Genomic DNA, 54,390 nt, shown 5'->3' with positions numbered 1-54,390 from the left:
TGGCCAGACGGAAGTGACCCGCGACCTGATGGAACGTCGCGAGGCAAGCGGAGCCCGGACGATCTACGAAGCCGCCAATGTCATGCCCCATGATTTTGACACCGGCTCCCCCTTCGTCACCTACGAAATGGACGGCAGCACCCATCGCATCGACTGCGATTTCATAGCCGGTTGCGACGGTTTTCACGGCCCGAGCCGCAACGCCGTGCCGAAAAGCGCAATCCGTGTTTTCGAAAAGATCTACCCGTTCGGCTGGCTCGGTATTCTGGCGGAGGTCGCCCCCGTCAATCATGAGCTGATCTATGCAAACCATCCTCGGGGTTTCGCGCTTTGTTCGATGCGATCGGCGACCCGCAGCCGCTACTATATCCAATGCGCCCTCGACGAGAAGATCGAGGACTGGAGCGACGACCGGTTCTGGGACGAACTCCGCCGCCGCCTGCCTGCGCATCATGCGGAAGCGCTGATCACCGCGCCGTCCTTCGAGAAGTCGATCGCACCGTTGCGCTCGTTCGTTGCCGAGCCGATGCGGTTCGGCAGCATGTTCCTCGTCGGCGATGCAGCTCATATCGTGCCGCCGACGGGAGCCAAGGGGTTGAACCTGGCTGCAAGCGACGTGCATTACCTCTTCACGGGGCTGCGGGAGCACTATCGGGACGGTTCCGACGCCGGTATCGACGCCTATTCCGAGAGGGCGCTTGCGCGCGTATGGAAAGCGGTGCGCTTCTCCTGGTGGATGACGACGATGATGCATCGTTTTCCCGACACGGGCGAATTCGACCAGAGGATCCAGGAAGCCGAGCTGGACTATCTGACCCATTCGCGGGCGGCGTCGACAGCGCTTGCGGAAAACTATGTGGGCCTGCCCCTCTGACGCTGCATCGATCGGCCACGGATCGGCAATGCTAGAAACGTGGCTGCCCGAAATTAAGAGCTGTCAGCCGATCTCTGCTTTCTGCTGATAACCCCGCTTCACCTTGCTGCGGACAAGTGCCAAACACCGGCGCTCCGCTTCCTGCCGCGAGCCGAACAGATCGATGCGGAAACGCCCCTTGGTACCGATGCGACCCCAGTTGCGGGTGAGCGCCGCGCCATCGAAAAGATCGGGCTCGACGGTGAGCACATAGAAGCGAGCCATGTTGCGGGCGGGGTCGCGGCGGGTGAGGAGAAGCGGTTCGTTGGTCATGCCCGCAGAATCGCAAGTCCGGATTCTGCCGTCCAACGACATGATTGAATCGATCCGGCCTCATCGATTCATGGCGCTGATGGGTTCAGCGCAGCAGGGATTTCAGGAGCCTTGCGATGCCCTTCAGCGGTTCCAGATAACGCTCGGCCATTTCAACCGCAGGGACGCTTGCCGCCGGTGCGCCGATATTGATCGCGGCGACCACTCGGCCGCGATCGTTTTCCAGCGGCACGGCGATCGAACAAAGGCCGAGTTCGAGTTCCTGATCGATGACCGCGAAACCCTGTTCGCGAACGCGGGCGAGCTCCTCCATCAGGCGGATGGGGTCGGTCAGCGTGCGGGGCGTGAAGGGCTTCAGGTTGCTCTGTTTCAGGAGCGCCAGGCTTTCGCTATCGGGCATGGCCGCCAGCAGGACGCGACCCATCGAGGCGCAATAGGCGGGCAGGCGGCTGCCGGGCATCAGGTTGATCGACATCACCCGCTTTTGCGAAGCGCGGGCGATATAAACGACCTCGGTGCCATCGAGCACGCTTGCGGATGCGCTCTGGTGAACCTCCTCGGCGAGCTTGTCGAGAAAAGGCTGGACGATGTGGGGCAGGGGGGTGGCGGAGAGATAGGCATGGCCAAGCCGCAGAATCTTCGGCGTCAGCACGAAGAATTTTCCGTCATAATCGGCGTAGCCGAGTTCGGCCAAGGTCAGCAGGCAGCGGCGGGCCGTCGCCCGGTCAAGCCCGGTCGCCTTTGCCACGTCCGCGATCGCCAGCCGCGGCGTCGTTTCACCAAACGCCTCGATCACCTTTAGGCCTCGTGCGAAGCCGCTGACGAAATCCGTTTCCTGCATGGTTTTCCCTGCGCCCGCCCTTTGTCGATGCAATGTGAAGCCGCGAGATGTGCATGCTCCGCATCGCCAGTTTGCACAATATGTGCGATATATGAACAAAGGTCAATTATCGCACATATTTCTTGCTGTCCCTGCCGTGCTGATCTATCTGTTTTCCCGGAGGCGCGGCGGGCACGTTCGCCGGGTATAGCGAAGGAGATATCCCGTATGGACAAGACAATCGGGAGCACGGCGGAAGCCGTCTCCGAGATCGGTGATGGCGCGACCATCATGATCGGCGGTTTTGGCGGATCGGGCGCGCCGATCGAGCTGATCCATGCCCTGATCGACAATGGTATCAAGGACTTAACCGTCATCAACAACAATGCCGGCAACGGCCGCATCGGCATTGCGGCGATGATCGACGCGGGCATGGTCAGGAAGATGATCTGCTCGTTTCCGAAGTCGTCGGATCCGCGCGCCTTTACCGACCGCTATCTGGCAGGCCAGATCGAGCTCGAACTTGTGCCGCAGGGCACGCTTGCCGAGCGCATCCGCGCCGGGGGAGCCGGCATCCCGGCCTTCTACACGCCGACGGCCTACGGTACCGAGCTTGCCAACGGCAAGGTGATCGCCGAGTTCGATGGCCGCCATTATGTCCAGGAACGCTGGCTGAAGGCGGATTTCGCCATCGTCAAGGCGCAGCTCGGCGATCCATTGGGCAATCTCACCTACAACAAGGCCGGTCGCAACTTCAACCCGCTGATGTGCATGGCCGCCGCCAAGACGATCGTGCAGGTGTCGAAGATCGTGCCGCCTGGCGGCATCGATCCCGAGCATGTCGTGACGCCCGGCATCTTCATCGACCGCGTCGTCGAGGTCGCCAACCCGCAGCAGGAAGAAGAGCTCATCCGAGCCGGAGTGGCCTACGTCCCAGGAGCCCAGGCATGACCCTCAACACCCGAGAAGACATCAAGCTTTCCAACGCCCAGATCGCCTGGCGGGCCGCCCAGGACATAAAGGACGGCGCCTATGTGAACCTCGGCATCGGTTTTCCGGAAATGGTCGCCCGTTACCAGCCGCCCGGCCGCGAGGCGATCTTCCACACCGAAAACGGCATCCTCAACTTCGGCGAAGCACCGGCCGAAGGCGAGGAGGACTGGGACCTCATCAACGCCGGCAAGAAGGCCGTGACGCTGAAACCGGGCGCTGCCTTCTTCCACCATGCCGACAGCTTTGCCATGGTGCGCGGCGGCCATCTCGACGTTGCCATATTGGGCGCGCTGCAGGTGGCGCAGAACGGCGACCTCGCCAACTGGCGTGTCGGCTCCAAGGGCGTGCCTGCCGTCGGTGGCGCCATGGACCTCGTGCATGGCGCGAAGCAGGTCTGTGTCATCACCGAACACGTCACCAAAAACGGCGACCCGAAATTAGTTGAAGCTTGTACCTTTCCGCTGACCGGTGTTGCCTGTATCACTCGGGTCTATACGAGCCATGCCGTCATCGACATCGTCGAGAAGCATTTCGTCCTGCGCGAAAAGCTGGCCGGTATGACAGTCGAGGAACTGCAGGCCATGACCGGCGCCCGCCTCCATATCGATGGACCGGTCGCCGATCTCGCCGTGCCGAAACTGTGAGAGAGAAGATCATGACCGAAGCCTATATCTGCGATTATATCCGCACTCCTATCGGCCGTTTCGGCGGTTCGCTCTCCGCCGTCCGTGCCGACGATCTTGGCGCCATTCCCTTGAAAGCGTTGATGGAACGGAATGCGTCCGTCGATTGGGAAGCGGTTGCCGATGTCATCTACGGCTGCGCCAACCAGGCCGGCGAAGACAACCGCAACGTCGCCCGCATGTCGGCTCTGCTTGCCGGCCTGCCGGTCAGTGTCGGTGGCACCACCATGAACCGCCTCTGCGGTTCGGGCATGGATGCGGTCATCACCGCCGCCCGGGCCATCAAGGCCGGCGAAGCCGAACTGATGATCGCCGGCGGCGTCGAAAGCATGTCCAGAGCGCCGTTCGTGATGCCGAAGGCCGACACCGCGTTCTCGCGCAATGCCGAGATCTACGACACCACGATCGGCTGGCGTTTCGTCAACCCGCTGATGAAAAAGCAATATGGCGTCGATTCCATGCCGGAAACCGGCGATAACGTGGCGATCGACTACAAGGTTTCCCGTGAGGACCAGGACGCGTTTGCGGTCCGCAGCCAGGCAAAGGCCTCGGCAGCTCAGGAGAACGGCCGTCTTGCCAAGGAAATCACTTCGGTGACCATCCCGCAGCGGAAGGGCGATCCGGTGGTCGTTTCGACGGACGAACATCCGCGCGCGACCAACATGGAAGCGCTCGCCAAGCTCAGGGTATTGAACAAGATCGAGGGCGCGACGGTGACCGCCGGCAACGCCTCCGGCGTCAACGACGGCGCTGCGGCCCTGATCATCGCGTCGGAGGCGGCGGCGAAGAAATACGGCTTGACCCCGATCGCCCGTATCATGGGCGGCGCTACCGCCGGCGTTCCGCCGCGCATCATGGGTATCGGCCCGGCGCCTGCCACCCAGAAGCTTTGCGCCCGGCTCGGCATCTCGCCGAAGGATTTCGACGTGATCGAGCTCAACGAAGCCTTTGCAAGCCAGGGCATCGCCGTCCTGCGCGAACTCGGCCTCCAGGAAGACGCCGAACATATCAACCCGAATGGCGGCGCGATCGCGCTTGGCCACCCGCTCGGCATGTCCGGCGCCCGCATTTCCGGCACGGCAGCGCTGGAGCTGTCGCTCCGCAAGGGCAGATATGCACTCGCCACGATGTGCATCGGTGTCGGGCAGGGAATTGCGGTGGCGTTGGAGCGCGTTTAGCACCCGTTTCTCACCCTCTGTCATGAATCGAGGCCGGCATTGATGCCGGCCTCTTTATTTTGGTACTATATAGTGGTACCAAATAGCATGAAGAAACGCCATCGCGCCACGCTTGAGCTGATCTATGCAAGGCCCGTGAGCGGTTCGATCCGTTGGGTGGATATCGAGGCCCTGTTCGAAGCGCTTGGAGCGGACGTGACCGAGCGGGAGGGATCCCGGGTCGGTGTCGTGCTGTTCGGCGAGGTCAGGGTGTTCCATCGCCCACATCCATCCCCCGATACGGACAAGGGCGCGGTCGCCAGCATTCGAAAATGGCTTGAAAGCCATGGAGTGAAACCATGAGAAATGTCATCGAAATCGAAGGTCACAAAGCGGTTGTCTCACTTGATCCGGAGATCGGCATGTTTCGCGGGGAGTTCCTCGGCCTGAATGGCGGCGCCGACTTCTATTCTGATAGTCTCGATGGCCTGATGGCGGAGGGTCAAAAGTCGCTCCAGACCTTCCTCGAAATCTGCAAGGAAAAGAGGATTGAGCCTTTTCGCTCGTTTTCGGGGCGATTCAACGTCCGGCTCGATCCGCGCACCCATGAAGCGGCCGTCATCGCCGCTGCCGCCAACGATCAAAGCCTCAACGAATGGCTTGCCGAGACAATCGCGACCGCAGCACGGTCGTAGTGGCACCGCTCGCGCAAATTCGACATTGCCACCCATCTTCGCCTGACACATCGTCGCAACCGGGCATCAGGCCTTGGGTCCCGCATCCGCTGAGCCTATATAAAGCGGGCCGCAAATGCGGCGGAACCCAAGGTTTTGAGATGAGCGACGAATTGCAGGGACGCGCGGCACATATCGCGGCGATCCGGGAACGCGCGGAAGCGGAAATGAAGGCGATCGGCATCGACGACGCCTTCATCGGCACGCTGGTCGATACGTTTTACGGCCGCATACTGGAGCATCCGGAACTGGGGCCTGTGTTCGACGCACGGCTTTCCGGACGCTGGCCGGAGCATATGGCGAAAATGAAAAGCTTCTGGTCCTCCGTCGCCTTCCGCAACGGTGCCTATGGCGGAAAGCCGGTCCAGGCGCATGCAGGCATCGCCAATATGAGCCCTGAGCTTTTCCCGAAATGGCTGGAGCTGTTTGCCGCGACGCTGGACGACATTGCTCCGAGCCCGGAGGCGAAAGCCTGGTTCATGACAACGGCTGAGCGCATCGCAAAAAGCCTGACGCTATCGCTCTTCTACAATCCGGCGCTCGACAACCCGGCGCTCAAGCAGGCCTGACGGCTGGCGGCGACCTGATGTCTAGAGGTCGCGGCCCGCATCCAGCGCTTCTTCGGCCTCATCGATCGACATCTCGAAGATCCTCTTGCCGATATCGAAGCTGAAACCTGCCCTGGCGAAGGCGGAAAACTCCTTAGCCGTGCGTTTTTCGTCGAGCTCGCTCTTGCGGAACGGCCCGAAGGCGCGTTTGCGGGCCAGGATGAGGGCCGCGTGAAAATCATCCGCCTCGGCAATGGCGGCCGCGACGGTGCTGCTCGCCACGCCCTTCTGCGACAGTTTCTGGGCAATGGCCCGTCTGGACCTGCCGCCGCGCATGCCCGAGCGAGTGCTCATTTCGGCAAAGGCGACATCATCCAGCGCCTTGTTGTCATAGGCGAATTTCACGGCGAATTCGGCAAGCGCCCTGACCTGGGTCTCACCGATATCCTCGAATTTCTCACGTGCCTTGCGCGCTATGGCATCGAAGAGCTGCTTTTCCGTGTGCATGCGCCGGTTTATGCGATAGATCGTTGAATTGCGCGCCCAGGAGAGCATGCGCGGCGTCGGCGCATCGGATTGCTGCGTCTCGTCGTCCAGATCCAGTTTAAGCCTCCGACCGCTTTTACCGCCGCTTCCTGCGATGCGGCGCCGGACTTCTTACATCATGCCGCCGCGGCGAAACAACATCATCGCGGCAGCCGCGTCAGACGGCAGGAGCGGCATTCAGCACATCCTGATGCACGACGATACGGGCGTGGTAGGGGACGCGCGCATAGAGATCCATGACGTCCTGGTTGACCAAGCGCACGCAGCCCGACGACGTCGCCTTGCCGATCGAGGCCCATTCCGGCGAGCCATGCAGGCGGTAGAGCGTATCCTGGCCATTCTGGAAGATGTAGAGGGCGCGCGCGCCAAGCGGGTTCTTGACGCCCGGATCCATGCCGCCGTTCTCGATCGAAAACTTCTTGAGGCTCGGCTGGCGCGCGACCATCTCGTTCGGCGGTTTCCAGCGCGGCCAGGGCTGGCGCCAGTGGATGACGCCTTCGCCCTGCCAGGCAAAACCGTCCTTGCCGATGCCGACGCCGTAACGCATCGCCGTGCCGCCGGGTTCGACCACGTAGAGGAAACGGCCGGGCGTATCGACGACCACCGTGCCCGGCAGTTCGCCGGTCGGATCGACCACGCGCTGGCGATAATATTTCGGGTCGATCTGCTTGTAGGGGATTGCCGGCAACAAGTGGCCGCTGTCCTCGACGGCGGCGTATCGCGCCTGCAGCTCCGCTTCGCTCGGGGGCTCGATCGGACGGCGGGCCATTTCCGGAACCGGAGCCCGTTCAGCGGTGGTGGCGCAGCCGGCAAGCGTCGCGGTCATCGAGACGGAGCCTATCACGAAGGCGCGCCGCGACATCTGGTATTCGCTGGTCATGGACCGAAAGATCTTTCTGAAAATCAACGTATGTGAGCTAGTAGCGGTTTCCAGCACACACCAGCAAGGCGCGTCGCATCACATCACGGTGACCTTTCCGTCATCGAGCGGGGGCAAATTCAATCCGTCGCCCTGGCCTCGTAAAACGCCCTGACGTCACCGGCAAAACTCCTGCGCGAATCCGGCTTGGTGTAGAACATGTGCCCGCCGCGATAGACCTTGAGGTCGGCGCGGCCGGCAGCGAGTTCGGGCGGCAGGTGGTCGATGACGTAGCGGCTGGCGCCGTAAGGCGTCAGCGCGTCGCTGTAGCCATGGGCGATCATCAGCTTGAAGGACGGGATGACCGAAAGCAGGTCGCGGATGTCGGTGCTGGCGCTGGCGAGCGAGCGCGAATCTGCGCCATGGCTGCCGTTCCATTCCCAGCGGCGGTTCACCTCCTCGTTTAGCAGCGAATAGGTCATTTCGGTCGCAAAGCCGAGTTCGTTGCGGGCATAGGCGGCAAAGGTGGCGCCATAGGCGCGCGTGTAACCTTCGAGGATCGGGTCGTCGTTGCGGGTCGAGGATTCTTCCGGATAGGCATCCGGCACCCCATAGGAGGCGTCGTAGGGGCTGACGATCTTTCCCGGTCCTCCCATCTGCTTGGTATAGACATTACCGACGAAACCGCGGGTTCGGGTGACGACCTCCCTTGGAATACCGGTGAGTTCGGACACCCGACCGTAGAACGCTTCGGCTGCCTGGCCGGTGGGGGAGGGGCCGGCTAGCCCGACGAGATAGTCACCGCTCGCGAAACGCTCGGCATCGGCAAGCTTTTCCGGCGTGAACTGGTTGCGGCGCTCCAACTCGGCTGCGGCGAGCGAGGGAAGCTGCAGTGCCGCACTCAGGGGATCGTCGGAATTGGCAAGGAACCGGCCTTCGACCAGCGGCGACAGCATGATGATGCCCGAGGCCAGCATCCCCTGACTGTTCTTCAGAGACACGGCGACCTTGGCAGCTCGAAAACCGCCATAGCTCTCGCCGAGCAGGTATTTCGGCGCATCGAGCCGGTTGTTCTTCTGGACGTAGAGCGCGATCGCCTTGGACAGGCTGTCGGCATCCTGTCGCACGCCGTAATAACCGCCGGCCGCATCATTGCTGGCGGCGCGGCTCCAGCCGGTACCGATCGGATCGATCAGCACCAGATCGGTAAATGCGAGCCAGCTTTCGGGATTGTCCTTCAGCCGGGGCGTCGTGCCGTTGTCGCCGGTCGTGCCGAATTCCAGGATTTTTGGACCGACCAGGCCGAGATGCAGGTAGGCGGAGGCGGCGCCCGGGCCGCCGTTGAAGGCGAAGGTGAGCGGCCGGCCGGGTTCGCGGTTTTTGGCGATATAGGCGGTGTAGAAAATCTTCGCCGAGCGGTTGCCGTCCTGACCGAACAGATCGAGCGTGCCGGCCGTCGCGGTATAGGGGAGATCGCCGGAAGGCGCCTTGAAGACATGTTCGGTGGTGGAATCGGCCGGAATCAGGCTGAATATGCCGCCACCGGCACCTTGTTCCGCCTGGCGGCCGCGCTCGCGGTTCTCGTCACCGCCGCGCGGCTGCTGCGCCAGAACTGGCGCTGAGAGGGCCAGGACTATGGCAAGAGATGCAATTATCCGATGAACCGTCAAACTGAAATCCTCCTTGGCCAGCCGCACCCTATGTAGGGCGGCGCGCCGATCCGCAAAACTCAACTCCTATTGATCGACGGGGCAGGGGCCCTCGGCTCGCCAATTTTCAATTTTTCTTAGCGGCGCCCTGCAGATAACGGTGCAAATCCGCGGCCGGCGGTGCGGATTTCCACGCGAACGGTGGTCACAAGCGCACATAAAATTTACGCTCGCGCCCATGATTCCCAAGGCCGTATCACCGAAGACGTCGTTTCAGACCATGCCGGCAGCTCGCTGGGCAAGTCCCCAGACCTTTGCCGCAGACACCGCGGATGCGGCATTCATGGCGGGTGGCGCGCTTTATCCGCTCGACCAGATCGTCCGGGCCGAACCTGACTGGGCCGGCGCCTGGCGGCAGCGGCTGGCGCTGAAATGCGCGGCGGCGGCGGTTCGGCTTGCCGGGCGCTCGGAAGACGAGGCGGGGCTGCGGGATGCCTGGCTGTTGCGCAAGCCGGGAGATGATCCCGGTCCCGCCGGACAGATCCTTTCGGCCTGGAAGCGGCTTGGCTCGCGTTCGGCCGTGCTCGATGCGGAGGTGGTGCAGGCGATAGCCGGCATGCTCGGCATCAAATGGGACGAGCCGCTGGCAACGCTCGCGCAGACGTTTGACGACCTCGGCCTCGCCGGATCAGCTGCGCCGTTCGCGGCTGCGGCGATCATCCGCGAGACGCACGCCATCCGTCCCGACGCCGAAGCGCTCGGCTGGTGGCTGGCCGATCTCCTTCTGGCGCAGAAGCTGCGCTGGCCCGTGCCCGTGCCGCTGTTGATGAGCCAGCGCTTTTCTTCGGTGTTCCGCGCCGAGGGCGGGCGCGGCCGCATCCGGCCCGGCGAAGAAGGGTTCGACCGGGCGATCTGCCTGGCCCTGGTGCATGCCGCGACCGAAGCCGGCCGGCTGGCGGTGGAGATTGCCCGGCGCGCCGAGCGGCTTGCCCTCGTCACGCCAAAGCTGCGTGCAAAAGGGGCGGAGGACGGGCTGCGCCTGCTGCTCTGCGATGACGCCGTTTCCGGCTCCCTGCAGACACCGAACCTTTCCCGTTTCGCGTCGCGCCGGCTGTTCGAGCGGCTGCAGCAGCTGGAAGCGGTGCGCGAGCTTTCCGGTCGCCCCACCTTCCGCATCTACGGGCTTTGAGCATGGCGAAGCGGGCGCGGCAAATCGTCATCGACAAGGAGCTTCTCCACCTGACGCAGGAGGAGCGGCATCGCCAATGGGCGGCGCGGGTGGAGGCGGTGATCTTTGCCTCTTCCGAGCCCGTCACACGGAAAGCGCTGGAGCGCGTCGTCGGCGAGGAATGCGATATCGAAGCGATCATCGAGGAGATCCGCGAGTCACTCAGCGGCCGGCCTTATGAACTCGTCGCGGTCGCCGGCGGCTGGCAGCATCGCACCCGGCCGGAATTTGCCGATGTCATCCACGCCTCCGGCGCCGCCAATGCCCCTCCGGCAGATCTGACCGATCATCAGGCCTTGGTGCTGATGACGGTCGGTTATTTCCAACCGGTGACGCGCGCCGAAATCTCGAAGATTTTCGGGCGCGAGGTAAGCCGCGATACGATCGCAACGCTCCGGCAGCTCGGCTTCCTCGCCTCCGGCCCGCGCAGTCCGACGCCCGGTGCGCCCTATACCTATATCACCACGCCGGCCTTCCTCACCGCCTTCGGTTTCGACACGCTGCGCGACCTGCCGGATACGGAAATGCTGGAGGACGCCGGGCTGCTGAGCCGCACGCTGCCGGTCGACGATTTCGTCGAGCCGGAACTGGAAGACGACGACGACTAGCAGCAGTGCTTGAAATGTGCGGAAATTGAGCTCATATTGAGCAGCAGATGATCAAAACAGGATCAGGACTTTCTCATGGCTCATGCTTTTGAAATCGGCGCCGCCGCTTTCCGTGAACCCCAGTCCGCGCTTCTGTCGGCGCGGCGGGTGTCCGACCTTCTCGGCCTGACGCATGCGGAATTGGCGAAACTGATCGGCGTCGCTCGCAACACGCTGACGGCCAAAAGCGGCGCCCGCAAGGTCGATATGGCGCTCTCCCCGGTCGTGCGGATTCTGGCGATGGCGAGCGAGATGGCCGGCGACGAAAACCGCGCGGCGATCTGGTTCAAGCACCAGCCGATCCCCGGTTGGGCCGGCAAGACGGCTTACGATCTCGTCGGCGAGGGCAAGGCCGACAAGGTGCTCGCCTATCTGGAGGCGGTGCGCTCCGGCGTTTATGCCTGAACCGATCATCCTCTGGCGTGCCTATGTGCCGCGCTGGGCGCATGCGCCGCTGTCCGGCGACGGCGCTGCCCGTTTCGGCGGGCGCTGGAACCCGGTCGGCGCGGCGACCATCTATGCCGCGCGCGAGCTTTCCACCGCCTGGGCGGAGTACAATCAGGGTTTCGTCCAGCACCCGGCCCTGATCGCCCAGCTCCGGCTTGAGAGCGCGCGGCTCGCGGATTTGACCAGCCCGGAGGTTCTGGCGGGTCTTGGTATCGACGAGGCGATCCACCGCTGCGAATGGCGCGATGATCTCGACGCCGGGCGGTTGCCGTCAACGCATCTGCTCAGAGAGAGGCTGCTGCAGGAGGGCCACGACGGCGTCGTCTATCCATCCTTCATGTCGCCGGGCGGAACCTGTGTCGCCCTCTGGCACTGGAACGGCAAGGACCAGCCGAAGCTCACGATCACGGACCCCGACGGTCGGCTGCCGAAAAGCCCGGCTTCCTGGCTATAGTTGGGAACGCGTCGTCGTTTCCCTCCACGAATGGAATCGATCCGAGGCAGCGGCGCTCAATGTCACACCCACAGCTGTATGGAAAATACTCCGTTCAACCTTGGCATTTAAAATTTAGCGGAATGTAATGTTTTGGATGCATGCTGGGGCCGAGAGAAAGCGGTGCACATGCAGCAGAACATTCGTATCACATCGCACGTCACGATCGTGCTGACATTGCTGACAGCCCTGACAGCGCTGCTTCTCGCCGGCTTCATGTGGCTTGCCTCAGCGAAGGTGGATGATCTCGCCTTGATCCGCCAGAAGGGTTATGTCGAACAGGGCCTCGACGAGCAGGTGAAAGCCGTACAGCATGAACTGGAAAGCGTCACGGTGTGGAACGACGCGGTCCTGCTTGTCGCCAAGGACGATCACCCATGGATTGCCGAGAATATCGGCGCATGGATGCACAAATATTTCAGCCATAACCGCACCTACGTGTTCAACGCGCGGGACGAACTGGTCTTCGCCATGCGGGACGGCGAGGATATTGCGGCCCTGACCTTCCTCGACGATGAAAAGGCTGCGGCTGCCGTGCGGGAAAATGTCCGCGCGGTGCTCCGCAAACGGATCATACCGGGCGATTTCGCTCCTCCGGTGCTTGCCGAGATTTTCGCGGAGAAGATTCTCTCGATCGCTGGCCGCCCGGCCGTCGTCAGCGCGAGACCGATCGTCCCGAGCAGCGACGAGGTCTCGCTCGATGGCGGCAAGGAATTCATCGCGGTCGCCGTCAGGTTCCTGGATGCCAGCGCGGTCGAAAAAGTCGCTCGTTACGCGCGGCTCGAAACGCTGCATTTTACCACCGACGCGGCCGAAACGACTGCGGCCATCCCGGTCATGGCCACTGCCGGCCCGACGCTTGGATATATGGCATGGCAGCCCATCCGGCCGGGCCTGATGCTCATCGAGCAGATCGCTCCGGTCGGCATTGCCGGCATCGTCGTGGCGATGGGCGTGGTGATTTTCCTGGGCCTCGGCCTGCGCAAGACAACCCTCGACCTGTCCGAGAGCCGCCTGGCACTGATGCGCCACCGCGATCAGCTCGAAGAGAGCGTCAGGCTCCGGACGGCGGAGATCGAGCGCCAGCGGGAGGAACTCGACAGGCTCTTGGCGCAGGAGCGGCATGTGAACGCCCTGCAGCGTCAGTTCGTCACCATGGCGTCCCATGAGTTCCGCACACCGCTTGCGATCATCGATGCCGCGGCACAGCGCCTGTCGCGCACCAAAACCAATCAGAAGCCCGAATATGTGGAAGAAAAATCGGCCCAGATCCGCTCCGCCGTGCTGCGCATGGTGGACCTGATGGAGAGCATCCTGTCGGCGGGCCGGCTGGAGACCGGCAAGACGACACTGAAGCCGGAACGCCTCTCGCTGGCGGAGATCATCGAAGCCTGCTGTGCCCGACAGATGGATGTTCGCAAATCCCACACGATTCACCGGGACCTTTCGCATCTGCCGCAAACGATCCTTGCCGACCGCACCACGATCGAACAGGTCTTCACCAACCTGCTTTCGAATGCCGTCAAATATGCTCCCCACGCGCCGGACATCCATATCCGGACCTCGACGAAGAACGGCATGTCCTATGTGTCCATCCAGGATGCCGGCATCGGCATGGATGCCGAGGACCTGCCAAAACTTTTCCAGCCCTATTACCGGGCCCGCAGCGCGACCGGCATCGCCGGCACCGGCATCGGCCTCAACCTCGTCAAGCAGATCGTCGACCTGCATGGCGGTTCGATCTCCGTCGAAAGCGTGCTCGGCCGGGGAACAACATTCACGGTGGCGCTCCCGAACAAGGGACCGCTGGCAAATCTCATCAAACGTGCAGCTTAGGGAATAGCAGGATGATTACCGTACTATGCATCGACGACGAAGCGGATATCCGCCAGCTCATCGTCGAGGAACTGGCGGACGCCGGATTTGCAACTCTGGAGGCGGCCAACGGGCAGGAGGGTCTCGAAGCCATCCTGGCGTATTGGCCGGACATCGTCATCTGCGACATTTCGATGCCCGTCATGGACGGTCATCAGCTCCTGGCAGAAATCCAGATGAACCATGCCGAACTCTTCAACATCCCCTTCATCCTGCTGTCGGCCTTGACAGACAAGGACAATGTGTTGACGGGCCTGCGGGCAGGGGCGGCTGACTATCTGACCAAACCGATCGATTTCGATCTTCTGCTGGCAAAGCTCGCCGGCTGCATCGCCCGCCTCGAAAACGACCGGGCCGTCGGCCGGGCGCTCTGATTTCACGGCAAGGCGGCGTTGACCAGCCTGCAGCGGGCGTCGAGCCTATCGATGCACCGCTGTGGGTCTCGCCGTGTTTTGAGCTTGCGGCGATTTTCCGGACGAGGCTTCCGCCAGCGCCGAGGCTTTTGTCACTCACCCTTGGAGGGTTCGTCGCGTTCGCGAAGATTGCGGGCGACGAGGCGACAGAGGTCGCGGAGTTGCTGGTAGCTCTCTTGCGGCAGGAACGAAAACACTTCGCGCTCGACGGCGTCGGCGGCCGCATCGCAGGCCTTGATCATCCGCTTGCCTTCGGTCGTCAGGCTCATGCGCAGGATGCGGCGGTTGGCCGGATCTTCCTTGCGGGTGATGAGATTGCGGCGCTGCAGCCCGCCGATCAGCTCGTTCATCGTCTGCGGCGTCACGAAGAAACGGCGCGACAGTTCGGCCGAGGAGAGGCCTTCGCGGCTGCCGATCACGCTCAGCACCGTATACTGGATACCAGTCATCTGCAGCGCCGACAGTGCGGCCTCCAGCCGGCTGCGCACGGCATGATTTGCCTGGTTCAGGAAGTAGATTGCCCGGGGCTGCTGCATCACCCAGTCGCTGGTGCTTGCTTCTTCGGGCTTCATGTCTTCAGCCATCACGATGCGGCGACCTTCTACAAAACGGTTATATGAGCGGGGTAGCGGAGAAAATGCAGCCGCACAAGCCGGGTTGCACGAAACCCTCAACTTACTGAGGCGCCAAGTCGCATCGACAGGGATCTGGCAGCGTGCAGCGTGGCGGTCAGCGGCAGGCCCGAAGGCGTAATATCGAAGCCATCCTGGCGGCCGAGTACGGTGATGACCGCTTTCAGGTGCGCCCGGTGATCGAAGACGGGAGCGGCAACGGCTGAGAAATCCGGAACCGTGGACGGCAGCGTTGCGGCATAACCTTCGCGGCGAACATCCGAGAGTTCGGTTATGAAACGCGCGGCCGAGGCCTCCGCTTCGCCATCCTGTTGCATCATGGCGCGCAGGTGGTGTTCCCATTCGGCGTTCGGCAGGTTGGCCATGAAGACCCGCCCGGTCGCGGTCGGCCACAGCCGCACCAGTGATCCGACCTTGATCTCGTAGACGCTGTCGGAGCGGCCCTCGATCTTGTCGACCACGACAGGCGCATCGCCGTTCCAAACCGCCAGCGTCACCGTCTCGCCGAGTTCGGCGGCAAGCTGCGAGATCGTCGCGCGTGCAAGGCTGAGAAAATCGGTGCGCGAAAGCGAGGCAAGTCCGAGTTGTAGCGCCGAATCGCCGAGATCGTAAAGGCCGGACAGCCGGTCCTGAGCGGCAAAACCGGTGCGCACCAGGCTGACCAGATAACCATGCGCCATGCTGGGCGTCATCCCGGCAGCCGCTGCGATATCGTTCAGCCGCAACGCACGGCCGGCATGCTGGATCGCCGTCAGCACCTTCAGGCCCTTTTCAAGCGACTGGATGCCGGCGCCCTTGGTTTCCGGGCCCTTGCCTGCCGCTTTCTGCTTTACCGACGCGTCCATGACCTCTCCGCTTGACGTGCTCATTCATCTTTATACAATATAACTGAATGATTTCAAGAATATTGAAATCGGCGCGAAGGATAGGGAGGAGACCTTGGCGGAATATCTGGTTTGTTCGGAGGAAGAGATCGCCGATGGCGGCCGCAAGGTCGTCGCCTGCGGGGAGCGGGAAATCGGCATTTTTCGGGTAAAAGGCGCGCTGCATGCCTGGCACAACATGTGCCCGCATCGTCAGGGCCCGATCTGTCAGGGCCGCATCTATCCTCAAGTCATCGAACCCGTCGATGAAAGGCAGGAGGTGCGGACGCTTCAATACAATGAAGAGAACATGCACGTCGCCTGTCCGTGGCATGGCTGGGAATTCAACCTGGAGACAGGCCGCAATGCCGGGCCGGCCAAATACCGCCTTCACCGCGCCGAACTGGCGATCCGGGAGGGGCAGATCTATGTCGTCCTCTGAGCCCACATTACGCAACGACCCCTATGGCTGGATCGAGGACGCTACCGCCGAGATCGAGAAGGCGACGGCCGAACTGCTGGAAAACGGCGAGGCATCGCGCGTCTCGGATGAAGCAGTCGCCCGGATGATGACGGCGGCGATCCGGCTTTACGTCGCCAAGAGCGACGGCGAGGAACGCACGTTCCGACCGCTGACCGGCACCCGCGACGAAACGGTGACCGCCACCGAGGCACTCTCCGCCGTTTCGGAAATCCTACGCGCCCTGCATCTCGGGCCGATGGAACTGGCGCTCTGGTATCGGCGCCGACCGGATGAACTCTGAGGCATAAATCCACTCTTTCGCCTGAGGAGAGCGAACATGGATATTTCCAACAAGGATCGCGCCCGCGAGTTGCCGGTGCAGCAGATCGACGTCTTCACCGATACGCGCGACATCCTTGCGCATGCCAACAAGGCGGCCAGGAAGCGCGGTTTCGAGGACTGGCTGATCTGCGACGTGGACGCCCACCACACCGAGACGATTTCCTGGCACGAACTGGTGCAATATATCGAGGACCCCGTCATCCGCCATCAGGCGATGCTCTTCCACGACGAGAAGATGGGCACCGCCTCCTACGGTTTGAACGGCGACATGGGCCTGAAATACCAGGATGTCGGCGGCCGCATTCCGCACCAGGCGGGCATTCGCGAAAAGGTCGATGACGGCGTGCATCGTGACGTGACGCTGTCTCGCCGGGCGATGAGCGCACTCGGCGTCGACTATATGGTGCTGTTTCCAACGCCGATGCTGACGCTCGGGCTGCATCCGCAGCCGGAAATGGAAGTCTATCTCGGCCGCGCCTATAACCGCTGGCTGATCGACAAGGTGCTCTCCAAGGACGACCGGCTGAAGACGCTCGCCTATCTGCCGTTCAACGTACCCAAGGAAGCGGAACGCACCATCGAGGAATTTTCCGGCCAGCCGGGTGTCATCGGTTTCTGCGTGCCCTCCACCCGCCATAAGCCGGTGCACCACAACGATTACATGCGCGTCTATGCCATGCTCGAGGAGCGCAACCTGCCGATCGCGTTCCATGCCGCCTATCACTGGCAGGACCAGTCGCTGTCGACCATCAACCGCTTCCTCGGCATGCACGCGCTTGGCTTCGTCTGGTGCAATATGGTGCACATGACCAACTGGATCCTGAACGGCATTCCGGAGCGTTTTCCGAAATTGAAAAGCATCTGGGTGGAGAGCGGGCTCGCCTGGATACCCTTCCTGATGCAGCGGCTCGATGACCAGTACCTGATGCGACCTTCCGAGGCGCCGCAGCTGAAAAAGCTGCCGAGCGAATATATGCGGGAAAACTGCTGGTACACGACCCAGCCGATGGAAACGGTCAACATGAAGGCGCTGCAGCTGACGCTGGAGATGATCAACGCCGAGAGCCAGCTCCTGTTTGCATCCGACTGGCCGCATTTCGATTTCGACCTGCCGCAGGAAATCTACGACCTGCCATTCCTGAGCGAACAGGCGAAGCGGAATATCCTCGGGCTGAATGCGGCGAAGTTGTTCAACCTGGACCCGATGCCGCGCAAGACCTTGTGATCTCAGATTCTGCGGCAGGCGGGTACACCCCCTCATCCGCCTGCCGGCACCTTCTCCCCAAGGGGAGAAGAGGTATGCCGTGCCGTCGCTATTCCTTCCTCTCCCCTCGGGGAGAGGGTGGCCGAGCGTAGCGGAGGCCGGGTGAGGGCACACGATAGAGAGAGGCAGTCTCACATGACCATCACCGGAGGCGATTCCATCGTCGCTTCACTGCGCGCCCACGATGTGGATACCGTCTTCGGCATACCGGGTGCCCAACTCTATGGCCTGTTCGATGCCTTTCAGCGCGACGGCATGCGGGTGATCACGCCGCGGCACGAGCAGACATGCGCCTATATGGCGTTCGGTTACGCCCGAGCCTCGGGCAATCCCGGTGTCTATTCCGTCGTGCCCGGCCCGGGCGTGCTCAACACGGGCGCTGCGCTGCTGACCGCGTGGGGCTGCAACGAGCCGGTTCTGTGCCTGACCGGGCAGGTACCGACCGCGTTTCTCGGCAAGGGTCGCGGCCATCTGCACGAGATGCGCGACCAGCGCGCCGTTCTCGCCGGCATCGCCAAGTCTGCCGAACGCGCCGACAAAGCAGCGGACGTTTCCGCCGCTATCGCCCACGCGTTTCGCGAGATGCGCTCGCTGAAACCCGGCCCGGCGACGGTGGAAATGCCCTGGGAACAGTTCGTGGCGGAGGGTGAATTCGAGATCGCCCGGCCGCTCGAAAACCATCCGGATCCAATAGCCGACGTGGCGATCGGTGAGGCGGCTGCTATGATCGGCAGGGCGGAGCGGCCGATGATCTTCGTTGGGCCCGGCGCATTCGAGGCCCGTGACGAGGTGCTGCGGCTTGCTGAAATGCTGCACGCGCCGGTGGTCGGCTTTCGCTCCGGGCGCGGCGTGGTCTCCAACCGCCACGAACTCGGCCTCACCATTGCCGAAGCGCGAAAGCTCTGGCCGGTGGTCGATTGCGTCATTGGCATCGGCACCCGGCTCGAGGTGCCGAGCTGGCGTTGGAAGCCGAGAGCCGAAGTGCCGGTGGTGCGGCTGGAAATCGATGCGGAGGAACTGACCCGCACGCCGGAGGCCCTCGGCGTACTCGGCCGGGCGAAGACCTCCCTCACAGCGCTGCTTGACGAGCTCAAACCGCGGACGCTCTCCAACGACTGGCAGAAAGCGATCCGAAAGGCGCGCGTGGAAACGGCGCAAGCCATCCAGGAAATCTCGCCGCATTACGAATATCTGCAGGCGATCCGCGCAGCCCTTCCGGACGACGGCATCCTCGTCGAAGAGGTCTGCCAGTCCGGTTTCGCCTCCTGGTACTGCTATCCGGTCTACGAACCACGCACCTTCATCTCGACCGGCTTCCAGGGCACACTCGGCTTCGGCTTTCCGACCGCGCTTGGCGTCAAGGTTGCCCGGCCGGACGTGCCGGTCGTATCGATCGCGGGCGATGGCGGCTTCATGTTCGCCGCCCAGGAGCTGGCGACCGCCGCTCAATACGGCATCGACGTCATCACCGTCGTTTTCAACAATTCCGCCTTCGGCAACGTGAAGCGCGACCAGAGCGAAGCTTTCGGCGGACGGCTGATCGGCTCGGAGCTCAAGAACCCGGATTTCGACAAGCTCGCCACCGCCTTCCATGTGGATTTCGCCCGAGTGAGTGCGCCGGAGGATCTCCGCACCGCAATCGAGACCGCCATCGCCCGCGGCGGCCCGTGGCTGATCGAAGTGCCGCTGTCGATAGAAAACGAAGTCAGCCCCTGGAAATTCATTCATGGCTGATCCGTCGATGACGAATTCCGTTCGACATCGACGAAAATGCCTATCGTCATGGCAGGGAGCCGTATAAAGTCGGACACCAGAATTCGAGCCGGGGAGGGCATCGTTTCCGTGACATCAGACCAGAAAACCATGCGTATCGTTGTGCTGACGGCGGTTCTGCCGGCTTCGGTAGTCTCGACGCTCGAAGGCATGGGCGGGCGGCAAATGTCGGTCGCGGACGTCGCTGCAGGCGGCGAGATGCCGGGCGTGCAGGTGCTGGTCACCGATCCCGGCGTCGGCGCCAACGCGGATATTCTCGCAAAATTCCCCGACCTGAAGCTGGTCGCCTGTTACGGTATCGGCATCGACTCGATCCATATGCCGACCATCAAGGCGCGCGGCATCGGCATTTCCAATACGCCGGGCCTGTTGACGGAGGATGTCGCCGACCTCGCCATGGCGCTGATGCTGGCTTCTGCCCGCGATATCGTGCCCCAGACCCAATATGTCCGCGACGGCCGATGGACGACGATCGCGGCAAAGGTCCCGCTCGGCCGCTCACTCAAGAACAAAGCGATCGGCATTGTCGGACTCGGCAATATTGGCGCGGCGATTGCGGAACGGGCCGCCGCTTTCCGCATGCGGGTTTCGTATCATGGGCCGCGGCAGAAACCTGTCCCTTATGCCTACATGCCGGATCTCGTCGCGATGGCGAAGGAGAGCGATTTCCTCGTCGTCGCCAGCCGCGGCGGCGAGGACACCAGGAAAATCGTCAACCGCGAAGTGCTGGAGGCGCTCGGACCTCAGGGCACGCTGGTCAACGTCTCGCGCGGTTCAATTGTCGACGAGGCGGCGCTTGTGGAGGCGCTCAGGACCGGCAAGCTCGGCTTTGCGGCGCTGGACGTGTTTGCCAACGAGCCGAGGGTTTCGGAAAAGCTGCTGTGGATGCCGAATGTCATCATGACGCCGCACCAGGGCAGCGCGACTGCGGAAACCCGCCTCGCCATGGCCCTTTTGCTGATCGAGAATGTCCAAGCGTTTTTCAAGGGGACGCCGCTGCCGACGCCGGTGGTCCCGATCGCGATCTGGGCTTTTGAACTGTAGGGAGGAATTCAAATGGCATTTCAACGTCACGTCATCGGACTGGCAGGACAGGACCGATCCGGCGAAGTCATTACCGAGTTCGACCGCGCCTCGGTCACCGACGAGGAATGGGCCGTCCGCGTCGATCTCGCCGCCGCCTATCGTCTCGCAGCACTCCACGGCTGGGACGACCTCATCTACACACATATCTCGGCCCGCGTGCCAGGCACGGACAATCACTTCCTGATCAACCCGTTCGGGCTCGCCTTCGACGAGATCAAGGCGAGCAACCTCGTCAAGATCGACCACGAGGCGAAGATCATCGGCAAGTCGGACTACCCGGTGAACGGTGCCGGTTTCGTCATCCACCACGCCGTGCACAAGGCGCGCCACGAGCTCAACTGCGTCATGCACCTGCATACCGAGGCAGGCATGGCGCTTTCCATGCTCGATTGCGGCCTGCTGCCGCTCTCCCAGCATTCGATGTTCTTCTACAACCGCGTCGGCTATCACGGCTACGAGGGCCTGGCCCTCAACATGGAAGAGCAGGAAAGGCTGATCCACGATCTCGGCCCGCACAAGAACATGATCCTCAAGAACCACGGCACGCTGACATCGGGCGAAAGTGTCGGCGAGGCGTTCGTGTGGACCTTCTGGCTGGAGAAAGCCGCCCGCGCCCAGCTCGCCGCCATGGCCGCCCAGCCGCAGGGTCTCACCGTTCCGGCAGAAAAGATCGCCGAGCTAACCGCGCATATGTACGAGATGTCGCCGGCAAAGCCGGGACTGAAGGAATGGCCGGCGATGCTGCGCAAGCTGGATCGGATCGATCCGAGCTATCGCGACTGACATCTGAAATGACCGCTTACCGGGAACTGGCGGGCTTTCCTCTCATTCTCCGCAACGAAAAAGCCGGCGTTTCCGCCGGCTTTTTATTTGCTTCAGCAGGTCTTACTGCTGCGGGATCTGGGCGATCGCCACGTAGTCCTTCCACTCCGCGATCGTCTTGATCATCAGAGCCTGGGCTTCGGCCGGGGTGGAGATGTAGGGGTCGCCACCCTGGTCGGCCAGGAACTTCTGGGTTTCCGGCGCCTGCAGGACGGTATTGAACCAGCCGTTGATCTTGGTGGTGATGTCTTCCGGCGTGCCCTTGGCAACCATGGCACCCCACCAGCCGAGCTGGTCGACGTCAAAGCCCTGTTCCTTCAGGGTCGGAATGTTCGGAGCGCCCTTCATGCGTTCCGGCGAGCCGACGCCGAGAAGACGGAAGCGGCCTTCGCGCTGCTGGGCGAGGGCAAAGACCGGATCGTAGGAGCCGAAGTCCATTGCGCCGCTGGTCATGTCGTTGAGCGAGTCGGCGGCGGTCTTGTACTGGACCGAAACGGTCTCAAGGCCGGCTTTCTGCTTGTAGACCTCGGCCATGACCTTGCCCGAAGTGGCGTTGACGGCATAGGAGCCACCGTCGCCCTTTTCCTTCATGGCGGCGGTCAGTTCCTTCAGGTCCTTGTAGGGCGCGTCCTTGGCGACGGCGATCATGAAGGCCTGCTTGTTGATGGTGGCAATCGTCATCAGGTCCTTGCCGACGTCGATCGGCGGCTTCTTCATGATCCACATGTTGCCGGCGATCGAGTTGCCGGAATGGACGAAGATCGTGTAGCCGTCCGGCTTGGAGCGCGACGTGTATTCAGCGGCGATGTTGCTGAGCGCGCCCGGCTTGTTTTCGACGATGATCGTGGCGCCGGCGACCTTGGACACCTTGTCCGCGAAATAGCGGACGAGAACGTCGGCGCCGGAGCCGGCCGGGAAGGCGCAGACGAAGGTTATCGTCTGCTCCGGATAAGCGGCCTGGGCGGGGGTAACGTTTGCAATCTGTGCGACCGCCAGCATCGCCATGGCGGCGGTGGCTTGCGCGATCTTCTTAAGCCATTTTGTCACTTTTCATCTCCTATGGCGGTTCGTAAGGGTCCCTGCGAAAGAACCTGCCGCACTATGGCGAGAGGGTCTTTCGAATCGGTTGATTAATTTTGCGGAATCTTGGCCATGGCCACATACGTCTTCCACTCCTCGACGGTCTTGGCGAGCAGTGCCTGACCCTCGTCTGGAGTGCCGACATAGACGTCACCGCCGAATTTCGCGAGGAAGGCGACGGTATCGGGTTGGGCCAGGACTTCGTTGAACAGCGCGTTGATCTTGTCGACCACCGGCTTCGGCGTCGCCTTCGGAACGAAGGAACCCCACCAGCCGAGCTGGTCTATGTCATAGCCCTGTTCCTTGGCGGTCGGGATGTTGGGCAGCGACTTCAGCCGGATCGGCGAACCGGTTGCGAGGATCCGGACACGCTTCTCGTTGGCCTGCGACAGGGAGAAAACCGGATCGTGGACGCCGTAGTCGAGAGAGCCGCTCAGCATGTCGTTGAGCGAATCCTTGGCGTCCTTGAACGAGACTTCGACCGGATCGACGCCAGCGACCTGCTTGTAGATTTCGCCGAGAACCTTGCCGGATGTCGCAGCCGTTGCGTAGCTGGCGTTGTTGCCCTTTTCCTTCAGCACCTTGGTCAGCTCCTTCATGTCCTTGATCGGGCTGTCGTAAGCCACGACGAACATGAAGGCCTGCTTGTTGATGAAGGAGGTGGTCTGCAGCTCCTTGACGACGTCGATCGGCGGCGCCTTGAACAGCGACATGTTGGCCGCCGTCGAGGTGCCGGAATGGACGTAGATCGAATATCCGTCCGGCTTGGCGCGGGCGGTGTACATGGCGGCGATGTTGCCGGCGGCCCCCGGCTTGTTTTCGACGATCACCGTCTGGCCGGCGACCTTGGCGAACTTGTCGGCAAAGAAGCGGACCAGGACGTCGGCGCCGGAGCCGGCCGGGAAGGCGCAGACGAACGTGATCTGGCCGTTCGGATAAGCACCCTGCGCGAACGCACCAAAGGGTGCGAGCGCGGCGGCCGCGGCAGTCGCCATCATCAGGTTTCTGCGTGAGATTTCAGTGGTCATCGGTACAAGTTCCTCCCTTGAACGCCCCAGTCATTCCCGTAGCAAGCTTCCGTGAAGCCCGTTGAACAAGCCTCAGTTTTGCGGGATCTTCGCCAACGCCACATAGGCACGCCACTCCTCGACGGTCTTTGCAAGAAGCTCGTCGACCTCCTTCGGCGTTCCTTTGAAGACGTCCCCACCGAACTTGTTCAGGAAGGCTTCCGTTTCCGGCTGGTCAAGCACGTCCCGGAACAGTGCGTTCAGCTTCAGAACGACATCGTCCGGCGTCTTGGCCGGCACGAACACACCCCACCATCCAAGCTGGTCGACATTGAGGCCATATTCCTTGATGGCCGGAATCTCGGGCGTCGATTTCATGCGCTGCGGCGAGCCGACCGCGAGCAACCGCAGGCGCCCCTCGCGCTGCTGGCTGAGCGCGAAGACCGGGTCGAGCGCCGCGAAATCCAGCTGGCCGCTGGTGATATCGTTCAGGGAATCCGGACCGGTCTTGTAGGCGACTTCGGTCGCCGAGACGCCTGCCAGCTGCAGGTAGACTTCAGCGAGAACCTTGCCCGAGGTCGCGGTCGAGCCATAGGTGGCATCGCCAGCCTTGGCCTTCAGATGCTCGGTGAGCTGCTTCATGTCCTTGATCGGGCTGTCCGCCGCGACCGCGATCATGAAGGGCTGCTTGTTGATGAACTGAACCCCTCGCAGCGCCTTGGTGACGTCGATCGCGGGTTTCTTGAACAGCGACATGTTGGCCGCGGTCGAGGTGCCCGAATGGACGTAGACGGTATAACCGTCCGGCTTGGCGCGGCTGACATATTCGGCGGCGATATTGCCGTTGGCGCCCGGCTTGTTCTCGACGATCACCGTCTGCTTTGAAACGACCGCCACCTTTTCGGAGAAGAAGCGGACGAGAACGTCGGCGCCGCTGCCGGCCGGAAAGGCGCATACGAAGGTGATCGTACCGTTGGGATAGCTGGATTGTGCGAACGAGACACCGGGGAGAACGGCGGCCATCGTGGCCGCCGCAATCAAGGTGCGTCTTGTCAGTTTCAAATGTTGTTCAGTCATTGGCTCCTCCTCCAAAAAACCGTTGCAGAACGTCCGTTATTCCTCCTGGAACGCCTCCTCGCGTGTCTTTCGGAACTGCGGGAAGATGATCAGGCAAAGCATCAGGACCGTCGCCACGAGAAGCGTGGCCGAGATCGGACGGTCGATGAAGATCGTCGGATCGCCGCGCGAGATGACCAGCGAACGGCGCAGGTTTTCCTCCATCAGCGGGCCGAGAATGAAGCCGAGCACCATGGGCGCGGGCTCGCAGCCGAGCTTGAAGAGGATGTAGCCGAAGACCGTGAAGACGATCATCAGAACCATCATGAACGGTTCGGTGCTCGTCGAGTAGACGCCGATTGCGCAAAACAGCAGGATCGCCGGGTAGAGCAGGCGGTAGGGAACCGACAGAAGCTTCACCCAGATGCCGATCATCGGCAGGTTGATGACGACGAGCATCAGGTTGCCGATCCACATCGAAGCGACCATGCCCCAGAAGAGGTCCGGACGGGTGGTCATGACCGCCGCACCCGGCTGGATGCCCTGGATGATCATTGCGCCCATCATGATCGCCATGATCGGGTTCGACGGAATGCCGAGCGTCAGGAGCGGGATGAACGAGGTCTGGGCAGCAGCGTTGTTGGCCGCTTCCGGACCCGCGACGCCTTCGACCGCCCCGGTGCCGAACTTGCGCGGGTTCTTCGAGATCTTCTTTTCGAGCGTATAGCTGGCGAAGGAGGCAAGAACCGCGCCGCCGCCCGGCAGGATGCCGAGGAGCGAGCCGAGGCCCGTGCCGCGGAGAGCGGCCGGATAGGCTTCCTTGAATTCCTTTTTGGTCGGCCACATGTCACGCATGCGGGTGCTGATCGCTTCGCGCGGCGGCGGCGGATTCTCGAGGTTGCGGATGATTTCCACGATGCCGAAGAGGCCGAGAACCAGCGGCAGGAAGTCGATGCCTTCCCACAGGCCCGAAAGGCCGAAGGTATAGCGGGTAAGACCCGTGTTGATGTCGGTGCCGACAAGGCCGAGCAGCAGGCCGATCAAGACCATGGCAACGGCCTTCAGGACCGAACCGTGCGCCAGAACGATCGCCATGGTGAGACCAAGCAGCATCAACGCGAAATAATCCGGCGAATTGAACTGCTGGGCAATCGAGGCGAGCGGCGGACCGAAGGCCGCGATGAAGACGGTGCCGATCGTGCCGGCGAAGAACGAGCCGAGAGCCGCGATCGCGAGTGCCGCACCCGCACGGCCCTTGCGGGCCATCTGATGTCCCTCGATACAGGTCACCACCGAGGAGGCTTCACCCGGCATGTTGACCAGGATCGAGGTGGTGGAGCCGCCATATTGTGCCCCGTAATAGATGCCGGCCAGCATGATCAGCGACGAAAGCGGATCGAGCCCGAACGTGATCGGCAGCAGGATCGCCAGCGCGGGAATGGGTCCGATGCCTGGAAGAACGCCGATCAGCGTGCCGAGCACGACGCCGATCAGACAGAACATCAGGTTCTCGAGCGAGCCTGCAGCCATGAAGCCGGTTGCGAGGTGTTCAAAGACTTCCATGGATTACCTGCCCCACCAGACGGGCATTGGCTGCCCAAGCGCGTATACGAAGATGATAACGACGAACGCCGCCGTGGTGACCGCGAAGACGACGGTCTCGACAGGTTTGACGTCGCGCCGTGCATAGGCGGCGAACATGATCAACAGGATCGAGGAGATCACCGCGCCGATTTCAGCGATCAGGATGCCGAATGCGGCAATCGCCAGCAGGATGAAGACGATCGGGCGGAGCTGGATACGTTCGATGGCGGGACCTTCGATCGCCAGCGACTTTACCGTGACGATCAGCCCGATCAGTGCGATCAGGCCGCAAATGATCATCGGGAAATAGCCAGGGCCCATGTTGCGGGCGGAACCGAAGGTGAGGTCCGACCCGACATAGAGGCCGACCGCGCCGAAAAGGATGAACAAGATGCCCGCGCCGAAATCCTGCGGACTTTTGATGACCATGGTTTCCTCCCTGAAAACCCGACTATGAGAACCGGTCTGGCTCCCCTTGGGCACCGGCCAAACCGTCATTATGCATGTTCCTAGGGCCGTGCCTCGAATTCGCAGCCCTGAATTCGTCTATAGGCAACTAGATTTGACTATATACAAGAGTATTTCTCTTGTCAGTCAATCGAATTCCGTAGTCTCCCCTGTCGATCAGATACCACAGCCGCCCGCCGTTTTCGATCCTATCGCATTTATATCAGGAAGCCAGATATCCCTGGTGTAATTTCGTGACATCCTTTCCTGTTTTTGATCTGTGGATTGAAACTTTCAATTGCAGCCGCCGCTCCCAAGGGCTTGTCCGAAAGCTCCGGCGGGCAGATATGAAATTGGTTTTGAACAAAGTCAATTATACTTTATCAAAAATAGTTGACAGGCGCATGCGCGTCGGGAGAGATTGGCCGCCAGGATTTCAAAGGATAAAAAAATGAAGATTTCTGTCGTGGGAGGAGGGATTGGCGGGCTGACGGCGGCATTGTCGCTGCTCCGCCAGGGGTTTGACGTCGACGTGTACGAACAGGCGGTCGAGCTGAAAGAGGTCGGCGCCGGCGTTCAGGTCAGCGCCAACGGCACGCGGGTACTGTTTTCGCTCGGGCTCGAAGAAGACATCATGTCGATCGCCTCACAGGCGCAGGGCAAGGAAATTCGTCTCTGGAACACCGGGCAGACCTGGAAACTGTTCGACCTCGGCCCGCTTTCCATCCAGCGTTACAGCTTCCCCTATATCACCATCCACCGCAACGACCTGCACCAGACGCTGGCAGCCGGCGTGCGTCGCATCAAGCCCGATGCGATCAAGCTGTCCAAGAAATGCGTCGGGATCACCCAGGACGACAAGGGCGCGACCATCACCTTCGCCGACGGCACCACCGCCACTTCGGATATCGTCGTCGGCGCCGATGGGGTTCATTCGAAGATCCGCGAGACGCTGTTCGGCCGCGACGACCCGAAATTCACCGGCATTGTCGCCTGGCGCGGCGTCATCCCGGTCGAGCGCCTGCCGGAACGCATGCTGCGGCCGGTCGGCACCAACTGGATCGGTCCTGGCGGCCACGTCATCCAGTACCTTCTGCGCGGCGGCAAGCTGATGAATTACGTCTCGGTCGTCGAGCGCGCCGACTGGCAGGTCGAATCCTGGTCGGTCGCGGGCACCGTGGAAGAGTGCCTTGCCGACTATGAAGGCTGGCACGAAGACATCCACACGATGATCAAGGCAATCGACGTGCCCTACAAGTGGGCGCTGATGCTGCGGCCGCCGATGGACGACTGGACCCGCGGCCGCGTGACGCTACTCGGAGACGCGTGCCATCCGACATTGCCGTTCCTTGCCCAGGGCGCGGTGATGGCGATCGAGGACGGTTTCGTGCTCGCCCGCGCGCTTGCCGAGAACAATGGCAACTACGAAGCGGCCTTCGCCGGTTACGAGGCCGCCCGCGTCGAGCGTACCGGCAAGATCGTTCGTGGTGCGGAAGGTAACCTCAGCCGCTTCCACAATGCCGCATTGAAGGATCCGAAGCTGGCCGAGGACTACGTCAATGCCGAATGGCAGGAAGACAAGGTCAAGCAACGCTACGAATGGCTGTTCACCTACGACGCCACCTCGGTGCCGGTGGTGGCGGGAACCAGGTCGCCGGAAGCGGCCGCCTGAGGCCGCGATCACATTCATTCTCGAAAGCCCGTTCGCTGGTTTGCCGGCCGAGCGGGCGAAGCATAACGGGTAGGACATCATGACCACCAAGGCGGACTGGCAGCGAATCCCGCTGATCGTCTCCTTTCCGGAGACCGCGAAATACACCGAGACCTACGGCTTTGCCGGCAATTCCGGCAGGGTCAATCTCGAGGGCCAGCTTCTGCGTGGCACCGGCGCGCCGTCGAAGACGGTCTATGTCTTCATGCATCCAACCTCGACCCTGCAGCTCCTGCCGATGCCGACGGCGCTTGCCGATGCCGGCCTGCACGTGCTTTGCGCCGCCAGCCGTTATCCGAAGAACGACACCGCTCTCATCATGGAAAAGGTGGCAATCGACCTCGGCAAGTGGCTCGATCATGCCCGTGGCGAGCTCGGTTACGAGAAGGTGGTGCTGGTCGGCTGGTCGGGCGGCGGGTCGCTGTCGCTGTTCTACCAGGCGCAGGCCGAGAACCCGACGATCACCCATACGCCGGCCGGCGACGAGGTCAACCTTGTCGAAGCGGGGCTGAAGCCTGCAGACGGCGTGATCTTCATCGCCGCTCACCTGTCGCGTGCCGAAACGCTGACCGAATGGCTCGATCCGTCGGTTCTCGACGAACTCGACCCGGATCTCCGCGACCCGGAATTCGATATCTATTCGCCGGACTGCCCGCACCAGCCACCCTATTCGGCGGAATTCATCCAGCGGTTCCGGGCCGTCCAGGTCGCCCGCAACCGCAAGATCACCCATTGGGCGCTCGACATGCTCGCGGAGCTGAAGCGCCGCGGTTCGTTCGAGCAGGAGCGCGCCTTCATCGTCCACCGCACCATGTGCGACGTGCGCTGGTTCGACGGCACCATCGACCCGAACGACCGGCCGATCGGCAAGAGCTATATGGGTGATCCGCGCACCGTCAATGTCGGGCCGGTCGGACTTGCCCGCTTCACGACGCTGCGCTCCTGGCTTTCCCAGTGGAGCTACGATCTGTCGAATGCCAAGGGGCCGATGAACGCGGCGCTGATCAAGCGCTCGCCAGTGCTGCAGATCGAGAACAATGCCGACGAGGCTGTCCCGGCGACCCACAATCCGACGATCCGGGCAGCCCTCGCCACCGAAAACAAGGAATACATGACGATCCCGCACGCGACCCACTATTACCTCGGCCAGCCGGAGCTTCTGAAGGCTTGCATCGACCGGGTGATCGACTGGAGCAAGCGGCAAGGGTTGTTGGCGTGAAACCAGTCCGGCGTTCGTCGGGAACGGGCTCCGGACCATCGGGAGGTTTGACCGTGAGCTTTAATGAAAAGCACCACCGTCCAGGCTGGATCGGTGGTGCCTCATATGCCTTGCCAACAAGGCGATCGTACTTGGCTGCGCACCCCCTCATCCGCCTGTCGGCACCTTTTCCCCGCTGGGGAGAAGAAGTATGCCGCAGCGTCTTGGGTATCCCCTCCCCTCGGGGAGAGGGGGGCAGTCCTCGTCAGAGGACTGCTTTCTCTCTCAAAGGCAGAGGCCAAGCCTCAAGCCGCAGCCGATTTCCTGGCGATCATGCCGGCCTTCTTCTGAACCCATCCCTTCATCGCGTCATGAGCTTCCGAAGCGGCCTGTTCCAGATAGCCAGGCTCTTCCGTGCGCGCGGTGATTTCGAGACGCAGGCCGTTCGGGTCGAAGAAGTAGATCGAGTTGATGAACTCGTGGTCGATGACGTCGGTCGTCTTCACGCCGGCGTCCTGCAGCCGCTTCTTGAACTTCAGGACCTCCTCGACGGAATCGACCTCCATCGCGAAGTGCTGGACCCAGTCCGGCGTGTTCGGCGAGGGAAGCGGCATGACGTTTTCGCCGAGGTCGAAGAAGGCCATGTAGGAGCCGTCGCCCATTTCGAAGAAGAAATGCGCGTAGGGCTTTTCTTCGCCCGTCGACGGCACCTTGTCGGCGGTCATGCAGTTGACCAGCGGCAGGCCAAGCAGGTCCTCGTAGAACTTGCGGGTCTCCTCGCCATCGCGGCAGGGGTAGGAAAAGTGATAGAGTTTGCGAAGCTTTGGTGCGTCAACCATGGTGGTTCCTCCATATCCAGGCTTGTTGCATTGGCCGTGATGGTAGGCCTTTGCCGACCCTCCCGTGTCCACCTTGCAGGTGGACACGCCCACCACAGATTTGTTCTCAACCTTGGAGGCGTCAATGCCTGCGCTTGATGGAGACAACGTGACCGTCATGGCCGCCCTCATGGACGAAGTCGGTGAGCCCGGCTTCCCCGAAAAATTGCTGGAGACCCTGCGCGGCATCGCCGGCACCGATTTCTGTTCCGCCTTCCAGGCCGAGGAAGACGGATCGCTCACCTATCTCTTCGCCTGCGGTTATCACTCGACCATCCCGGGCTTTGCCGAGCGCGCCTCGCTCGACTATGCCCGCCGTTACTGGCTGCGCGACCGGGTGACCCGCCAGATGCTGAACGCAGGCCCCGGACTTGCCAAGGTGCAGGTCATCCGCCAGGCCTGGAACGGCATCCGTGACCCCGAATACCGCCGCGACTGTTACGAGCGCGCCCATGTGCTCGAACGCCTGACCATCTATCACTCGGAGGAACCGCGGATCTTCGCCAGCCTCTATCGCACCCGCGAAAGCGGCCCGTTCCCGCTCTCCGCCGTCGAACGGCTGGAAGCCTCCGCGCCGCTCTTGATGGCCATGGTCGTCAAGCATGTGCGCCTCCAGGGCCGTCCGCAGACGGCGCCACTGCATCCGCCACAGCAGGAGATCGCCGGGCGGCTGCTGCAGGCAGGGTTTGCGCTTTCGGGCCGCGAGGCGGAGGTTTCCGCGGGCCTGCTGCTCGGCCGCACCCATCGGGAAATTTCCGAGAAGGTCGGGCTCGCGCTCTCGAGCATCGTCACCTACCGTCAGCGCGCCTATCGCAAGCTCGGGGTCAGCGACCGGCGCGGGCTCGAAGCGCTTTATGAAGGAATTTCGCGCGTCTAACGCATCATTTCGAGGAGGGATTTCAGATGATTTCGATCAAGGACCGTATTGCCATCGTTACTGGCGCCAGCTCGGGCATCGGCTGGGGCATCGCCAAGGCGATTGCCGCTGAGGGCGCCATCACCGTTCTTGCCGCCCGCAGCGCCGACAAGCTTGAAAAACTGGCGGCCGACATCGAGGTCGAAGGCGGCCGCGCGTTCGTCGTGCCGACCGACGTCACCGACGACGCACAGGTCGAAAAGCTGTTCGCTACGGTGAAGGAAAAATATGGCCGGCTCGACATCCTGATCAACAATGCCGGCATCGCCGACCATACGCCGGTCGAAAAGCTCACCAACGAGCGCTGGCACGAGGTGATCGGGGCAAACCTGCACTCGGTCTTCTATTGCAGCCGCGCCGCCTTCGTCATCATGCAGCAACAGAAGCGCGGCCGGATCATCAACGTGGGCAGCCTTTCGTCCAAGGTACCGCGCGGCCATACCGCGGCCTATACGGCGAGCAAGTTCGCGCTCGAAGGCCTCACCCGTTCGCTCGCCGTCGATGGCCGCGAGCACGGCATTGCGGTCTCCATGGTGCATCCGGGCTCGACGGTCAGCTCGCTGGTTCCCGGCATCACCGACAAGGTCCGGCCCGCAACCATGATGCCTCTGGATGTGGCGCGGATCGTGGTGCTGATGGCGACGCTACAGGACGACGTGAACCTCTACGAAAGCATCATCCTGCCGGTCGAAATGCCGTTCCTCGGCCGCGGTTAAGCATCGGTTCAGCACGACGTCAAACGGCTTTCTTTTCGCCAGTCCCGAGATTGAAAGCCGCTTGACGCATATTCGGGTCCCTGATATCCATTTCCCCAGTAGGGAGAATTTGCTATGGAAAACCAGACCGAATCCGCTGCCGCCGGCCAGAACAATGGCAAGTGGGGCGAATATGTTACCGTGGATTTCGACGAGGGCATCGCCTGGGTGACGCTCAACCGTCCGAAGCAGCGCAACGCCATCAACCCGGGCATCGTCTGGGAAATGAACGCGATCATGGATGCGCTGGAAGAAGACGACCGCTGCAAAGTGATGGTCGTCACCGGCGCCGGCGAATCCTTCTCGGCCGGCATGGACCTCAAGGAATATTTCCGCGCTACCGACAAGGTGCCGCCGATCCAGCGCGAACGCCTCTTCCGGGCGAACGCCGCATGGCAGTGGCGCCGGATGATGTATTTCCCGAAACCGACCATCTCCATGGTCAACGGCTGGTGTTTTGGCGGCGCCTTCCAGTTCCTGGTCGGCTGCGACTTGGCCATCGCCTCGGAAGACGCCATCTTCGGCCTTTCTGAAATCAACTGGGGCATCATCCCGGCCGGTATCGTTACCAAGTCGGTGCTGGAGACGATGAGCTTCCGCGACGCGATGTATTACATCATGACCGGGGAAACCTTCACCGGCCAGCAGGCTGCGGACATGAAACTGGTCAACAAGGCCGTTTCGCCGGACGAGCTGAAGGCTGAGACCCGCAAGCTCGCCATGACGCTGATCGGCAAGAACCCCTTCGTGCTGCGCCAGGCCAAGACCGCCTGCCGTTTCACCCGCGATCTCACCTGGGAACAGGCCGGCGAATATCTGATGGCGAAGTCCGATCAGACGGAACTCCGCGACCCGGAAAACGGCCGCAATACCGGCATGAGTCAGTTCCTGGACGAGAAATCCTTCCGCCCGGGCCTCGGTGCCTACCGTCGCGACTAAGAAGTGGCTCCCATGGCTGATACGATGACCACCACTCCCAAGACGCTCGATCCGGCCAAGCCGTTCGATCTTGACCGTCTGCTGCGCCCACGATCGATCGCGATCGTGGGCGCGTCGCCGGATCCCGCTTCGATCGGCGGCGGCGTGCTCGCCAATCTCGAACTCTTCAAATATACAGGCGACCTGCATCTCGTCAGTCGTTCGCGCGACGAGATCAACGGCCGCCCCTGCGTGAAGACCATCGGCGACCTGCCCAAGGGCGTCGACGTGGTGATCCTCATCGTGCCGCAGGTGGCAATCAAGGAATCGGTGCTCGCCTGCGTCGAGCGGGATGTGGCGGGCGTCATCGTCTACTCTTCCGGCTTCGCCGAAGCCGGCGAAGAAGGCCGTCGCCAGCAGGACGAGCTTGCCGAGATCTGCCGCAAGGCGGGCATGGCGATGCTCGGACCCAATTGCATGGGCTACACCAATTACGTCGACGGCATTCCGCTGACTTTCGAGCCGGTCGACCTGCGCGGCGTCGGCGAGCGCTCGCGCGTCGCCATCGTCGCCCAGAGCGGTGCGACGGCCGCCAATATCCGCTTCGCCATGCATTCGCGCGAAATCGCGGTTTCCTACGTCATCGCCACCGGCAATGAGGCGGTGATCGCCGCCGAGGACCTGGTCGGCTGGCTGATCGAGGACAAGGACAACGCTGTCGTCGCGGTCTATGTCGAACAGGTAAAGAACCCCCAAAAGTTCCTCGCCGTCGCGCGGCGCGCCCGCGAACTCGGCAAGCCGATCGTCATGCTGCATCCGGGCTCCAGCGAGCGCGGCAAGCAGGCGGCGCAATCGCATACCGGCGCGCTTGCCGGCGACCATGCGCTGATGCAGACGGCTGTGCGCAACGAGGCCGTTGCGCTGGTGGAGACCACCGACGAGCTGTTCGACGTCACCGCCATCCTGGCACGTTATCCGTCGCCGCCGCCGGGCGAGGCGGGCATCGTCACCAATTCCGGCGCTATCCGCGGCCTCTGCTTCGATTTCTGCGAACGCGTCGGCCTGCCGATCGCGACGCTGTCGGACGAGGTGCATGCCGAGCTTGCAACGCAAGTGCCGCCTTACGTCCATGTCGACAACCCGTTCGACATCGGCACGACCGGCTTCTCCAATCCCGGTATTTTCGGCACGTCCACGGCATCCATGCTGAAGGATCCGAATGTGGGGATCGTCTTCCTGTCGCATGCGGGCGGCTCGCCGCCGATGCAGATCAAGAAGTCGGATGCGATCATTCCGGTCGCCGCAACCGCGACAAAACCGGTCATCCTCAACATCGTCGGCGACGACTATCCGCTCGACCCGACCTTCATGAAGGCGGTGCGCGACAGCGGCATTCCGTTCTTCCGCTCGCCGGAACGCGCCATGCGCGCCATGGCGGTGGTGATGAACTATGCGGCAGCGCTCGCCGCCACCAAGGACCGGGCACCGGAAGGCGAACGGATCGCCAAACTGCCGCCCTCCGGTCTCGTGGTCGAGTATGAAGGCAAGCGCATCCTTACCGATCTCGGCATCCACATCCCGAAGGGCGCTTTGGCCAAATCCGCCGACGAAGCCGCGACGATCGCAGCCGATGTCGGTTATCCGGTCGTCATGAAGGCGCAGGCAGCCGAACTCGCCCACAAGAGCGATGTCGGCGGCGTCATCGTCAATATCCCCGACGAGCCGGCGCTGCGGGCCGCGCATGAAAAGATGTATGCCAGCATTGCCAGGCACAAGCCGGGCCTGAAGCTGGACGGCGTGCTGATCGAGGGCATGGCGCGCCAGGGGCTCGAAATGGTAGTCGGCGCCAAGCGTGATCCGCAATGGGGTCCGGTCGTGCTCGTCGGCCTCGGCGGCGTCTGGATCGAGGCTCTCGCCGATGCTCGCCTGCTGCCGGCCGATATCAGCCGCGAGCGGGCGATCGCCGAAATCCGCAAGCTGAAGGCATCGAAGCTGCTGGGACCGTTCCGCGGCCAGCCGGCGCGCGATGTCGAAGCAATCGCCGACGTGGTCGTCAAGCTCGGCACGCTGATGCGCTCGCAGCCTCAGATCGTCGAAGTCGATATCAACCCGCTCGTTGTCTATGCCGAGGGGGACGGGGCTTTGGCTCTCGACGCGCTATTCGTGGTGCAGTGAGGATAGGGGAAATTTCCCCCTCATCCGCCTGCCGGCACCTTCTCCCCGAGGGGAGAAGGCGAATTGCCGCAATGTCTCAGATCCTCCTCTCCCCAGCGGGGAGAGGGTGGCCGAGCGGAGCGGAGCGGAGGCCGGGTGAGGGGGTGCGACGCCCGCTATTTTATTTTGGCAATCACGAGGGAGGAAACCGTGATGCAGACCCAATCCTATGGTGAATTGAAGCTCTTTGTGGATGGCGAGTGGCTCGGCGCGGAAGGTCGGGTGACGGAAGACGTCATCAATCCGGCCACCGGCGAGCCGATCGGCGCCCTGCCGCATGCAACTGCGGCGGACCTCGAACGAGCCGTGGCAGCCGCCACCCGTGAATTCAAGGCATGGAAGGCCACGACCGCCTTCGACCGCGCCAAGATCATCCGCAAGGCAGCCGACATCCTGCGCGAACGGGCCAATGAAATCGGCCGGCGCATGGTGCTCGACCAGGGCAAGCCGCTCGCCGAGGCGATCCCGGAAGTCCATATCTCGGCCGACATTCTCGACTGGACCGCCGACGAGGGCCGCCGCACTTATGGCCGCATCGTGCCGTCGCGCGTGCCCGGCGCCCGCTGGATGGTCACGAGAGAGCCAGTCGGCCCGGTCGCCGGCTTCACGCCCTGGAATTTTCCGGGCGTCATCCCGGCGCGAAAAATTTCGGCCGCGCTCGCCACCGGCTGCACCATGGTCATCAAGCCCTCGGAAGAGACACCCTCGACCGTGCTCGAGATCGCCCGCGCGCTGCAGGATGCCGGCCTGCCGAACGGCGTGCTGAACGTCGTGCACGGTAAGCCGGCGGAGGTCTCCGAACACCTGATCGCTTCGGACGGCATCCGCAAGATCACCTTTACCGGCTCGACCGCCGTCGGCCAGCATCTCGCGGTTCTCGCCGCGAAAGCCGGCGTCAAGCGCGCCACGATGGAACTCGGCGGCCATGCCCCCGTGCTGATCTTCGAGGACGCCGATATCGACCACGCCATCCGCGTCATGGTGCACGCGAAATACCGCAATGCCGGCCAGGTCTGCATCTCGCCGACCCGGTTCTACGTGCATGACAGCGTCCACGACAAGTTCGTCGACGGCTTTGCCAAGGCGGCCTCGGCCTTGAAAGTCGGCGACGGTCTCGACCCGTCGAGCCAGATGGGACCGCTCGCCAACAGCCGTTGCGTGCCGGCGATGGAGCGCATGGTCGCCGATGCCGTGCAGCGTGGCGCCAAGGTAAAGGCCGGCGGCGAGCGCGGCAGCAATCGCGGCTATTTCTTCCAGCCGACCGTGCTGGCCGACGTGCCGCAGGAGGCGATCATCATGAATGACGAGCCCTTCGGCCCTGTCGCCGTCACTGCCCGCTTCACCTCCTTCGACGAGGTGATCGAACAGGCCAACCGGCTGCCCTACGGCCTTGCCTCCTATGCCTTCACCCGCTCGAGCCAGACCGCTGCGATGGTCAGCGACGCGCTCGAGGCCGGCATGGTCGGCATCAACAACAACTTCATCTCGATGGCCGAAACGCCGTTCGGCGGCGTCAAGCAGAGCGGCTACGGCTCCGAAGGCGGCACCGAGGGCATGGACGCCTATCTCGTCACCAAGATGACCAGCCTGTCATAAGGTCCCGGACCTTTTAGGAGAACATGATGACCATTGAAGCAAGCGATCTGGGCGGAGAGAACGTCAAGGTTGAATTCGAGGACGGCATTGCCTGGGTAAAACTGAACCGCCCGGACAAGCGCAATGCCATGAGCGTCGGTCTTGCCGAAGACATGATCCGAGTGCTCGACGCGCTTGAAATCGACGACCGCGCCGGCGTGATCATCCTGACCGGCGAGGGCGAAGCCTTTTCCGCCGGCATGGACCTCAAGGACTTCTTCCGCGCCACCGACGGCGTTTCCGACGTCAAGCGCATGCGCGCCTACCGCTCGACCCGCGCCTGGCAGTGGCGCCTGCTGATGCACTACGCCAAGCCGACCATCGCCATGGTCAACGGCTGGTGCTTTGGCGGTGCCTTCACCCCGCTGATCTGCTGCGATCTGGCGATCGCTTCCGAAGATGCAGTGTTCGGCCTGTCGGAAATCAACTGGGGCGTCATCCCCGGCGGCGTCGTCTCCAAGGCGATCTCGACGCTGATGAACGACCGCAAGGCGATGTATTACGTCATGACCGGCGAGAAGTTCGGCGGCAAGATGGCCGAACAGCTCGGCCTGGTGAACGAGGCGGTGCCGGCCGACAAGCTTCGCGAGCGCACCGTCGAGATCGCCCGCGTGCTCCTCGAAAAGAACCCGACCGTGCTCCGCCAGGCCCGCATGGCTTACAAGTATGTGCGCGAGATGACCTGGGAGGAGTCTGCGGAATATTTGACCGCCAAGGCCGACCAGACGACGTTCGTCGACCCGGAAAAGGGCCGCGAAAAGGGGCTGTCGCAGTTTCTTGACACGAAGACCTATCGTCCGGGGCATGGGGCGTATACGCGCGAGGAGTAGTCTCACCTCTTTTGAGGGAAGCCCCCCTCATCCGCCTGCCGGCACCTTCTCCCCGAGGGGAGAGGGTGGCCGAGCGTAGCGGAGGCCAGGTGAGGGGGCGGCACCCGCTGCCTCCAAGACTAAAACGCGAGACCCAGTCATGGACCTGAACTATTCGGACGAGCAGCTTCTGTTGAAGGAAAGCGCCGAGCGGTTCCTGAAGGATCGCTACGACTTCGAGAAGCGCAACAAGATCATCGCCTCGGAGACCGGTTTCGATGCCGGCATCTGGTCCGAGATGGCCGATCTCGGCTGGCTGGCGCTGCCGTTTGCCGAAGAGAACGGCGGGCTTGGTGGCGGCGCGGTGGAAGTCTCGCTGATCATGGAAGCGATCGGCCGCGCTTTGGTGGTGGAGCCTTATCTTGCATCTATCATTCTCGCCGGCGGGCTGGTCGAAAAGCTTGGTTCCGAAGACCAAAAAGCCGAGATTCTCGGCGGCCTGTTTGCCGGCACCTCGCGCCCGGCGCTGGCGCATGCCGAGCGCCAGACCGGTTTCGGCCTCGGCAATATCGCCGCAACTACCACGAAGAGCGGGGATGGCTACGCCATCACCGGTGAGAAGCCACTGGTTCCCGGCGGCCCCTTCGCGAATATCTTTCTGGTCTCGGCCAAGCTCGACGGATCAGTAAAATTGTTCGTCATACCTGCGGATGCCGCCGGCCTGACGCAAACCGAGGTGAAACTCGTCGATGGCAGCCGCGCCAGCGATCTCGTTCTCGACAACGTTTCCCTACCCGCGTCGGCGTTATTTAGTGCTGAGGCCGATACGCTCGCCGAAATCGAAGCGGCTTACGACCGCGTCAATGCGGCGCTTGCCTCGGAAGCGGTCGGCATCATGGATGCGCTGCTGGACGCGACCGTTGCCTATACCAAGGAACGCGTGCAGTTCGGCAAGCCGCTCGCCGCCTTCCAGGCACTTCAGCACCGCATGGCCGAGATGGCGGTGAAATGCCAGGAGGCCCGCGGTTCCGCATTGCTTGCCACGCTTTCCGTCGATGCGCCGCGCATGACGCGCATCCGCGGCGTTTCCGGCGCCCGTGCCAAGATCGGCAAGGTTTCCCGCTCCGTCGCGCAGGAGGCGATCCAGCTGCATGGAGCCATGGGCTTTTCGGAAGAAATGCCGATCGGCGCCTGGTTCCGCCGGCTTTATGCGATCGAAAACACGTTTGGCACGACCGCGGATCACCTGAAGCGCTATGGCGAGATCATCCGCGATCCTGCCATACTCTCCGGCAGCCTGCTGCGCGAACCCGGCTGAGGAGATTTCCATGGATCTGTTGATGACGGAAGAAGAGGTTCGGTTTCGCGACGAGGTTCGGACATTCCTCGACGCCCATCTGGACGAGGGCCTGAAGCGCGCCGAGCGGCTGAACCCCAGCTTCCTCGCCGACCCCGCTATCGGCCTCGAATGGCAGGCGAAGCTCAACGACAAGGGCTGGGCCGCTCCATCCTGGCCGAAACAGCATGGAGGCCCAGGCTGGACGCTCGCCGAGCGCTACATTTTCGACCAGGAATGCGAGCGCGCCGGCGAGCCGCATTTCCGCGGCGCCTCGATCAAGATGATCGCTCCGGTCATCATGCGCTACGGCAACGATGCGCAGAAGAGCTTTTACCTGCCGCGCATCCTGAGTGGCGAGGATCTCTGGGCGCAGGGTTATTCCGAACCCGGCTCCGGCTCCGACCTTGCCTCGCTGAAGACCAGGGCGGTGCTCGACGGCGATCAATATGTCGTCAACGGCTCAAAGATCTGGTCGACGCTGGCGCATCACGCCACGCGGATGTTCGCGCTGGTACGCACCGCCGACACGGGCAAAAAGCAGGAAGGCATCACCTTCATCCTGATCGACCTGAAATCGCCCGGCGTCACCGTCCGGCCGATCCGCTCGATCTGCGGCACGCATGAGTTCAACCAGGTCTTCTTCGATGATGTGAAAGTGCCGGTCTCCGACCGCATCGGCGCGGAAGGCGACGGTTGGGACATCGCAAAATACCTGCTTGAATTCGAGCGGGGCGGCGCCTTCGCCGGCGGCGTACTGCGCGCCATGCTAGCGCGCCTGCACCGGCTTTCCTCAGAACCACGGCCCGGCGGGCGAAAGATGATCGACGATCCGCTGTTCATGGCGCGCTTTGCCGAGATTGCCACGGATGTCGACGCCAATGACATGCTGGAGCTTTCGGCCATGTCCAAGGTCCAGGCGGGCGGCAATCCGGGGTCGGTGCCGTCCTCAACGATGAAGATCGAGCGCAGCCGCATCCGCCAGTCGATCGCCGAACTCGCGGCCTCGATCCTCGGGCCCGATGCGCTGCGCTTTGAAGAGCACCGACCGCTGCACGAGCTGCCGGAGGAAAGTGAGATCGACGAAGAGCGCAAGGTCGCCTCCGCCGTCTATTTCAATTCCCGCTCCCAGAGCATTTTCGGCGGCAGCAACGAGATTCAGCTGGAGATTATCGCAAAGACGCTGCTGAGATGAGCGTCTTCTGAAACCATATCCCATCCAGCGCGTTACCGGCCGAACCGATCAACCCGGAGAACGCCCGTTGGATATCATCCGCATTCTGCTCGCCTTCATCCTGCCACCGCTCGGGGTGTTCCTCCAGGTGGGGCTCGGCCTGCATTTCTGGCTGAACATCCTGCTCACTCTCTGCGGCTGGCTTCCCGGCATCGTGCATGCGCTGTGGGTGATCCTCAAGAAATAGCCGGATCAAACCCGCGTCGCCTGTGAAAGAAGCAGCCGGCTCCGGGGCTAGGCAGCGATATCGGCGATTTCGCCTGTCTGCCAGAGAATGCGCGGATCCGACATGTCGCCGCTTTCCATGTCGACCTGAACCGAATAGGCCGCGACCCCGACGAAACGGTCGGCCATGGCGCGGGCGATCTTCTCGGCCGAAGCGGCGTTCGAGGCCACGCGCATCTCGCCAGGCGTCACGTTGCCCCGAACTTTCTTGAACGGCAGCACGATGAATTTTTCTGACCTGGACATGGCGTTTCCTTCTTTGCGCCACTCTGGCGACATGCTCGCTGCGAAGTCAACAGCGGCCATTGGAAATAGCCCTGTCCCCCAAGTTGACACGAGTTTGCGCTACCCGAATAGTGGCTCCGTTGGAGCGGGTCCGCGCTGGCCGGTCGGGAATAGCTATTCCTTATGGCCACGATATTGCGGCAGGTCGTCGGTGATCTCGTGCCACGGCGCTTTCGAACCGACGAAGATATGGTGCGTCGGCCGGATTGTCGGGGCGTCGACCAGCGTACCCATGGCCACATGCACCCAGGCAGCTTCGCGCACCAGCGAATAGAGAAGCGAACCACAGGCCCTGCAATGGGCGTTATGGGTATCGACGTCGCCGAAGATCAGCAAACCGTCGTCGCCTTTCACCATGGCAAACTTCTGCCGTTCGATGCCCGCGAAGGGCTTGAAAGCCGAGCCGGTGGTGCGGCGGCAATCCGAACAATGGCAATTGGCCGCATAAACGAAAGCGTCTTCCACTTCATAGGCGACTGCGCCGCAATAACATTTGCCGTTTAATCTCGTCATCGCCTGATCCCGCCCAGATATCAGTTGACAGGCGCAGCTCTCAGCGCCGTCGATGCAGCCGCGGCCGCTATCGCAGATTACGCGGGGCGGCAGCGGAATAAAGTCCCATCACCGAAAGTTGAAGGCAGGCTCGCGGAGGAGAGTCGCCCTCGGTCGCCTCTGTGTTACAGTTTTAAGAAATCGATAACGCAGTGATTGGATTGGCAATGCTTACAACACTCGCGATGCTCATGAGCCTTTCCGCCGCTGCCACCGCCCCCATGGTCGCGCAGCAAAAGGGAGGCGAAGTCGATGTGGAACTGGTCCTAGCGGTCGATACGTCCCGCTCCATGGACTACGAGGAAGTCCGCGTCCAGCGCGAGGGATATCTCGAGGCGCTCAAGCACAAGGAATTCATCACGGCGGTGAAGACCGGGCTGAACGGCCGCATCGCCATCAGCTATTTCGAATGGGCCGGTGACGTGGTGCCGGATTCGATCATCGACTGGACAATCATCGAAAACGAGCAGGACGCGATCAATTTTGCCGCCAAGCTCGAGGCCCGGCCCATCAATACCCAGCGCCGCACGTCGATTTCCGCCGCGATCGTCCAGGGCGCGACGATGATCGTCGCCAATTCCTATCGTGGCACGCGTCAGGTGATCGACATTTCCGGCGACGGGCCGAACAATTCCGGCAATCCGGTCGTGCCGGTCCGTGAGAAGGCCCTGGAGGCCGGCATCATCATCAACGGGCTGGCGATCATGCTGAGGCCCTCCGGCGCGGCCGGTGGGCTCGACAAATATTATGGCGACTGCGTCATCGGCGGACCTGGCTCCTTCGTACTGCCGGTTCACAAGATCGAGGATTTCGCCGTCGCCGTGCGCCGCAAGCTGGTCCTCGAGATCAGCGGGCTCACGCCGCCGGCAACCGTGCAGAAGGTGGCGGGCAACCAGCCTTCCAGCGACTGTCTGGTCGGCGAGAAGCAATGGCAGGATCTGTTCGATCGGTGATGCCTTGTCCCGGGTTCTCGTCCGGGCGGAACATTTCATCCGATTTCAGAGTTTCTTTCCGCTTATCGCAAGACGGGAGGGAGCCGGCGTTGAACGGGGCCAGGGCGGAACGGGGCAATGACGTAGGCGCAAGCCGGAGTTTTCTGATCGGTCTCGGACGGGGCGCGGCCGGCGCCATGCTGTTCGGTATCCCGATGCTGATGACAATGGAGCTCTGGCAGCTCGGCTTCTATATCGAACGCTGGCGCCTGTTGCTGCTGCTGATCGTCAATATTCCGCTTCTCATATTGCTCGCCCACCGGATCGGTTTCGAGCGCACCTCCACCCTGGCGGAAGCCTGTCGCGACGCCACCATCGCCTATGGCCTCGGCATCGTCATAGGCGCGGCGGTTCTCATCATGCTCGGGGATATCAAGCCCCACATGCCGCCCTCCGAAATGCTCGGCAAGATCGCCATACAGTCCGTGCCGGCCAGCATCGGCGCGCTGCTGGGTCGCTCCCAGCTCGGCGGACAATCGGGGAATGATGAACACGAGGACGACGGGGAGGAGGATGAGGGGCAAGGCGGTGGCGCGGTGCCTGACGAAATTTCCACCAGCTACAGCCGCGAACTCTTCCTGATGGCGGTCGGCGCCCTGTTTCTCAACCTCAACGTCGCGCCGACGGAAGAAATCATCCTGATCGCCTACAAGATGACACCCTGGCACGCGCTCGTCACCATCGGCCTGTCGATCGCCATCATGCACGGGTTCGTCTATGCGGTCGCCTTCAAGGGCACCCATGAAATTTCGAAGGAAACGCCATGGTGGCACGCCTTCTTCCGCTTCACTCTGCCAGGCTACTTGGTCGCCATGCTGATCAGCTTCTACGTGCTGTGGACCTTCGGCCGGCTCGACGATACGGCGTCGACGCAGATGCTGATGTCGGCGATCGTCCTGAGCTTCCCCGGCGCAATCGGGGCCGCTGCCGCCCGCCTCATCCTGTAACGCGTGAACCTCGATGACGACCACAGCCAACAAACGCCACACCGAAGTCAAGGAGCCACACTGGATCGAATGGGCGACCGGCATGGTTTCGGCGCTCGTCGTTGTCGCCACCATCGCTTGGGTCGCCTACCACGCATGGACGCACGACGACATGCAACCGGAACTCTCAATCGCCATCACCGAGAGGCGCCAGACCGAAGGCGGCTACCGTGTCGCCTTCGATATCGCCAACAAGGCGACGGCGACGGCTGCCGCCGTTACCGTACGGGGCGAGATTCTGGATGGCGGCAACATCGTCGAGGACGCAGACGTCACGTTCGACTACGTCCCGGCGGAATCCAAATCCTCCGGCGCCATCCTGTTTTCTCAGGATCCGGGCACCCGCGAGGTGCGGGTCCGGGCGGTCGGGTATATCGATCCGTGAGGGATCAGGAATATCACCCCGGCGTCACCCGTTCGAACAGGTGTTCATAGGATAAAACCAGCCCGTCGCCGTCGATGACAAGGTCCGCTTCGAAACCTGCCGAAAGGCCGAGGTCGACGTAGCGCACCCGGCCCGGACCCTGGCGGTCGTAGCGCTGGCTCGACCGCGCCACCGTGAGCGCTGGACCATCGATGAATGCCGTATCCAAAGTCAGGCTGGCTCCCTTTTCCTCAGCGGTCCTGCGGATCGGGAACGTGTTGCAGAATGGAGTGACCGACAGGTCCGGCTCCTCCGCGCCATCGAGATCCGGACGGGCCATGTCGTTCACCCGCCAGCCTTTGCCGACGCGTTCCAGGTGCAGCAGGCCGTAGCCTTGCGCATTCCAGCGTTCGACCGTGACCGATTGAGCACGCCAGCCTGGATCGAGCCGCCAGCGATGATCGAGGCGAAAGCCGCCCGCTTCGAGGCAGAGGACCGTCGATGTCGCGGTGACGACATCCGGTTCGACCGAAAGCTCCAGCCGTTCAAATCCCTCAATATCGGTCCGACGCCAGAAAAGTATGGATGTGCTCATGCCAGAAGCTCCTCCCAAAGGTGTCCAACTCGCCGGATTACTCCGGCACCGCCGAAATATAGCGTCTCGCGATCATCCAGCACGCCAGTGCCCAGGTCGCGCCGGCGCACCAGCCGCCGAGGACGTCGGTCGGGTAGTGGACGCCGAGATAGACACGGCTGAAACCGATGATGAATGTCAGGAAGATCGCCGCGCCGATCAGGAAGATCCGCGTCGAGCGATAGGGCTGGGCGCGCGACAGCAGCGCTCCGAGCGTCAGGTAGGTGACGGCCGACAGCATTGCATGGCCGCTTGGAAAACTGAGATCGCCGACCTCGACCAGATGCGGCACGATATCCGGCCTCGGTCGTGCCACGCCGAGCTTCAGCAACGAACTCAAAAGCCAGCCGCCGGCGATCGACAGGAACATGAAGAGCGCGATCGCCCTTTGCCGCGACAACAAGAGGAAGGCCGTTCCCATCACGGTCATCAGGGTCAGCACGGTAACCCCGCCGAGCGCCGTGATGTCTCCCATGGCATGATTGAGCCAATAGGGCCCGAGCGGCGTCGCAAGATCGGTGGCATTGCGCAGGGCGAGAAGGATCTTCTCGTCGAAGGCATGGGTCTCGCCTTCCAGAACCTCGTCGGTCAAGCGGAAGAAGACAAATAGCCCGCCTGCCAGAAAGGCGATCATCATCAAGCCGATCGGCTCGAACGTCATGACCCTTTCGACCACTCTGCGTGTGACGCGCTGATGGAATGCCATCCAAACTCCTTGCTCAATTTCAGTTCACGGCCGACCGCATCGCGCCGAGCGGCCGATCCATCGAAGGCGAAATGTCCGATCTCCACCAGTCCATATAGGGTCCGGTTTGCCGCCGCCAAAGATCGGAAGCGGTGGCATCCGGATCTCCTCGACAGATCGGGAAGAACATCCGTTCGTGATCGCGGTTCCGAAGGAGAGGGCGGTCGCATGCGATCGACGGGCTGTCGATGTCGCTTATTTCTCTTGCTCGTTCCGCAAGCGCACCGGCCAGACGCCGCGCCAGTACCGGCAAGCGGAACGGGAAAGGCTGGTACAGGCGCAGGCCGAATGGAGCCAGCTCACGCTTGGAACAATTCGGTGATAATTCGTGTGCAACGACGTGGGATCATTCTTCCGCCACATGCGTTTCCCAACGCTACCAAACCCGCTCGCATGAGTCTCAACAAGGGCGGCTGAATAATTAAAGGAGTACAGGGATGAAGAAGATTGTTGCCGTGGCGCTCGCCGCTTTGCCGGTCGTAACCAGCGCCGGAACCGCCTTTTCCGCCGATGTGATTGCCCGCCGGGATCGTGTTCCGGTCTATGAAGAACAGGACCAGCGCGGCGGTGTCCGCATCGGTTATCTCGATTGCTCGATCGGCGGCGGCGTCGGTTACGTGCTCGGTTCCGCCAAGGAAGCCGATTGCGTCTTTACGACGGCGATCGGCAGCGAGCCGCTCGACCGTTATACCGGCGTGGTGCGCAAGATGGGTGTCGATCTCGGCTTCACGACCCGCTCGCGGCTGATCTGGGCCGTCTTCGCGCCGACCGCGGGTTATCACCACGGTTCGCTCGGCGGCCTCTATCAGGGCGCGACCGCTGAGGCCACCGTTGGTGCAGGCATCGGCGCCAATATCCTCGTCGGCGGGACCGCCGGCTCGATCCACCTGCAGACGGTGAGCGTTACCGGCCAGCTCGGCCTCAACGTGGCAGCAACCGGCACGTCGGTCACCCTGACGCCAGCGGGCTGAGCATTCCACGCTTCCCCTTCCCGGAAACGGGGAGGGGACCCCATGAGGTAGACACTTTGCCAGCATGAGTTCTCTCCGGCCTCTTGCTCCACGCCGTCCACATTCATACCTTAAAGGGACGGTATGGTTGACCTTTGCAGACCCTTGCGGGGTTCCGGACCGCGTATTGCCTCATCAGGATTTGCATCATGGATCTCGAGAAAAGTTTACGGTCGGTCGTGGCCGTGCGTGCTTCCATTCCGGACAATGCCTTTACGGCCAACACCCTCGGCACCCGCCGGGAAGGTGGCGGCGTGGTGATCCGCGAAAACGGATTGGTGCTGACGATCGGGTATCTGATTACCGAAGCAGAAGATGTCTGGCTGACGCGCCAGGATGGCCGCGTCGTGCCGGCTCATGCACTGGCCTATGACCAGGAAAGCGGCTTCGGCCTCGTGCAGGCCATGGCGCCGCTGGATCTGCCGGCGCTTCAGATCGGCGATTCTGCAACCGCGACGCTCGGCGATCCGGTCATCTTCGCCGATGGCGAGGGAGAATATGTGCGCGGCAATATCGTCGCCAAGCAGGAATTCGCGGGGTATTGGGAATATCTGCTGGATGAGGCGATCTTCATCGCACCCGCCCACCCCTCCTGGGGCGGGGCGGCGCTGATCGATACGGAAGGCAAGCTGCTTGGGGTCGGATCGCTGCGCCTGCAGATGAGCCGCGGCGGCGAGATCGCCGACATCAACATGGTCGTGCCGGTCAACCTTCTGAAGCCTATCCTCGACGATCTCCTCAATCGCGGCGAATTCAACCGCCCGCCACGCCCGTGGCTCGGTGCCATGTCGGCGGAAAGCAATGGCGAGGTGGTGGTCATGAGCGTCACCGAAAACGGTCCGGCCGCAAAGGCAGGCCTGAAGCGCGGCGACGTGATTTCGGAAATCCGCGACGGCGAGGTCGACGGGCTCGCGGACTTCTATCGCAAGATCTGGGACAGCGGGCCGCCCGGCGCCGAAATCCCGATGCGGATTTTGCGTGATGGACGGGAGGCCTGGCTCAGAGTGAAGTCGGCAGACCGGAATGATTTCTTGAGGAAACCGCAGTTGCAGTAATTACCGCAATTTGGCGGGGAGAGGGCTGCGACGCCGGTTTCAAACGGCTATCTCAACAAGATCGCCCGGAAATCATTGACGTTGGTGCCGGTTGGGCCCGTTTCGAATATGTCGCCAATCGCGGCAAATCCTGAAAAGCTGTCATTCCCATCGAGCAGTTTACGCCCGTCGAGCCCTGCGGCCCGCAGCCGTCTCGCCGTTGTGCCGTCCGCGAAAGCGCCGGCATTGGTTTCGGAGCCGTCGATGCCATCCGTATCGGCGGCCAGGGCGGTGATCGCGTGGCCGTCGATCGCCAGCGCCAGAGCCAGCGCGAATTCGCCGTTGCGGCCGCCCTTGCCGCCTTTCGCCCGTAGCGTCACCGTGGTCTCCCCACCGGACAGCAGAACCGCCGGCTTTGCGAACGGCCGGTCGCGGAGCGACACCTCGCGCGCAAGGGCTGCATGCACCAGGGCGACGTCGCGCGCTTCGCCTTCCACGGAGTCGGAAAGGATATAAGGCGTCACGCCATGGGCGCGGGCGACCTCGGCGGCCGCCTCCAGCGAGACGCCGGCAGAGGCTATGACAAAATGCTCGTGGCGGGCAAAGACCGGATCGTCCGGTTCTGGGGCGTTGGCAACCGGCGAGTTCAGATGCGCGATCATCGCGGCCGGCAGCTTCAGTTTGTATTGTTCGACGATGGCGAGCGCATCCTGGCGCGTCGTGGCATCAGGAATGGTCGGACCGGAGGCGACGAAGGCGGGGTTGTCACCAGGAATATCCGAGACGATCAGGCTGACGACGCGGGCCTTGGTCGCTGCCGCAAGCCTGCCGCCCTTGATGGTCGACAGATGTTTGCGAACAACATTCATGGCCGAGATCGGCGCGCCCGAGGCAAGCAGCATCTCGTTCAACGCAATCTCGTCCTCCAGCGTCAGGCCTTCCGGCGGCGCGGGCAGCAGGGCGGAGCCACCGCCGCAGACGAGCGCTATGACGAGGTCGTTTTCGGAGAGGCCACGGATCGTCTCGACCAGCCGTTTTGCGCCGGCCAGGCCTGCGGCATCCGGTACCGGATGCGACGCCTCGAGAATCTCGATCGACTTCGTTTCGCAGCCATAACCGTAGCGGGTCACGATCACGCCGGTCAGCGGGCCGGTCCACACGCCTTCGAGCGCGGCGGCCATCTGGGCCGCACCCTTGCCGGCTCCGATGACGACGGTTCGCCCGTTTTCCGGCGGGGCGGGCAGGTGCTTCACGATGCCGGTCAACGGATCCGCAGCCTTCACGGCCGCATGAAACAGCGCCTCCAGCAGTTCCCGGTCCGTCATCGCTTTTCCTCCGCATCTCCGCCACCGGGGCTCTTTCGATCACGGCAGTCAACAGCCGTCAACCGGGCTTGATCGCCGACCGGCCTTTCAAACGGAACAAAGCGAGCGAGTGTCGGTTGTCCCACGGGCTCACCAAAATGAAGGAGCGACAATATGGGTGAACATCTGAAAGAAGCGGGTTACCCAGGCCAGATCGACATCGGCGGCGACAGGTCTCCCGTGACTTACAAACTGAAGGCCAGCAAGGAAGACGACGGCGCGTTCCATGTGGCGGTGAGCCTCAGCGCCCCGCGCGACTGGCTGCTGAAACATGGCTTTCGCAAGGAGGCCACGCTGGTGCGGCAGGGTGGCGCTCAAACGCCGGTGCATTTTGAGGAAACGCTCAACGTCGCCGACAATATCTCGGTGACGCTGCGGGCCGACGACGCGGTGCTAGCCTCAATGGACGAATTGCGCCGCAGGTTTCCGGAGTTGCGAGCGACCTGAAATCGTCGGTCCCTGTTTGCGCGAAACAACCGCAGCGTATAGTCGCTAGCCCGGCCGATCGTTTGGCCGGGCATTTTGCGGTTGAGGCGGCGAGATCTTGGAGACAATTGAAAAGACAGCCCGATCCTGCGGAACCTGCACGCTCTGCTGCCGGCTTCCCGAAATCGCGGCACTGGACAAACCGCCGGATGCCTGGTGCCGGCACTGTTCGGAAGGGCAGGGCTGCGCAATCTATACCGATCGACCTCAGCTCTGTCGCGACTTCCTCTGTCTGTGGATGACGGATCCGAGTGTTCCAGAGGCGTGGCAGCCGCTGACATCGAAGATGCTCGTCTATGAGCAGGGGCCGCAGCTGACCATACTGGTCGATCCGGACCATCCGGATGCCTGGAAACAGGCGCCTTTTCTTTCCGATCTCGACAACTGGGCTAGAGCCGCGCAGGCGCGCGGCCACTACGTCATCCTGTTTTGCGGCGACGACGTGACGAAGATAGAGCCGGGCCTCACCGCGCCGGCATGATCTCCGTAGCGGCCTGGCGGATGGTCTGCATCAAGATCGACAGCGGCGTTGAGGGGTTGGCGTCGGCGCGGATGGTGAGGCCGACCGGGCCGCGGGTCTCGCTGGTGTCGATCGGCAGCGTCGCCAGAACTCCGTCCTCGATATCTGCGGCGACCACGCCTGTCGAGATGATCCAGATCGCGTCGCTCGACCGTACGAATGCACGCCCGAAGGCATCCGAGACGGTTTCCACCTGGGTCGGCAGGCTGGCGACGCCGTTGGCGATCAGGAACTGTTCGACCGAGGGCCGGATGATCGAGCCACGCGTCGGCATCAGCACCGGATAGTCGGCCAGGCCCTCGAATATCGATCGCTTGGCATCGAGCAGCGGGTGGCCGGCGCGGACGGTGAAGACGACCTGTTCCGAATAGAGATGTTCGAAGGACAGGCCGGTCATCTTTTCGGGCAATGCCAGACGGCCCACCACGAGGTCGAGCTCGCCAACCCGGAGCTGCTCCATCAAAACGGCATTATCTCCCGTCACGATCTTGACGCGGCTGCCGGTCTTTTCGGCGAGGAAGAGTGTCATGGCACGCGGCATCACGCGGGTGGAAACGGTCGGAAGCGCGCCGATCCGGACCGGCGGCGCGGAATCGAACAGTTCCTGCGAGACGGAATCCACGCCTTGGCGCAGTGCCGTCAGTGCCGCACCCGCATGGCGCAGGAACACCTCGCCATAACGGGTGATGCGGATGCCGCGACCGTCGCGCTCGAACATGGCGACACCCAGCGCCTCTTCGAGTTCGCGGATGGTCTTGGTGACGGCCGGCTGGCTGACATGCAGAATTTCGGCGGCCTTGACCACGCTTTTCTGGCGCGCGACCTCGACAAATGTATGCAAGTGCCGAAACTTGACTCGGGAATTGATCAAGATCAAATAACCCTGTGGTTAGGAGATCATGCTGAAATATCATTTTACCTAACCGGAAACTAGTGCAATCTATCAAAGCGGGAGGAGGCACTGATGCAGTTTGTACACATCAACGAGATTGTGATCCATTACGACATCCAGCGCGCGGGCGACGGAAAGCCGGTCGTCGTGTTCATCAATTCGCTTGGAACCGACAGCCGCATCTGGCATCACGAACTGCCCAAGCTCGCCGATGATTTTACGGTCCTCACCTATGACAAGCGCGGGCACGGGCTCTCCGGCCTTGGCAATCTGCCCTATTCGATCGCCGATCACGCGGCCGATCTTGCCGGCCTGCTCGACCACCTGCAGCTCAGCCAGGTGATCGTCTGCGGCCTTTCGGTCGGCGGGCTGATCGCCCAAAGCCTCTATGCCACCCGGCCCGACCTCGTGAAGGCGCTGATCTTTTCCAACACCGCCCACAAGATCGGCACGGCTGAAAGCTGGGCGGCCCGCATTGCCGCCGTCGAGCAGAACGGCATCGGCAGCATTCTCGACGCGATCATGGAGCGCTGGTTTACCGCGCCGTTCCGCAGGCCGGACAATGCCGCCTACCAGGCCTATTGCAATATGCTGGTGCGCCAGCCGACCTCCGGTTACAGCGGCACCTGCGCCGCGATCCGCGATGCGGATTTCACCGAGGCCGCGAAGAAGATCGCCGTGCCGGTGCTCTGCATCGTCGGCCGCGAGGACGGCTCGACACCGCCCGAACTCGTCAAGTCGTTTGCCGACCTGATCCCCGGCGCGCGTTACGAAATCATCGAGGGTGCCGCGCATATTCCCTGCGTCGAGGCGCCCGCTGCCCATGCCGCGCTGATCCGCGGTTTCATCGAACAGCTCGAGGAATAGACATGGCCGATCCTTCCGCGCCATCGGAACGTTATGCTCAGGGCATGAGGACTCGCCGTTCGGTACTGGGCGATGCCCATGTGGACCGCGCCCAGGCGAACCAGACGCCGTTCGACGGACCGTTCCAGGAAATGATCACCGAAGGCGCCTGGGGCACGGTCTGGTCGCGCCCGAACTGGACGAAGCGCGAGCGCTCGATAGTGACGATCGCGCTTCTCGCGGCGCTCGGCCATCACGACGAAGTCGCCATGCATATCCGCGCAACCGCCAATACGGGTGCGACAAAGGACGATATCTGCGAAGCCCTGATGCATGTGGCAATCTATGCCGGCGTTCCGGCGGCCAACCATGCCTTCAAGATCGCCAAAGCCACTTATGCCGAAATGGACGCGGACAAGGCCGCGGGAGAGCAAAAATGAAGAACACACCCCCAGAAACCACACCCTTTTTCGCCCGTGACCGGGAATGGCATCCGCCGGCATTCACGCCGGGCTACAAGACCTCGGTGCTGCGCTCGCCGCAGCGTGCGCTGATTTCGCTGGAAGGCACCAAGAGCGAGATCACCGGCCCGGTCTTTGGCCATAACATCCTCGGCGAGTTCGACAACGACCTGATCGTCAACTACGCCAAGCCCGGCGAGATGGCCCTCGGCGAACGCATCCTCGTCTACGGTCGCGTCATCGACGAGCGTGGCCGCGGCGTTCCGGGCGCGCTGGTGGAGTTCTGGCAGGCCAATGCCGGCGGCCGTTACCGTCACAAGAAGGAAACCTATCTCGCTCCGCTCGACCCGAATTTCGGCGGCTTCGGCCGTACGATCACCGACGAGGACGGCGGCTACGCCTTCAAGACCATCAAGCCCGGTCCCTATCCGTGGCCGAACGGCGTCAACGACTGGCGCCCGGCCCACATCCATTTCTCGGTTTTCGGCCATGGCTTTGCCCAGCGCCTGATCACCCAGATGTATTTCGAGGGCGATCCGATGATCTGGATTTGTCCCATCGTGAAGACCATTCCGGACGAGAACGCGATCAAGGGCCTGATCGCCGCGCTCGACATGCAGAACACCATCCCGCACGATATGCGGGCCTACAAATTCGATATCGTCCTGCGCGGCCGTCGCTCGACATTCTTCGAGAACCGTAAAGAGGGCAACTGAGATGGTCCAGCCGCTCACCTACTTCAAGGAATCCGCTTCGCAGACTGCGGGTCCGTATGTCCATATCGGCTGCACGCCGAACTTTTCCGGCATTACCGGCGTCTATGACACCGATCTTGGCTCCGGCCCGATGGTCAACGACCAGACCCGCGGTGAGCGCGTCACCATCCGCGGCTTCATCTATGACGGCACGATGACGCCGCTCAAGGATGCTATGATCGAGATCTGGCAGGCGGATGCCGACGGCTTTTATAATAGCCCGTCGGAAACGCGCGGCAAGGCCGACCCGAACTTCTTCGGCTGGGCCCGTCAGCCGGGCGACATGGCGACCGGCGAATTCGCCTTCGAAACGATCAAGCCCGGCAAGGTGCCGTTCCGCGACGGCCGCCTGATGGCACCGCACGTCACCTTCTGGGTCGTCGCCCGCGGCATCAATCTCGGCCTCAACACCCGCATGTACTTCTCCGACGAGGAAGAGGCCAATGCAGCGGATCCGATCCTGTCGCGCATCGAGCATCGGGTTCGGGTTCCCACCCTGATCGGCAAGCGTGACGGTAATACCGTCACCTTCAACATCTATCTTCAGGGCGAAAACGAAACCATATTCTTCGATATCTGAGATGGAAGAATCAGGGTTCGCCCAGGAGTAGATATGAGCGTCTCGGCTTTTGAGCATCCATTCCTGTCCGGTCTCGTCGGTGACGACGAGACCGGACAGCTGTTTTCGGTGAAAGCCGAGATCGACGCCATGCTGGCCTTCGAAACGGGCCTCGCCAAGGCCGAGGCCTCCTGCGGCATCATCCCGGCCGGGGCTGCGGAGCGCATTGCCGTAGCCTTGCAGACATTTGAGCCTGACATGGCCGGCTTGCGAAACGGCACCGCGCGCGACGGCGTCGTTGTCGCCGAACTCGTCAAGCAGCTTCGCGATGCCGTTAAACAGCAGGCGGGCGGCGGCGAGGCCGCCAAGCACGTGCATTTCGGCGCGACCAGCCAGGATGTCATCGACACCGCGCTCATGATTCGCCTGAAGCAGGCCTGCTCTCTGTTCATCGAGCGGCTCACCGCCCTCGAGAAGGCTTTCGATGACATCGACCAGGCATTCGGCAGCGGGAGGCTGATGGGCCATACCCGCATGCAGGCGGCGATCCCGATCACCGTTTCGGACCGTATCCGTGCCTGGAAGGAACCGTTGACCCGCCATCGCCAGCGGCTGGACTCGTTTTCCGAGACCGGTTTTGCCGTGCAGTTCGGCGGGGCGGCCGGCAGCCTCGAAAAATTAGGCGACAAGGCCGCCGAGGTGCGCAAGGCGCTGGCCTGGGAACTGTTCCTGACCGACGCGCCGCAATGGCAGAGCCAGCGCGACCGGCTGGCGGAATTTGCAAACACCCTCACAATGATTTCCGGCTCGCTCGGCAAGCTCGGCCAGGACGTGGCGCTGCTCGCGCTGATGGGCGGCGAAATGGAACTCGCCGGCGGCGGCGGCTCCTCCGCGATGGCTCACAAACAGAACCCGGTGGCCGCCGAGGTGCTGGTATCGCTTGCACGTTTCAACGCGGTACAGCTTTCCGGCATGCAGCAATCGATGGTGCATGAGCAGGAGCGCTCAGGTGCGGCCTGGACGCTCGAATGGCTGATCCTGCCGTCCATGGTGATCGCGACCGGCGCGGCACTGCGGCTCACAGCGGAACTTGCCGGCAATGTGAGATCGCTGGGCAAGGGCTGACGGCATCTGCATTGAAGGACGGGCAATTCTAGTATATTTTCGAAGAAAGATGCTAGACGCGCTCCGGAGGTCCCGATGACCCTCTCATACATGACCAGTGCCTCATTCAACCAAAACCCGAGCAAGGCCCGGCAGGCGGCAAACGAAAATCCGTTGGTCATCACCGATCACGGCAAGCCGACGCATGTGCTGCTGACCTATGCGGAATTCGAGGCCAAGTGGGCGAAGCCGAAGAGCGCACTCGATGCACTACG

The 54,390-nt window shown here is 62.4% G+C and carries 62 protein-coding genes (2 of these 62 running past the window's edge); 43 read left to right on the top strand and 19 right to left on the bottom strand.

The annotated features are described in order from the left end of the window. Positions 1–874 carry the 3' portion of a 4-hydroxybenzoate 3-monooxygenase gene (gene pobA / locus C5J22_RS00880; protein ID WP_105436744.1) on the top strand. The gene continues 299 nt to the left of window position 1, outside the view, so the window shows 874 of its 1,173 coding nt (coding positions 300–1,173); its start codon lies off the left edge, out of view; it ends in the stop codon at positions 872–874. Positions 875–937: 63 nt separating this feature from the next. Here pobA and C5J22_RS00875 read toward each other — a convergent pair whose 3' ends face one another. Both C5J22_RS00875 and C5J22_RS00870 read right to left on the bottom strand, forming a co-directional pair. Continuing rightward, a complete protein-coding gene (locus C5J22_RS00875) occupies positions 938–1,186 on the bottom strand; it encodes a WGR domain-containing protein (RefSeq protein WP_105436743.1) in 249 nt (82 codons plus the stop codon). An 85-nt stretch (positions 1,187–1,271) separates the two neighbouring features. Continuing rightward, positions 1,272–2,027, bottom strand: coding sequence for an IclR family transcriptional regulator (locus C5J22_RS00870; RefSeq protein WP_105436742.1), 756 nt, complete (start codon positions 2,025–2,027; stop codon positions 1,272–1,274). 207 nt (positions 2,028–2,234) lie between these two features. Between C5J22_RS00870 and C5J22_RS00865 the strand changes: the two genes are divergently transcribed. The 6 genes from C5J22_RS00865 (at position 2,235) to C5J22_RS00840 (ending at position 6,142) form a co-directional block, all read left to right on the top strand. Beyond that, positions 2,235–2,957 (top strand): 3-oxoacid CoA-transferase subunit A, encoded by a 723-nt coding sequence (locus C5J22_RS00865; protein WP_105436741.1) that lies wholly within the window; start codon positions 2,235–2,237, stop codon positions 2,955–2,957. Continuing rightward, complete coding sequence (locus tag C5J22_RS00860) at positions 2,954–3,643, top strand: CoA transferase subunit B (RefSeq protein WP_105436740.1); 690 nt, start codon at positions 2,954–2,956, stop codon at positions 3,641–3,643. Before C5J22_RS00865 ends, C5J22_RS00860 begins: the two co-directional genes overlap by 4 nt. Before the next feature lie 11 nt (positions 3,644–3,654). Next, positions 3,655–4,860: a 3-oxoadipyl-CoA thiolase gene (gene pcaF / locus C5J22_RS00855; protein ID WP_105436739.1), complete on the top strand. Its 1,206-nt coding sequence runs from the start codon at positions 3,655–3,657 to the stop codon at positions 4,858–4,860. Between the two features lie 87 nt (positions 4,861–4,947). Then, entirely contained in the window at positions 4,948–5,202 is a 255-nt protein-coding gene (locus C5J22_RS00850; RefSeq protein WP_105436738.1) for a type II toxin-antitoxin system HicA family toxin, read from the top strand. Then, the gene (locus C5J22_RS31530) at positions 5,199–5,534 is read left to right on the top strand and encodes a type II toxin-antitoxin system HicB family antitoxin (RefSeq protein ID WP_105436737.1); all 336 of its coding nucleotides are present in this window, start codon (positions 5,199–5,201) and stop codon (positions 5,532–5,534) included. The genes C5J22_RS00850 and C5J22_RS31530 overlap by 4 nt, the downstream gene beginning before the upstream one ends. A gap of 140 nt (positions 5,535–5,674) precedes the next feature. After that, entirely contained in the window at positions 5,675–6,142 is a 468-nt protein-coding gene (locus C5J22_RS00840; RefSeq protein WP_105436736.1) for a group III truncated hemoglobin, read from the top strand. A gap of 21 nt (positions 6,143–6,163) precedes the next feature. Here the strand turns inward: C5J22_RS00840 and recX are convergent, their stop codons facing one another. The 3 genes from recX to C5J22_RS00825 form a co-directional block, all read right to left on the bottom strand. Further along, positions 6,164–6,718: a recombination regulator RecX gene (recX, locus tag C5J22_RS00835; protein ID WP_105436735.1), complete on the bottom strand. Its 555-nt coding sequence runs from the start codon at positions 6,716–6,718 to the stop codon at positions 6,164–6,166. A gap of 106 nt (positions 6,719–6,824) precedes the next feature. Next, complete coding sequence (locus tag C5J22_RS00830) at positions 6,825–7,547, bottom strand: L,D-transpeptidase (protein WP_105437164.1); 723 nt, start codon at positions 7,545–7,547, stop codon at positions 6,825–6,827. Positions 7,548–7,666: 119 nt separating this feature from the next. After that, the gene (locus C5J22_RS00825; protein WP_245440248.1) at positions 7,667–9,196 is read right to left on the bottom strand and encodes a S10 family peptidase; all 1,530 of its coding nucleotides are present in this window, start codon (positions 9,194–9,196) and stop codon (positions 7,667–7,669) included. 259 nt (positions 9,197–9,455) lie between these two features. On the opposite strand from C5J22_RS00825, the gene C5J22_RS00820 reads away from it, so the two are divergent. From C5J22_RS00820 to C5J22_RS00795, 6 genes are all read left to right on the top strand, one after another. After that, a complete protein-coding gene (locus C5J22_RS00820) occupies positions 9,456–10,364 on the top strand; it encodes a DUF1403 family protein (protein WP_245440246.1) in 909 nt (302 codons plus the stop codon). A gap of 2 nt (positions 10,365–10,366) precedes the next feature. Further along, positions 10,367–11,011, top strand: a complete 645-nt coding sequence (locus tag C5J22_RS00815; protein ID WP_105435061.1) for an SMC-Scp complex subunit ScpB — start codon at positions 10,367–10,369, stop codon at positions 11,009–11,011. 75 nt (positions 11,012–11,086) lie between these two features. Beyond that, positions 11,087–11,455 carry an antitoxin Xre/MbcA/ParS toxin-binding domain-containing protein gene (locus tag C5J22_RS00810; RefSeq protein ID WP_046632432.1) on the top strand — a complete coding sequence of 123 codons (369 nt, stop codon included), beginning with the start codon at positions 11,087–11,089 and terminating at the stop codon, positions 11,453–11,455. Continuing rightward, complete coding sequence (locus C5J22_RS00805) at positions 11,448–11,951, top strand: RES family NAD+ phosphorylase (protein ID WP_105436732.1); 504 nt, start codon at positions 11,448–11,450, stop codon at positions 11,949–11,951. Before C5J22_RS00810 ends, C5J22_RS00805 begins: the two co-directional genes overlap by 8 nt. Positions 11,952–12,119: 168 nt before the next feature. Continuing rightward, positions 12,120–13,826 carry an ATP-binding protein gene (locus C5J22_RS00800; RefSeq protein WP_105436731.1) on the top strand — a complete coding sequence of 569 codons (1,707 nt, stop codon included), beginning with the start codon at positions 12,120–12,122 and terminating at the stop codon, positions 13,824–13,826. A gap of 11 nt (positions 13,827–13,837) precedes the next feature. After that, on the top strand, positions 13,838–14,239 hold the full coding sequence (locus C5J22_RS00795; protein WP_037084919.1) for a response regulator transcription factor: 402 nt from the start codon (positions 13,838–13,840) through the stop codon (positions 14,237–14,239). A gap of 131 nt (positions 14,240–14,370) precedes the next feature. Here C5J22_RS00795 and C5J22_RS00790 read toward each other — a convergent pair whose 3' ends face one another. Together C5J22_RS00790 and C5J22_RS00785 are read right to left on the bottom strand one after the other, a co-directional pair. Then, positions 14,371–14,862: a MarR family winged helix-turn-helix transcriptional regulator gene (locus tag C5J22_RS00790; protein WP_105435059.1), complete on the bottom strand. Its 492-nt coding sequence runs from the start codon at positions 14,860–14,862 to the stop codon at positions 14,371–14,373. An 86-nt stretch (positions 14,863–14,948) separates the two neighbouring features. After that, on the bottom strand, positions 14,949–15,755 hold the full coding sequence (locus tag C5J22_RS00785) for an IclR family transcriptional regulator (RefSeq protein WP_172746465.1): 807 nt from the start codon (positions 15,753–15,755) through the stop codon (positions 14,949–14,951). A gap of 94 nt (positions 15,756–15,849) precedes the next feature. Between C5J22_RS00785 and C5J22_RS00780 the strand changes: the two genes are divergently transcribed. The 6 genes from C5J22_RS00780 (at position 15,850) to C5J22_RS00755 (ending at position 21,484) form a co-directional block, all read left to right on the top strand. Then, positions 15,850–16,215 (top strand): Rieske 2Fe-2S domain-containing protein, encoded by a 366-nt coding sequence (locus C5J22_RS00780; protein WP_105436729.1) that lies wholly within the window; start codon positions 15,850–15,852, stop codon positions 16,213–16,215. Beyond that, positions 16,202–16,537, top strand: a complete 336-nt coding sequence (locus C5J22_RS00775; protein WP_037084912.1) for a hypothetical protein — start codon at positions 16,202–16,204, stop codon at positions 16,535–16,537. Before C5J22_RS00780 ends, C5J22_RS00775 begins: the two co-directional genes overlap by 14 nt. A gap of 36 nt (positions 16,538–16,573) precedes the next feature. Then, the gene (locus C5J22_RS00770) at positions 16,574–17,803 is read left to right on the top strand and encodes an amidohydrolase family protein (protein ID WP_105436728.1); all 1,230 of its coding nucleotides are present in this window, start codon (positions 16,574–16,576) and stop codon (positions 17,801–17,803) included. A 174-nt stretch (positions 17,804–17,977) separates the two neighbouring features. Further along, entirely contained in the window at positions 17,978–19,576 is a 1,599-nt protein-coding gene (locus C5J22_RS00765) for a thiamine pyrophosphate-dependent enzyme (RefSeq protein ID WP_105436727.1), read from the top strand. 129 nt (positions 19,577–19,705) lie between these two features. After that, positions 19,706–20,659, top strand: a complete 954-nt coding sequence (locus C5J22_RS00760) for a 2-hydroxyacid dehydrogenase (RefSeq protein WP_205837136.1) — start codon at positions 19,706–19,708, stop codon at positions 20,657–20,659. A 12-nt stretch (positions 20,660–20,671) separates the two neighbouring features. Continuing rightward, positions 20,672–21,484 carry a class II aldolase/adducin family protein gene (locus tag C5J22_RS00755; RefSeq protein ID WP_105436726.1) on the top strand — a complete coding sequence of 271 codons (813 nt, stop codon included), beginning with the start codon at positions 20,672–20,674 and terminating at the stop codon, positions 21,482–21,484. Between the two features lie 102 nt (positions 21,485–21,586). Here the strand turns inward: C5J22_RS00755 and C5J22_RS00750 are convergent, their stop codons facing one another. From C5J22_RS00750 to C5J22_RS00730, 5 genes are all read right to left on the bottom strand, one after another. Next, positions 21,587–22,570 carry a tripartite tricarboxylate transporter substrate binding protein gene (locus tag C5J22_RS00750; protein ID WP_105404303.1) on the bottom strand — a complete coding sequence of 328 codons (984 nt, stop codon included), beginning with the start codon at positions 22,568–22,570 and terminating at the stop codon, positions 21,587–21,589. Positions 22,571–22,653: 83 nt separating this feature from the next. Further along, the gene (locus C5J22_RS00745) at positions 22,654–23,631 is read right to left on the bottom strand and encodes a tripartite tricarboxylate transporter substrate binding protein (RefSeq protein ID WP_105436725.1); all 978 of its coding nucleotides are present in this window, start codon (positions 23,629–23,631) and stop codon (positions 22,654–22,656) included. Between the two features lie 72 nt (positions 23,632–23,703). Next, entirely contained in the window at positions 23,704–24,687 is a 984-nt protein-coding gene (locus C5J22_RS00740; RefSeq protein ID WP_105436724.1) for a tripartite tricarboxylate transporter substrate binding protein, read from the bottom strand. A gap of 36 nt (positions 24,688–24,723) precedes the next feature. After that, positions 24,724–26,229, bottom strand: a complete 1,506-nt coding sequence (locus tag C5J22_RS00735) for a tripartite tricarboxylate transporter permease (protein WP_105404306.1) — start codon at positions 26,227–26,229, stop codon at positions 24,724–24,726. A gap of 3 nt (positions 26,230–26,232) precedes the next feature. Beyond that, entirely contained in the window at positions 26,233–26,679 is a 447-nt protein-coding gene (locus tag C5J22_RS00730; protein WP_172724165.1) for a tripartite tricarboxylate transporter TctB family protein, read from the bottom strand. A gap of 469 nt (positions 26,680–27,148) precedes the next feature. Between C5J22_RS00730 and C5J22_RS00725 the strand changes: the two genes are divergently transcribed. Next, positions 27,149–28,369 carry an FAD-dependent monooxygenase gene (locus C5J22_RS00725; RefSeq protein ID WP_105436722.1) on the top strand — a complete coding sequence of 407 codons (1,221 nt, stop codon included), beginning with the start codon at positions 27,149–27,151 and terminating at the stop codon, positions 28,367–28,369. A gap of 79 nt (positions 28,370–28,448) precedes the next feature. Next, positions 28,449–29,627 carry an alpha/beta hydrolase gene (locus tag C5J22_RS00720; RefSeq protein ID WP_105436721.1) on the top strand — a complete coding sequence of 393 codons (1,179 nt, stop codon included), beginning with the start codon at positions 28,449–28,451 and terminating at the stop codon, positions 29,625–29,627. Between the two features lie 284 nt (positions 29,628–29,911). Here C5J22_RS00720 and C5J22_RS00715 read toward each other — a convergent pair whose 3' ends face one another. Continuing rightward, entirely contained in the window at positions 29,912–30,445 is a 534-nt protein-coding gene (locus C5J22_RS00715) for a VOC family protein (protein ID WP_105436720.1), read from the bottom strand. Between the two features lie 124 nt (positions 30,446–30,569). On the opposite strand from C5J22_RS00715, the gene C5J22_RS00710 reads away from it, so the two are divergent. The 9 genes from C5J22_RS00710 (at position 30,570) to C5J22_RS00670 (ending at position 40,488) form a co-directional block, all read left to right on the top strand. Then, positions 30,570–31,361 (top strand): LuxR C-terminal-related transcriptional regulator, encoded by a 792-nt coding sequence (locus tag C5J22_RS00710; protein WP_105436719.1) that lies wholly within the window; start codon positions 30,570–30,572, stop codon positions 31,359–31,361. 26 nt (positions 31,362–31,387) lie between these two features. Then, positions 31,388–32,116, top strand: coding sequence for an SDR family oxidoreductase (locus C5J22_RS00705; protein WP_105436718.1), 729 nt, complete (start codon positions 31,388–31,390; stop codon positions 32,114–32,116). 114 nt (positions 32,117–32,230) lie between these two features. After that, a complete protein-coding gene (locus C5J22_RS00700; protein WP_046599283.1) occupies positions 32,231–33,094 on the top strand; it encodes a p-hydroxycinnamoyl CoA hydratase/lyase in 864 nt (287 codons plus the stop codon). 12 nt (positions 33,095–33,106) lie between these two features. Then, entirely contained in the window at positions 33,107–35,248 is a 2,142-nt protein-coding gene (locus C5J22_RS00695) for an acetate--CoA ligase family protein (RefSeq protein ID WP_205837135.1), read from the top strand. Positions 35,249–35,440: 192 nt separating this feature from the next. Continuing rightward, positions 35,441–36,883: an NAD-dependent succinate-semialdehyde dehydrogenase gene (locus C5J22_RS00690; RefSeq protein ID WP_105436717.1), complete on the top strand. Its 1,443-nt coding sequence runs from the start codon at positions 35,441–35,443 to the stop codon at positions 36,881–36,883. 26 nt (positions 36,884–36,909) lie between these two features. Further along, positions 36,910–37,752: a p-hydroxycinnamoyl CoA hydratase/lyase gene (locus tag C5J22_RS00685; protein ID WP_105404314.1), complete on the top strand. Its 843-nt coding sequence runs from the start codon at positions 36,910–36,912 to the stop codon at positions 37,750–37,752. Positions 37,753–37,891: 139 nt separating this feature from the next. After that, positions 37,892–39,049 (top strand): acyl-CoA dehydrogenase family protein, encoded by a 1,158-nt coding sequence (locus tag C5J22_RS00680; RefSeq protein ID WP_105436716.1) that lies wholly within the window; start codon positions 37,892–37,894, stop codon positions 39,047–39,049. 10 nt (positions 39,050–39,059) lie between these two features. Continuing rightward, positions 39,060–40,262 carry an acyl-CoA dehydrogenase family protein gene (locus C5J22_RS00675; protein ID WP_105436715.1) on the top strand — a complete coding sequence of 401 codons (1,203 nt, stop codon included), beginning with the start codon at positions 39,060–39,062 and terminating at the stop codon, positions 40,260–40,262. 67 nt (positions 40,263–40,329) lie between these two features. Next, positions 40,330–40,488, top strand: a complete 159-nt coding sequence (locus tag C5J22_RS00670) for a YqaE/Pmp3 family membrane protein (RefSeq protein WP_046605997.1) — start codon at positions 40,330–40,332, stop codon at positions 40,486–40,488. Positions 40,489–40,535: 47 nt separating this feature from the next. On the opposite strand, the gene C5J22_RS00665 is transcribed toward C5J22_RS00670, so the two are convergent. Next, positions 40,536–40,772, bottom strand: a complete 237-nt coding sequence (locus C5J22_RS00665) for a hypothetical protein (protein WP_040123933.1) — start codon at positions 40,770–40,772, stop codon at positions 40,536–40,538. 153 nt (positions 40,773–40,925) lie between these two features. Next, positions 40,926–41,324 (bottom strand): GFA family protein, encoded by a 399-nt coding sequence (locus C5J22_RS00660; protein ID WP_105436714.1) that lies wholly within the window; start codon positions 41,322–41,324, stop codon positions 40,926–40,928. Positions 41,325–41,530: 206 nt separating this feature from the next. On the opposite strand from C5J22_RS00660, the gene C5J22_RS00655 reads away from it, so the two are divergent. The 3 genes from C5J22_RS00655 to C5J22_RS00645 all read left to right on the top strand — a co-directional run bounded on the left by C5J22_RS00655 (position 41,531) and on the right by C5J22_RS00645 (position 43,726). Beyond that, positions 41,531–42,316, top strand: a complete 786-nt coding sequence (locus C5J22_RS00655) for a DUF1194 domain-containing protein (protein ID WP_105436713.1) — start codon at positions 41,531–41,533, stop codon at positions 42,314–42,316. A gap of 176 nt (positions 42,317–42,492) precedes the next feature. Beyond that, positions 42,493–43,302 carry a TIGR02587 family membrane protein gene (locus C5J22_RS00650; RefSeq protein WP_371412534.1) on the top strand — a complete coding sequence of 270 codons (810 nt, stop codon included), beginning with the start codon at positions 42,493–42,495 and terminating at the stop codon, positions 43,300–43,302. Between the two features lie 13 nt (positions 43,303–43,315). Continuing rightward, positions 43,316–43,726, top strand: coding sequence for a TIGR02588 family protein (locus C5J22_RS00645; protein ID WP_105436711.1), 411 nt, complete (start codon positions 43,316–43,318; stop codon positions 43,724–43,726). Positions 43,727–43,739: 13 nt separating this feature from the next. Here the strand turns inward: C5J22_RS00645 and C5J22_RS00640 are convergent, their stop codons facing one another. Together C5J22_RS00640 and C5J22_RS00635 are read right to left on the bottom strand one after the other, a co-directional pair. After that, a complete protein-coding gene (locus C5J22_RS00640; protein WP_105436710.1) occupies positions 43,740–44,300 on the bottom strand; it encodes a putative glycolipid-binding domain-containing protein in 561 nt (186 codons plus the stop codon). A 37-nt stretch (positions 44,301–44,337) separates the two neighbouring features. Next, positions 44,338–45,045, bottom strand: coding sequence for a phosphatase PAP2 family protein (locus C5J22_RS00635; protein WP_105436709.1), 708 nt, complete (start codon positions 45,043–45,045; stop codon positions 44,338–44,340). Positions 45,046–45,521: 476 nt separating this feature from the next. Between C5J22_RS00635 and C5J22_RS00625 the strand changes: the two genes are divergently transcribed. Then, positions 45,522–46,055 carry a DUF992 domain-containing protein gene (locus tag C5J22_RS00625; RefSeq protein ID WP_105436707.1) on the top strand — a complete coding sequence of 178 codons (534 nt, stop codon included), beginning with the start codon at positions 45,522–45,524 and terminating at the stop codon, positions 46,053–46,055. Between the two features lie 188 nt (positions 46,056–46,243). After that, the gene (locus C5J22_RS00620) at positions 46,244–47,149 is read left to right on the top strand and encodes a S1C family serine protease (RefSeq protein ID WP_105436706.1); all 906 of its coding nucleotides are present in this window, start codon (positions 46,244–46,246) and stop codon (positions 47,147–47,149) included. Positions 47,150–47,196: 47 nt separating this feature from the next. Here C5J22_RS00620 and C5J22_RS00615 read toward each other — a convergent pair whose 3' ends face one another. Next, positions 47,197–48,453 (bottom strand): glycerate kinase, encoded by a 1,257-nt coding sequence (locus tag C5J22_RS00615; protein WP_105436705.1) that lies wholly within the window; start codon positions 48,451–48,453, stop codon positions 47,197–47,199. A 153-nt stretch (positions 48,454–48,606) separates the two neighbouring features. Here C5J22_RS00615 and C5J22_RS00610 point away from each other — a divergent pair, with 153 nt between their 5' ends. Next, entirely contained in the window at positions 48,607–48,939 is a 333-nt protein-coding gene (locus tag C5J22_RS00610; RefSeq protein ID WP_105436704.1) for a hypothetical protein, read from the top strand. 97 nt (positions 48,940–49,036) lie between these two features. After that, positions 49,037–49,459, top strand: a complete 423-nt coding sequence (locus tag C5J22_RS00605) for a hypothetical protein (protein WP_245440241.1) — start codon at positions 49,037–49,039, stop codon at positions 49,457–49,459. Here C5J22_RS00605 and pcaQ read toward each other — a convergent pair. Then, on the bottom strand, positions 49,443–50,369 hold the full coding sequence (gene pcaQ, locus C5J22_RS00600) for a pca operon transcription factor PcaQ (RefSeq protein ID WP_105437161.1): 927 nt from the start codon (positions 50,367–50,369) through the stop codon (positions 49,443–49,445). The genes C5J22_RS00605 and pcaQ overlap by 17 nt on opposite strands. 93 nt (positions 50,370–50,462) lie before the next feature. Here pcaQ and pcaD point away from each other — a divergent pair, with 93 nt between their 5' ends. From pcaD to C5J22_RS00570, 6 genes are all read left to right on the top strand, one after another. Beyond that, positions 50,463–51,257, top strand: coding sequence for a 3-oxoadipate enol-lactonase (gene pcaD / locus C5J22_RS00595; RefSeq protein WP_105436702.1), 795 nt, complete (start codon positions 50,463–50,465; stop codon positions 51,255–51,257). Between the two features lie 2 nt (positions 51,258–51,259). Next, a complete protein-coding gene (pcaC, locus tag C5J22_RS00590) occupies positions 51,260–51,676 on the top strand; it encodes a 4-carboxymuconolactone decarboxylase (RefSeq protein ID WP_105436701.1) in 417 nt (138 codons plus the stop codon). Continuing rightward, positions 51,673–52,413: a protocatechuate 3,4-dioxygenase subunit beta gene (pcaH, locus tag C5J22_RS00585; RefSeq protein ID WP_024163715.1), complete on the top strand. Its 741-nt coding sequence runs from the start codon at positions 51,673–51,675 to the stop codon at positions 52,411–52,413. The genes pcaC and pcaH overlap by 4 nt, the downstream gene beginning before the upstream one ends. A gap of 1 nt (position 52,414) precedes the next feature. Beyond that, a complete protein-coding gene (gene pcaG, locus C5J22_RS00580; RefSeq protein WP_105422449.1) occupies positions 52,415–53,032 on the top strand; it encodes a protocatechuate 3,4-dioxygenase subunit alpha in 618 nt (205 codons plus the stop codon). 33 nt (positions 53,033–53,065) lie between these two features. Next, positions 53,066–54,136 carry a 3-carboxy-cis,cis-muconate cycloisomerase gene (locus tag C5J22_RS00575; protein ID WP_105436700.1) on the top strand — a complete coding sequence of 357 codons (1,071 nt, stop codon included), beginning with the start codon at positions 53,066–53,068 and terminating at the stop codon, positions 54,134–54,136. A gap of 75 nt (positions 54,137–54,211) precedes the next feature. Beyond that, positions 54,212–54,390 carry the 5' portion of a type II toxin-antitoxin system prevent-host-death family antitoxin gene (locus tag C5J22_RS00570; protein ID WP_105436699.1) on the top strand. Its footprint extends 76 nt past the window's final position, so 179 of the gene's 255 nt are visible here — the first part of the coding sequence; its start codon is at positions 54,212–54,214; its stop codon lies off the right edge, out of view.

The organism is Neorhizobium sp. T25_13, from assembly GCF_002968675.1.
GTDB lineage: Bacteria > Pseudomonadota > Alphaproteobacteria > Rhizobiales > Rhizobiaceae > Neorhizobium > Neorhizobium tomejilense.
Note: the sequence above shows the minus strand (reverse complement) of the source record. Positions and strands in the feature narration are given on the sequence as shown.

What these genes read in the sequence shown, in the direction of transcription:
- C5J22_RS00875 (WP_105436743.1), bottom strand. Translation starts at nt 1,186, where the DNA reads ATGACCAACGAACCGCTTCTCCTCACCCGCCGCGACCCCGCCCGCAAC.
- C5J22_RS00870 (WP_105436742.1), bottom strand. Translation starts at nt 2,027, where the DNA reads ATGCAGGAAACGGATTTCGTCAGCGGCTTCGCACGAGGCCTAAAGGTG.
- C5J22_RS00865 (WP_105436741.1), top strand. Translation starts at nt 2,235, where the DNA reads ATGGACAAGACAATCGGGAGCACGGCGGAAGCCGTCTCCGAGATCGGT.
- C5J22_RS00860 (WP_105436740.1), top strand. Translation starts at nt 2,954, where the DNA reads ATGACCCTCAACACCCGAGAAGACATCAAGCTTTCCAACGCCCAGATC.
- pcaF (WP_105436739.1), top strand. Translation starts at nt 3,655, where the DNA reads ATGACCGAAGCCTATATCTGCGATTATATCCGCACTCCTATCGGCCGT.
- C5J22_RS00850 (WP_105436738.1), top strand. Translation starts at nt 4,948, where the DNA reads ATGAAGAAACGCCATCGCGCCACGCTTGAGCTGATCTATGCAAGGCCC.
- C5J22_RS31530 (WP_105436737.1), top strand. Translation starts at nt 5,199, where the DNA reads ATGAGAAATGTCATCGAAATCGAAGGTCACAAAGCGGTTGTCTCACTT.
- C5J22_RS00840 (WP_105436736.1), top strand. Translation starts at nt 5,675, where the DNA reads ATGAGCGACGAATTGCAGGGACGCGCGGCACATATCGCGGCGATCCGG.
- C5J22_RS00830 (WP_105437164.1), bottom strand. Translation starts at nt 7,547, where the DNA reads ATGACCAGCGAATACCAGATGTCGCGGCGCGCCTTCGTGATAGGCTCC.
- C5J22_RS00820 (WP_245440246.1), top strand. Translation starts at nt 9,456, where the DNA reads ATGCCGGCAGCTCGCTGGGCAAGTCCCCAGACCTTTGCCGCAGACACC.
- C5J22_RS00815 (WP_105435061.1), top strand. Translation starts at nt 10,367, where the DNA reads ATGGCGAAGCGGGCGCGGCAAATCGTCATCGACAAGGAGCTTCTCCAC.
- C5J22_RS00810 (WP_046632432.1), top strand. Translation starts at nt 11,087, where the DNA reads ATGGCTCATGCTTTTGAAATCGGCGCCGCCGCTTTCCGTGAACCCCAG.
- C5J22_RS00805 (WP_105436732.1), top strand. Translation starts at nt 11,448, where the DNA reads ATGCCTGAACCGATCATCCTCTGGCGTGCCTATGTGCCGCGCTGGGCG.
- C5J22_RS00800 (WP_105436731.1), top strand. Translation starts at nt 12,120, where the DNA reads ATGCAGCAGAACATTCGTATCACATCGCACGTCACGATCGTGCTGACA.
- C5J22_RS00795 (WP_037084919.1), top strand. Translation starts at nt 13,838, where the DNA reads ATGATTACCGTACTATGCATCGACGACGAAGCGGATATCCGCCAGCTC.
- C5J22_RS00790 (WP_105435059.1), bottom strand. Translation starts at nt 14,862, where the DNA reads ATGGCTGAAGACATGAAGCCCGAAGAAGCAAGCACCAGCGACTGGGTG.
- C5J22_RS00785 (WP_172746465.1), bottom strand. Translation starts at nt 15,755, where the DNA reads ATGGACGCGTCGGTAAAGCAGAAAGCGGCAGGCAAGGGCCCGGAAACC.
- C5J22_RS00775 (WP_037084912.1), top strand. Translation starts at nt 16,202, where the DNA reads ATGTCGTCCTCTGAGCCCACATTACGCAACGACCCCTATGGCTGGATC.
- C5J22_RS00770 (WP_105436728.1), top strand. Translation starts at nt 16,574, where the DNA reads ATGGATATTTCCAACAAGGATCGCGCCCGCGAGTTGCCGGTGCAGCAG.
- C5J22_RS00765 (WP_105436727.1), top strand. Translation starts at nt 17,978, where the DNA reads ATGACCATCACCGGAGGCGATTCCATCGTCGCTTCACTGCGCGCCCAC.
- C5J22_RS00760 (WP_205837136.1), top strand. Translation starts at nt 19,706, where the DNA reads ATGCGTATCGTTGTGCTGACGGCGGTTCTGCCGGCTTCGGTAGTCTCG.
- C5J22_RS00755 (WP_105436726.1), top strand. Translation starts at nt 20,672, where the DNA reads ATGGCATTTCAACGTCACGTCATCGGACTGGCAGGACAGGACCGATCC.
- C5J22_RS00745 (WP_105436725.1), bottom strand. Translation starts at nt 23,631, where the DNA reads ATGACCACTGAAATCTCACGCAGAAACCTGATGATGGCGACTGCCGCG.
- C5J22_RS00740 (WP_105436724.1), bottom strand. Translation starts at nt 24,687, where the DNA reads ATGACTGAACAACATTTGAAACTGACAAGACGCACCTTGATTGCGGCG.
- C5J22_RS00735 (WP_105404306.1), bottom strand. Translation starts at nt 26,229, where the DNA reads ATGGAAGTCTTTGAACACCTCGCAACCGGCTTCATGGCTGCAGGCTCG.
- C5J22_RS00730 (WP_172724165.1), bottom strand. Translation starts at nt 26,679, where the DNA reads ATGGTCATCAAAAGTCCGCAGGATTTCGGCGCGGGCATCTTGTTCATC.
- C5J22_RS00725 (WP_105436722.1), top strand. Translation starts at nt 27,149, where the DNA reads ATGAAGATTTCTGTCGTGGGAGGAGGGATTGGCGGGCTGACGGCGGCA.
- C5J22_RS00720 (WP_105436721.1), top strand. Translation starts at nt 28,449, where the DNA reads ATGACCACCAAGGCGGACTGGCAGCGAATCCCGCTGATCGTCTCCTTT.
- C5J22_RS00715 (WP_105436720.1), bottom strand. Translation starts at nt 30,445, where the DNA reads ATGGTTGACGCACCAAAGCTTCGCAAACTCTATCACTTTTCCTACCCC.
- C5J22_RS00710 (WP_105436719.1), top strand. Translation starts at nt 30,570, where the DNA reads ATGCCTGCGCTTGATGGAGACAACGTGACCGTCATGGCCGCCCTCATG.
- C5J22_RS00705 (WP_105436718.1), top strand. Translation starts at nt 31,388, where the DNA reads ATGATTTCGATCAAGGACCGTATTGCCATCGTTACTGGCGCCAGCTCG.
- C5J22_RS00700 (WP_046599283.1), top strand. Translation starts at nt 32,231, where the DNA reads ATGGAAAACCAGACCGAATCCGCTGCCGCCGGCCAGAACAATGGCAAG.
- C5J22_RS00695 (WP_205837135.1), top strand. Translation starts at nt 33,107, where the DNA reads ATGGCTGATACGATGACCACCACTCCCAAGACGCTCGATCCGGCCAAG.
- C5J22_RS00690 (WP_105436717.1), top strand. Translation starts at nt 35,441, where the DNA reads ATGCAGACCCAATCCTATGGTGAATTGAAGCTCTTTGTGGATGGCGAG.
- C5J22_RS00685 (WP_105404314.1), top strand. Translation starts at nt 36,910, where the DNA reads ATGACCATTGAAGCAAGCGATCTGGGCGGAGAGAACGTCAAGGTTGAA.
- C5J22_RS00680 (WP_105436716.1), top strand. Translation starts at nt 37,892, where the DNA reads ATGGACCTGAACTATTCGGACGAGCAGCTTCTGTTGAAGGAAAGCGCC.
- C5J22_RS00675 (WP_105436715.1), top strand. Translation starts at nt 39,060, where the DNA reads ATGGATCTGTTGATGACGGAAGAAGAGGTTCGGTTTCGCGACGAGGTT.
- C5J22_RS00665 (WP_040123933.1), bottom strand. Translation starts at nt 40,772, where the DNA reads ATGTCCAGGTCAGAAAAATTCATCGTGCTGCCGTTCAAGAAAGTTCGG.
- C5J22_RS00660 (WP_105436714.1), bottom strand. Translation starts at nt 41,324, where the DNA reads ATGACGAGATTAAACGGCAAATGTTATTGCGGCGCAGTCGCCTATGAA.
- C5J22_RS00655 (WP_105436713.1), top strand. Translation starts at nt 41,531, where the DNA reads ATGCTTACAACACTCGCGATGCTCATGAGCCTTTCCGCCGCTGCCACC.
- C5J22_RS00650 (WP_371412534.1), top strand. Translation starts at nt 42,493, where the DNA reads ATGCTGTTCGGTATCCCGATGCTGATGACAATGGAGCTCTGGCAGCTC.
- C5J22_RS00645 (WP_105436711.1), top strand. Translation starts at nt 43,316, where the DNA reads ATGACGACCACAGCCAACAAACGCCACACCGAAGTCAAGGAGCCACAC.
- C5J22_RS00640 (WP_105436710.1), bottom strand. Translation starts at nt 44,300, where the DNA reads ATGAGCACATCCATACTTTTCTGGCGTCGGACCGATATTGAGGGATTT.
- C5J22_RS00635 (WP_105436709.1), bottom strand. Translation starts at nt 45,045, where the DNA reads ATGGCATTCCATCAGCGCGTCACACGCAGAGTGGTCGAAAGGGTCATG.
- C5J22_RS00625 (WP_105436707.1), top strand. Translation starts at nt 45,522, where the DNA reads ATGAAGAAGATTGTTGCCGTGGCGCTCGCCGCTTTGCCGGTCGTAACC.
- C5J22_RS00620 (WP_105436706.1), top strand. Translation starts at nt 46,244, where the DNA reads ATGGATCTCGAGAAAAGTTTACGGTCGGTCGTGGCCGTGCGTGCTTCC.
- C5J22_RS00615 (WP_105436705.1), bottom strand. Translation starts at nt 48,453, where the DNA reads ATGACGGACCGGGAACTGCTGGAGGCGCTGTTTCATGCGGCCGTGAAG.
- C5J22_RS00610 (WP_105436704.1), top strand. Translation starts at nt 48,607, where the DNA reads ATGGGTGAACATCTGAAAGAAGCGGGTTACCCAGGCCAGATCGACATC.
- pcaD (WP_105436702.1), top strand. Translation starts at nt 50,463, where the DNA reads ATGCAGTTTGTACACATCAACGAGATTGTGATCCATTACGACATCCAG.
- pcaC (WP_105436701.1), top strand. Translation starts at nt 51,260, where the DNA reads ATGGCCGATCCTTCCGCGCCATCGGAACGTTATGCTCAGGGCATGAGG.
- pcaH (WP_024163715.1), top strand. Translation starts at nt 51,673, where the DNA reads ATGAAGAACACACCCCCAGAAACCACACCCTTTTTCGCCCGTGACCGG.
- pcaG (WP_105422449.1), top strand. Translation starts at nt 52,415, where the DNA reads ATGGTCCAGCCGCTCACCTACTTCAAGGAATCCGCTTCGCAGACTGCG.
- C5J22_RS00575 (WP_105436700.1), top strand. Translation starts at nt 53,066, where the DNA reads ATGAGCGTCTCGGCTTTTGAGCATCCATTCCTGTCCGGTCTCGTCGGT.